General features: G+C 46.9%; 51 protein-coding genes and 4 tRNA genes (1 of these 55 running past the window's edge). 30 read left to right on the forward strand and 25 right to left on the reverse strand.

Annotated elements, in window-relative coordinates:
* Positions 1 to 199 precede the first annotated feature (199 nt).
* The 7 genes from ACFOEE_RS18385 to murB form a co-directional block, all read right to left on the reverse strand.
* A tRNA-Thr gene (locus ACFOEE_RS18385) sits at positions 200 to 275 on the reverse strand.
* A gap of 15 nt (positions 276 to 290) precedes the next feature.
* A tRNA-Gly gene (locus ACFOEE_RS18390) sits at positions 291 to 365 on the reverse strand.
* A gap of 42 nt (positions 366 to 407) precedes the next feature.
* A tRNA-Tyr gene (locus ACFOEE_RS18395) sits at positions 408 to 492 on the reverse strand.
* A gap of 26 nt (positions 493 to 518) precedes the next feature.
* A tRNA-Thr gene (locus ACFOEE_RS18400) sits at positions 519 to 594 on the reverse strand.
* Between the two features lie 121 nt (positions 595 to 715).
* Entirely contained in the window at positions 716 to 1,417 is a 702-nt protein-coding gene (locus ACFOEE_RS18405) for a type III pantothenate kinase (RefSeq protein WP_377127841.1), read from the reverse strand.
* Between the two features lie 20 nt (positions 1,418 to 1,437).
* Positions 1,438 to 2,442 (reverse strand): bifunctional biotin--[acetyl-CoA-carboxylase] ligase/biotin operon repressor BirA, encoded by a 1,005-nt coding sequence (birA, locus tag ACFOEE_RS18410; protein ID WP_377127844.1) that lies wholly within the window; start codon positions 2,440 to 2,442, stop codon positions 1,438 to 1,440.
* The gene (gene murB, locus ACFOEE_RS18415) at positions 2,432 to 3,445 is read right to left on the reverse strand and encodes a UDP-N-acetylmuramate dehydrogenase (RefSeq protein WP_377127847.1); all 1,014 of its coding nucleotides are present in this window, start codon (positions 3,443 to 3,445) and stop codon (positions 2,432 to 2,434) included. Before murB ends, birA begins: the two co-directional genes overlap by 11 nt.
* 126 nt (positions 3,446 to 3,571) lie before the next feature.
* Here murB and ACFOEE_RS18420 point away from each other — a divergent pair, with 126 nt between their 5' ends.
* The gene (locus ACFOEE_RS18420) at positions 3,572 to 5,428 is read left to right on the forward strand and encodes a M1 family metallopeptidase (RefSeq protein ID WP_377127850.1); all 1,857 of its coding nucleotides are present in this window, start codon (positions 3,572 to 3,574) and stop codon (positions 5,426 to 5,428) included.
* Between the two features lie 86 nt (positions 5,429 to 5,514).
* Positions 5,515 to 6,795: a methyl-accepting chemotaxis protein gene (locus tag ACFOEE_RS18425; protein ID WP_377127853.1), complete on the forward strand. Its 1,281-nt coding sequence runs from the start codon at positions 5,515 to 5,517 to the stop codon at positions 6,793 to 6,795.
* Here the strand turns inward: ACFOEE_RS18425 and ACFOEE_RS18430 are convergent.
* Positions 6,772 to 9,606 carry an ATP-binding response regulator gene (locus tag ACFOEE_RS18430; protein WP_377127856.1) on the reverse strand — a complete coding sequence of 945 codons (2,835 nt, stop codon included), beginning with the start codon at positions 9,604 to 9,606 and terminating at the stop codon, positions 6,772 to 6,774. The genes ACFOEE_RS18425 and ACFOEE_RS18430 overlap by 24 nt on opposite strands.
* Positions 9,607 to 9,640: 34 nt before the next feature.
* On the opposite strand from ACFOEE_RS18430, the gene ACFOEE_RS18435 reads away from it, so the two are divergent.
* Both ACFOEE_RS18435 and ACFOEE_RS18440 read left to right on the forward strand, forming a co-directional pair.
* A complete protein-coding gene (locus ACFOEE_RS18435; RefSeq protein ID WP_377127859.1) occupies positions 9,641 to 10,273 on the forward strand; it encodes a DNA-J related domain-containing protein in 633 nt (210 codons plus the stop codon).
* 95 nt (positions 10,274 to 10,368) lie between these two features.
* Positions 10,369 to 11,736 (forward strand): M20/M25/M40 family metallo-hydrolase, encoded by a 1,368-nt coding sequence (locus ACFOEE_RS18440; RefSeq protein ID WP_377128042.1) that lies wholly within the window; start codon positions 10,369 to 10,371, stop codon positions 11,734 to 11,736.
* A gap of 86 nt (positions 11,737 to 11,822) precedes the next feature.
* Here the strand turns inward: ACFOEE_RS18440 and ACFOEE_RS18445 are convergent, their stop codons facing one another.
* Entirely contained in the window at positions 11,823 to 14,420 is a 2,598-nt protein-coding gene (locus ACFOEE_RS18445; RefSeq protein WP_377127867.1) for a sensor domain-containing protein, read from the reverse strand.
* A gap of 239 nt (positions 14,421 to 14,659) precedes the next feature.
* Between ACFOEE_RS18445 and ubiD the strand changes: the two genes are divergently transcribed.
* Together ubiD and fre are read left to right on the forward strand one after the other, a co-directional pair.
* Entirely contained in the window at positions 14,660 to 16,135 is a 1,476-nt protein-coding gene (gene ubiD / locus ACFOEE_RS18450; protein ID WP_377127870.1) for a 4-hydroxy-3-polyprenylbenzoate decarboxylase, read from the forward strand.
* A gap of 61 nt (positions 16,136 to 16,196) precedes the next feature.
* The gene (fre, locus tag ACFOEE_RS18455; RefSeq protein ID WP_377127873.1) at positions 16,197 to 16,907 is read left to right on the forward strand and encodes an NAD(P)H-flavin reductase; all 711 of its coding nucleotides are present in this window, start codon (positions 16,197 to 16,199) and stop codon (positions 16,905 to 16,907) included.
* 45 nt (positions 16,908 to 16,952) lie between these two features.
* Here fre and add read toward each other — a convergent pair whose 3' ends face one another.
* The 7 genes from add to cyaY all read right to left on the reverse strand — a co-directional run bounded on the left by add (position 16,953) and on the right by cyaY (position 24,117).
* Positions 16,953 to 17,948 carry an adenosine deaminase gene (gene add, locus ACFOEE_RS18460; protein WP_377127876.1) on the reverse strand — a complete coding sequence of 332 codons (996 nt, stop codon included), beginning with the start codon at positions 17,946 to 17,948 and terminating at the stop codon, positions 16,953 to 16,955.
* A 168-nt stretch (positions 17,949 to 18,116) separates the two neighbouring features.
* The gene (locus ACFOEE_RS18465) at positions 18,117 to 19,211 is read right to left on the reverse strand and encodes a heme biosynthesis HemY N-terminal domain-containing protein (RefSeq protein ID WP_377127879.1); all 1,095 of its coding nucleotides are present in this window, start codon (positions 19,209 to 19,211) and stop codon (positions 18,117 to 18,119) included.
* Positions 19,212 to 19,213: 2 nt separating this feature from the next.
* Positions 19,214 to 21,184 (reverse strand): uroporphyrinogen-III C-methyltransferase, encoded by a 1,971-nt coding sequence (locus ACFOEE_RS18470; RefSeq protein WP_377127882.1) that lies wholly within the window; start codon positions 21,182 to 21,184, stop codon positions 19,214 to 19,216.
* Position 21,185: 1 nt separating this feature from the next.
* Positions 21,186 to 22,127, reverse strand: a complete 942-nt coding sequence (gene hemC / locus ACFOEE_RS18475; protein WP_377127885.1) for a hydroxymethylbilane synthase — start codon at positions 22,125 to 22,127, stop codon at positions 21,186 to 21,188.
* A 24-nt stretch (positions 22,128 to 22,151) separates the two neighbouring features.
* Positions 22,152 to 23,129, reverse strand: coding sequence for a DUF2914 domain-containing protein (locus tag ACFOEE_RS18480; RefSeq protein WP_377127888.1), 978 nt, complete (start codon positions 23,127 to 23,129; stop codon positions 22,152 to 22,154).
* A gap of 11 nt (positions 23,130 to 23,140) precedes the next feature.
* The gene (locus tag ACFOEE_RS18485; protein WP_377128045.1) at positions 23,141 to 23,797 is read right to left on the reverse strand and encodes an alpha/beta hydrolase; all 657 of its coding nucleotides are present in this window, start codon (positions 23,795 to 23,797) and stop codon (positions 23,141 to 23,143) included.
* Entirely contained in the window at positions 23,797 to 24,117 is a 321-nt protein-coding gene (cyaY, locus tag ACFOEE_RS18490) for an iron donor protein CyaY (protein ID WP_377127891.1), read from the reverse strand. The genes ACFOEE_RS18485 and cyaY overlap by 1 nt, the downstream gene beginning before the upstream one ends.
* Before the next feature lie 121 nt (positions 24,118 to 24,238).
* On the opposite strand from cyaY, the gene lptM reads away from it, so the two are divergent.
* From lptM to ACFOEE_RS18520, 6 genes are all read left to right on the forward strand, one after another.
* The gene (gene lptM / locus ACFOEE_RS18495) at positions 24,239 to 24,430 is read left to right on the forward strand and encodes an LPS translocon maturation chaperone LptM (RefSeq protein WP_377127894.1); all 192 of its coding nucleotides are present in this window, start codon (positions 24,239 to 24,241) and stop codon (positions 24,428 to 24,430) included.
* Between the two features lie 12 nt (positions 24,431 to 24,442).
* Positions 24,443 to 25,693 carry a diaminopimelate decarboxylase gene (lysA, locus tag ACFOEE_RS18500; RefSeq protein WP_377127897.1) on the forward strand — a complete coding sequence of 417 codons (1,251 nt, stop codon included), beginning with the start codon at positions 24,443 to 24,445 and terminating at the stop codon, positions 25,691 to 25,693.
* Between the two features lie 90 nt (positions 25,694 to 25,783).
* Positions 25,784 to 26,614, forward strand: coding sequence for a diaminopimelate epimerase (gene dapF, locus ACFOEE_RS18505; RefSeq protein ID WP_377127900.1), 831 nt, complete (start codon positions 25,784 to 25,786; stop codon positions 26,612 to 26,614).
* Positions 26,611 to 27,252 (forward strand): DUF484 family protein, encoded by a 642-nt coding sequence (locus tag ACFOEE_RS18510; protein WP_377127903.1) that lies wholly within the window; start codon positions 26,611 to 26,613, stop codon positions 27,250 to 27,252. The genes dapF and ACFOEE_RS18510 overlap by 4 nt, the downstream gene beginning before the upstream one ends.
* The gene (xerC, locus tag ACFOEE_RS18515; RefSeq protein WP_377127906.1) at positions 27,249 to 28,166 is read left to right on the forward strand and encodes a tyrosine recombinase XerC; all 918 of its coding nucleotides are present in this window, start codon (positions 27,249 to 27,251) and stop codon (positions 28,164 to 28,166) included. Before ACFOEE_RS18510 ends, xerC begins: the two co-directional genes overlap by 4 nt.
* A gap of 41 nt (positions 28,167 to 28,207) precedes the next feature.
* Positions 28,208 to 28,924 (forward strand): HAD-IA family hydrolase, encoded by a 717-nt coding sequence (locus ACFOEE_RS18520; RefSeq protein ID WP_377128048.1) that lies wholly within the window; start codon positions 28,208 to 28,210, stop codon positions 28,922 to 28,924.
* A gap of 10 nt (positions 28,925 to 28,934) precedes the next feature.
* Here the strand turns inward: ACFOEE_RS18520 and ACFOEE_RS18525 are convergent, their stop codons facing one another.
* The gene (locus ACFOEE_RS18525) at positions 28,935 to 30,224 is read right to left on the reverse strand and encodes a hypothetical protein (RefSeq protein WP_377127909.1); all 1,290 of its coding nucleotides are present in this window, start codon (positions 30,222 to 30,224) and stop codon (positions 28,935 to 28,937) included.
* Positions 30,225 to 30,433: 209 nt separating this feature from the next.
* Here ACFOEE_RS18525 and ACFOEE_RS18530 point away from each other — a divergent pair, with 209 nt between their 5' ends.
* Positions 30,434 to 31,312 (forward strand): dTDP-4-dehydrorhamnose reductase family protein, encoded by an 879-nt coding sequence (locus ACFOEE_RS18530; protein WP_377127911.1) that lies wholly within the window; start codon positions 30,434 to 30,436, stop codon positions 31,310 to 31,312.
* A 60-nt stretch (positions 31,313 to 31,372) separates the two neighbouring features.
* Here the strand turns inward: ACFOEE_RS18530 and ACFOEE_RS18535 are convergent, their stop codons facing one another.
* Positions 31,373 to 32,212 carry a glycosyltransferase gene (locus tag ACFOEE_RS18535; RefSeq protein WP_377127914.1) on the reverse strand — a complete coding sequence of 280 codons (840 nt, stop codon included), beginning with the start codon at positions 32,210 to 32,212 and terminating at the stop codon, positions 31,373 to 31,375.
* A gap of 139 nt (positions 32,213 to 32,351) precedes the next feature.
* Here ACFOEE_RS18535 and ACFOEE_RS18540 point away from each other — a divergent pair, with 139 nt between their 5' ends.
* Entirely contained in the window at positions 32,352 to 33,044 is a 693-nt protein-coding gene (locus ACFOEE_RS18540; RefSeq protein WP_377127917.1) for a pseudouridine synthase, read from the forward strand.
* A 23-nt stretch (positions 33,045 to 33,067) separates the two neighbouring features.
* Here ACFOEE_RS18540 and ACFOEE_RS18545 read toward each other — a convergent pair whose 3' ends face one another.
* Positions 33,068 to 33,715: a hypothetical protein gene (locus tag ACFOEE_RS18545; RefSeq protein WP_377127920.1), complete on the reverse strand. Its 648-nt coding sequence runs from the start codon at positions 33,713 to 33,715 to the stop codon at positions 33,068 to 33,070.
* 207 nt (positions 33,716 to 33,922) lie between these two features.
* On the opposite strand from ACFOEE_RS18545, the gene ACFOEE_RS18550 reads away from it, so the two are divergent.
* The 4 genes from ACFOEE_RS18550 to ACFOEE_RS18565 all read left to right on the forward strand — a co-directional run bounded on the left by ACFOEE_RS18550 (position 33,923) and on the right by ACFOEE_RS18565 (position 37,314).
* Positions 33,923 to 34,300 (forward strand): BlaI/MecI/CopY family transcriptional regulator, encoded by a 378-nt coding sequence (locus ACFOEE_RS18550; RefSeq protein ID WP_377127923.1) that lies wholly within the window; start codon positions 33,923 to 33,925, stop codon positions 34,298 to 34,300.
* A gap of 1 nt (position 34,301) precedes the next feature.
* Positions 34,302 to 35,495, forward strand: coding sequence for a TonB family protein (locus ACFOEE_RS18555; RefSeq protein WP_377127926.1), 1,194 nt, complete (start codon positions 34,302 to 34,304; stop codon positions 35,493 to 35,495).
* A 235-nt stretch (positions 35,496 to 35,730) separates the two neighbouring features.
* Complete coding sequence (locus ACFOEE_RS18560) at positions 35,731 to 36,603, forward strand: EamA family transporter (RefSeq protein WP_377127929.1); 873 nt, start codon at positions 35,731 to 35,733, stop codon at positions 36,601 to 36,603.
* Positions 36,604 to 36,771: 168 nt separating this feature from the next.
* Complete coding sequence (locus ACFOEE_RS18565) at positions 36,772 to 37,314, forward strand: GNAT family N-acetyltransferase (RefSeq protein ID WP_377127932.1); 543 nt, start codon at positions 36,772 to 36,774, stop codon at positions 37,312 to 37,314.
* A gap of 85 nt (positions 37,315 to 37,399) precedes the next feature.
* On the opposite strand, the gene ACFOEE_RS18570 is transcribed toward ACFOEE_RS18565, so the two are convergent.
* Together ACFOEE_RS18570 and ACFOEE_RS18575 are read right to left on the reverse strand one after the other, a co-directional pair.
* On the reverse strand, positions 37,400 to 37,783 hold the full coding sequence (locus tag ACFOEE_RS18570) for an MAPEG family protein (protein WP_377127935.1): 384 nt from the start codon (positions 37,781 to 37,783) through the stop codon (positions 37,400 to 37,402).
* A gap of 245 nt (positions 37,784 to 38,028) precedes the next feature.
* Positions 38,029 to 38,856 (reverse strand): MBL fold metallo-hydrolase, encoded by an 828-nt coding sequence (locus ACFOEE_RS18575; RefSeq protein WP_377128051.1) that lies wholly within the window; start codon positions 38,854 to 38,856, stop codon positions 38,029 to 38,031.
* A gap of 165 nt (positions 38,857 to 39,021) precedes the next feature.
* Here ACFOEE_RS18575 and ACFOEE_RS18580 point away from each other — a divergent pair, with 165 nt between their 5' ends.
* Complete coding sequence (locus ACFOEE_RS18580) at positions 39,022 to 40,107, forward strand: GGDEF domain-containing protein (RefSeq protein ID WP_377127938.1); 1,086 nt, start codon at positions 39,022 to 39,024, stop codon at positions 40,105 to 40,107.
* A 5-nt stretch (positions 40,108 to 40,112) separates the two neighbouring features.
* Here the strand turns inward: ACFOEE_RS18580 and ACFOEE_RS18585 are convergent, their stop codons facing one another.
* Positions 40,113 to 42,401: a penicillin acylase family protein gene (locus ACFOEE_RS18585; RefSeq protein ID WP_377127941.1), complete on the reverse strand. Its 2,289-nt coding sequence runs from the start codon at positions 42,399 to 42,401 to the stop codon at positions 40,113 to 40,115.
* Between the two features lie 340 nt (positions 42,402 to 42,741).
* Between ACFOEE_RS18585 and ACFOEE_RS18590 the strand changes: the two genes are divergently transcribed.
* The 3 genes from ACFOEE_RS18590 (at position 42,742) to nadE (ending at position 47,639) form a co-directional block, all read left to right on the forward strand.
* Entirely contained in the window at positions 42,742 to 46,023 is a 3,282-nt protein-coding gene (locus tag ACFOEE_RS18590; protein ID WP_377128054.1) for an ATP-binding protein, read from the forward strand.
* A gap of 37 nt (positions 46,024 to 46,060) precedes the next feature.
* Positions 46,061 to 46,687, forward strand: coding sequence for a YceH family protein (locus tag ACFOEE_RS18595; protein WP_377127944.1), 627 nt, complete (start codon positions 46,061 to 46,063; stop codon positions 46,685 to 46,687).
* 121 nt (positions 46,688 to 46,808) lie between these two features.
* Complete coding sequence (nadE, locus tag ACFOEE_RS18600) at positions 46,809 to 47,639, forward strand: ammonia-dependent NAD(+) synthetase (RefSeq protein ID WP_377127947.1); 831 nt, start codon at positions 46,809 to 46,811, stop codon at positions 47,637 to 47,639.
* 34 nt (positions 47,640 to 47,673) lie between these two features.
* Here the strand turns inward: nadE and ACFOEE_RS18605 are convergent, their stop codons facing one another.
* A complete protein-coding gene (locus ACFOEE_RS18605; protein ID WP_377127950.1) occupies positions 47,674 to 48,564 on the reverse strand; it encodes a sulfite exporter TauE/SafE family protein in 891 nt (296 codons plus the stop codon).
* A gap of 135 nt (positions 48,565 to 48,699) precedes the next feature.
* On the opposite strand from ACFOEE_RS18605, the gene folM reads away from it, so the two are divergent.
* The 3 genes from folM to folX are packed head-to-tail and all read left to right on the forward strand — an operon-like array spanning position 48,700 to position 50,341.
* Positions 48,700 to 49,407, forward strand: coding sequence for a dihydromonapterin reductase (gene folM / locus ACFOEE_RS18610; RefSeq protein ID WP_377127952.1), 708 nt, complete (start codon positions 48,700 to 48,702; stop codon positions 49,405 to 49,407).
* A gap of 11 nt (positions 49,408 to 49,418) precedes the next feature.
* Positions 49,419 to 49,973, forward strand: coding sequence for a GTP cyclohydrolase I FolE (gene folE / locus ACFOEE_RS18615; protein WP_377127955.1), 555 nt, complete (start codon positions 49,419 to 49,421; stop codon positions 49,971 to 49,973).
* A gap of 8 nt (positions 49,974 to 49,981) precedes the next feature.
* Positions 49,982 to 50,341 (forward strand): dihydroneopterin triphosphate 2'-epimerase, encoded by a 360-nt coding sequence (gene folX / locus ACFOEE_RS18620; RefSeq protein ID WP_377127958.1) that lies wholly within the window; start codon positions 49,982 to 49,984, stop codon positions 50,339 to 50,341.
* A 9-nt stretch (positions 50,342 to 50,350) separates the two neighbouring features.
* Here folX and ACFOEE_RS18625 read toward each other — a convergent pair whose 3' ends face one another.
* The gene (locus ACFOEE_RS18625; protein ID WP_377127961.1) at positions 50,351 to 50,785 is read right to left on the reverse strand and encodes a YqaA family protein; all 435 of its coding nucleotides are present in this window, start codon (positions 50,783 to 50,785) and stop codon (positions 50,351 to 50,353) included.
* Positions 50,786 to 50,844: 59 nt separating this feature from the next.
* On the opposite strand from ACFOEE_RS18625, the gene ACFOEE_RS18630 reads away from it, so the two are divergent.
* From ACFOEE_RS18630 to ACFOEE_RS18645, 4 genes are all read left to right on the forward strand, one after another.
* Positions 50,845 to 51,345, forward strand: coding sequence for a TlpA family protein disulfide reductase (locus ACFOEE_RS18630; protein ID WP_377127964.1), 501 nt, complete (start codon positions 50,845 to 50,847; stop codon positions 51,343 to 51,345).
* 2 nt (positions 51,346 to 51,347) lie between these two features.
* On the forward strand, positions 51,348 to 51,821 hold the full coding sequence (locus ACFOEE_RS18635) for a DUF2721 domain-containing protein (protein ID WP_377127967.1): 474 nt from the start codon (positions 51,348 to 51,350) through the stop codon (positions 51,819 to 51,821).
* A 78-nt stretch (positions 51,822 to 51,899) separates the two neighbouring features.
* Positions 51,900 to 52,349 (forward strand): c-type cytochrome, encoded by a 450-nt coding sequence (locus ACFOEE_RS18640; RefSeq protein ID WP_377127970.1) that lies wholly within the window; start codon positions 51,900 to 51,902, stop codon positions 52,347 to 52,349.
* Between the two features lie 215 nt (positions 52,350 to 52,564).
* On the forward strand, positions 52,565 to 55,207 hold the full coding sequence (locus ACFOEE_RS18645; protein ID WP_377127973.1) for an ExeM/NucH family extracellular endonuclease: 2,643 nt from the start codon (positions 52,565 to 52,567) through the stop codon (positions 55,205 to 55,207).
* A gap of 33 nt (positions 55,208 to 55,240) precedes the next feature.
* Here the strand turns inward: ACFOEE_RS18645 and ACFOEE_RS18650 are convergent, their stop codons facing one another.
* Positions 55,241 to 56,683 carry an aminotransferase-like domain-containing protein gene (locus ACFOEE_RS18650; RefSeq protein ID WP_377127976.1) on the reverse strand — a complete coding sequence of 481 codons (1,443 nt, stop codon included), beginning with the start codon at positions 56,681 to 56,683 and terminating at the stop codon, positions 55,241 to 55,243.
* Positions 56,684 to 56,823: 140 nt separating this feature from the next.
* On the opposite strand from ACFOEE_RS18650, the gene ACFOEE_RS18655 reads away from it, so the two are divergent.
* On the forward strand, positions 56,824 to 57,671 hold the 5' portion of the coding sequence (locus ACFOEE_RS18655) for a DMT family transporter (RefSeq protein WP_377127979.1). Its footprint extends 79 nt past the window's final position; 848 of the gene's 927 nt are visible here — the first part of the coding sequence; its start codon is at positions 56,824 to 56,826; its stop codon lies off the right edge, out of view.

The following is a 57,671-nucleotide window of genomic DNA, read 5'->3' on the forward strand; positions in this document are numbered from 1 at the left end:
CCGATTGTACCTACGTTTACGTGCGGTTTCGAACGTTCAAACTTTTCTTTTGCCATGACGGAACCTATCAGTTTTGTAGATCTAGATTACAATATAAAAATAATCCACCAAAGGCGGACTACCGTTATTCTTCAAACATTAATAGTATTAACTTTTTTCAGGACAATTTAAAGGAAGTTATTCGAGAGATTCGAAGATCTGGTGCTGATACCCAGAGTTGAACTGGGGACCTCACCCTTACCAAGGGTGCGCTCTACCGACTGAGCTATATCAGCACACCAGAAAGCTTCTGGAGCGGGCAGCGGGAATCGAACCCGCATCATCAGCTTGGAAGGCTGAGGTAATAGCCATTATACGATGCCCGCTTTAGGAACCTGTTTTAACTACCTACAACCGTCGCAATAAGGTGGTGGAGGGGGACGGATTCGAACCATCGAAGGCAGTGCCGTCAGATTTACAGTCTGATCCCTTTGGCCGCTCGGGAACCCCTCCACACAAAAGTCTTTTAGGAAGCAAAATGGTGCCGACTATCCGAGTCGAACGGATGACCTACTGATTACAAGTCAGTTGCTCTACCAACTGAGCTAAGTCGGCACTGCTTCACTACGGGGCGAGATTCTAGAGCAAGGTTTTTAGTGATGCAACAAGAATCTGCAAAAAAAACGCAAATTCCAGCTTAAGCGTTCATATTTGCAGCAATTCGTTGTTAAAACACTCAATTACCCTGCGCTAATCGCCAATAAGCTAAACCTTGCAACACAAGATCGGCAATAAATTCACTTTCGGCAACATGTTGCTGTAACAAGGCACCATAACCACCTGTACATAACACCCTAACTTCCGACTGTGGCAGAGCAAGTAAATGTATAGCTTGATACAAACAACCTAAGGTCGCTGCCAAACAGCCATTTTTTACTGCATTGGGGGTATTCTTCCCAAGCGCCAGTAAAAATGGACTGTCTTCATCTACAAAGACTTTCTGCGTATTGGCCGTTAAGCTCTTCATCATCATATCCAACCCAGGAATTATCCAGCCACCCAAGTGCTTGCCTTGCGCAGACAAGACGTCAACTGTCGTCGCAGTACCTGAGTCAATAATGATACAAGCTTGTTGTGGGTAGAGGTAATAAGCTGCGATGACCGCTAACCAACGGTCTATGCCGAGATTTTGATATTGTGGATAAGCACATTGTAATTGCCCGAGCGTTGCAGAGACTTCGGCCTCATACACAGGTACCTGCCGCGCAGTCGCCTCAGCTAAGTAAGGAGTTAAATGCTCCGACTTGCCCACCTTACCAACGACAACTTCTGTAATCGTATCCCAATCTAACTTATCGGCACTAATGGCTTGAATACCCTCTCCGTTACAGAGCGCCAGTTTTACCGCCGTATTACCCACATCAATCAAGAGTTTCATCTTTTACTTCTCGCCTCAGCCTAATCCTGCGTTGAAGTTGCCCGTAAAGACAACTCACCACCATAAAAGGCTTTTACTTCGCCATCTTGGCGCAGCAACAACGCCCCTTGATTATCAATACCTTCACAACTACCACTCCAGCTACGTTGTCCTGTGCTCAATGTAACTAACGTACCTGCAAATGCATTGAGACGATTCCACTGCGCACTCATTTGCGTAAGGCCCGACTGGCGATACTGCGCAAGCCGTTCACTTAGGCAGCCGCTTAGCACCGCAACTAACTGATTCTTATCAACCTTACCAACGGCCCCTTGCAAATCACACCAAGGTTGGTCAATTTGCAATGCACTTGGCTCAGGCATCGCAACATTTAAGCCTATGCCTATCACCAAATGACAAGGACCCTCAACCAAACCGTCTAACTCGACCAAAATACCCGCTAGCTTGCGACCATTGAGGTAAATGTCATTGGGCCACTTGAGCTGAACCTGCAAACCGTAAAGTTGCTTCAGTGCGTCGTACACCGCCAAACCTACTGCTATTGAGACGCCCATTGCGGCTTGCATGCCATCGTCTAAGCGCCAGTAATAGCTATAATAAAGATTTGCGCCAAACGGCGATTGCCACTGGCGTCCTCTGCGCCCTCGGCCCGCTTGCTGCATTTCTGCCACCAATACATGACCCGATTGCGGCGGTGTACCTTGTTGAATACGGCGCATTAACTCGGAATTGGTAGAATCCAGAATTTGCACCACTTCGAGCGCAGCTAAAGCGAAACCTGCCTGCTGTGCATAATGATGAATATGCTCTTCGTGTAATAAAGGTAAGGCATGGTTAAGGCGGTAACCTTTGCCGTTGACGGTAAAGATATCAATCCCCATATCTTGTAAGGATGCAATATGTTTGGCGATTGCCGCACGGCTGATACCTAAAGCTTGCCCTAACTCTTGGCCAGAAACAAATTCACCTTGCTTAAGTGCTTTCAAAACAGCCAATTTATTGCCTTGTGGCGCCTTACTCTGCATCTACTACGTGTCCTATAGTTACTTCTCCGGTTGCACCCAACAGCCGAACTTCATGCTCCAAGGCCACAGCAAAACGCTCAAACACTGTGCGTTGCACGTGTAGGATCACTGTATGCAATGCCTCACCTTGCCCTTCCCCACCATTGACCAACACCAAAGCTTGCTGCTCGTAAACACGGATAGTTTGCTGACAATAACCTTTTAGCCCAGCTTGCTCAATCAACCAGCCAGCGGCCAGTTTAGTATACGTCGCATCAACTGGGTAAAGCGGCATAGTTGGATGCTTAGCTTTTAAATCCGCAGCAAATTCTGCACTCACAATGGGGTTTTTAAAAAAACTACCCGCGTTTGGTAGCACTTGTGGGTCAGGTAATTTGCTTTGTCTAATCGCGATAACTGCATCACAGATTTGCTGCGCGGTCGCATTTTGCGGCAACTGTGCTAATGGCCCGTAACTCAAAGTTGGTAGCCAATGTTTGTCCAGTCGCAAACCAACGGAAGTGATCACCAAGCGGTCTTTTAATTGGTGTTTAAAAATGGAATCGCGATATGCAAATTGGCATTGTGCCCGACTCAATCGTCGCCATTCACGCCTTCCGATGTCAAACCCTTCAACGTACTCAACAAATTTTTCTAACTCAACACCATAGGCACCGATATTTTGTACTGGCGCAGCACCAACCGTGCCTGGGATTAGTGCCAAGTTTTCCAGTCCAGCCATCCCTTGCGCTAACGTCCAAAGCACCAGTTCATGCCAATTTTCCCCCGCAGCCACTTCAAGCAGGTAAGCATCGCCACGTTCCGTTACGCTGATCCCTTTATTGCGCATAAGTATCACAGTGCCCTGAAAATCTTCTAAGAAGATACTGTTACTGCCTTCGCCCAAAATATAAAAAGGCGTTTGAAACACTATCTGCTCTAGTAGTTGGATATCATCCACTGTGATCAAACGCTGACATGTGGCGGGTAACGCGAAGGTATGAAGATGTTGAAGTGGTTGCACTACAGATTCTACTGACAAATAATCTTGAGCTTAGTGTACCGCATCAACGCCTTCAACGCATCAGGATGTCATCTTAGCTGCCATCGTGTTATAAACGAGAAATTCAACCAAGATAGGTAATCCGCGATGAAACTCTCTACGCTCTCTCTCAGCTTGGCTTTAGCTGGTTTATCAGCTGTGCCTTTAGCTCAAGCACAAAATGTGGTTGCAGATAAGCATACTTATGCCAACCTTAACGAAGTGGTATCCACTCACTTATACTTAGATTTAACCGTTGATTTTGAAGACAAAGAACTACAAGGGTTCGTTGAGCACACGCTATCGTGGCAAAATAAAAATGCGCGTACTTTAGTCTTGGATACTCGCGATTTAGCCATCGATAAAGTCATGTACGAAGGCCAAGATGGTAAATGGCATCAAGCCAAATTTACTTTAGCAGCGCGCCATGCTGTCAAAGGTTCCAAACTAACCATTCAAATGCGTGAGCAAGCGCCGAAAGTCCGTATTTACTACAACAGCTTGCCGCAGGCTTCTGGCTTACAATGGTTAACGCCGGAGCAGACAGCAACTAAAACTCATCCATTTATGTACAGCCAATCACAGGCTATTCATGCGCGTAGTTGGATCCCAGTGCAAGACTCCCCAGCAATGCGTGTATCTTATCAAGCTCGTATCCAAACGCCAAAAGATGTCCGTGCGGTGATGAGTGCGGACAACACTGCCGCATTTGTTAAAGACGGTGATTATTTCTTCACTATGCCACAAGCCATTCCACCTTACTTAATTGCCATCGGCGCCGGTAACTTGGAATACAAAGAAATGTCGCACCAAACCGCGATTTTTGCTGAGCCAACCATTCTTGATGCTTCAGCTGCCGAATTTAACGACACCCAAGCCATGATAGATAAAACCAGCACTATGTATGGCGAATATGCGTGGGGCCGCTACGATTTATTGATGCTACCACCAAGCTTCCCATTCGGCGGGATGGAAAACCCTCGTTTATCTTTCATCACCCCAACCGTAGTTGCTGGCGATAAAAGCTTAGTTAACCTCATTGCCCACGAGCTGGCGCATTCATGGTCAGGCAACCTAGTGACCAACGCAACTTGGGAAGACTTGTGGTTGAACGAAGGTTTCACCTCTTATGTTGAAAACCGAATCATGGAAGCCGTTTACGGCCGCGAACGCGCCGTTATGGAACAAGCACTAGATGCTGCGGGCTTAAAAGAATTACTGACACAAATTGCAGCACCAGATACACGACTTAACCTAGAACTGCATGGCCGCGACCCAGATGATGCATTCAGCTCCGTGCCTTATACCAAAGGGCAGTTGTTCCTAATGTATCTCGAGGAAAAATTCGGCCGTGAAAAGTTCGACCCATTCGTGAAAGGCTACTTCAAGGCATTCTCATTTAAGTCAGTGACCACAGCTGAATTTGAGCAATATTTAAAAACGCATTTGTTGGAAAAATATCCAAACGTTGTCAGTGATGAGAAAATTCAGGAATGGATCCACCAAGCTGGCCTACCCACTGACGCACCAAATCCGACTTCTGACGTATTTGACAAAGTCGATGCGGAAACAAAAGCATGGTTGGCTGGTAATAAAACTTTGGCTGAACTGCCATCAAACACTTGGATAGTGCATCAGTGGCTACACTTCATCAATAATCTACCGCGTGATTTAAGCATAGAGAAAATGGCTGAGCTAGATGCTGCCTATAATCTCACCAATTCCAGCAATGCAGAAATTGCCTTTGCTTGGTTTATGCTTGCCGTAGGTAACGGTTACCAAGCCATTTATCCTGCACTTGATAACCACTTGAGCCAAATTGGTCGCCGCAAATTGATAGTGCCTTTGTACAAAGCCTTAGTTAGCCAAGGTAAACGGGATTGGGCATGGAATGTGTATCAAAAAGCTCGCCCCGGCTATCATCCACTCGCACAAGGGACTTTGGACGACTTGTTCAATAAGTAAAAAAGGGCAATTGCCCTTTTTTTGTTTGTAGCAATTCATGGCAACCTCGGCTATAACTAAAGCAATTGTTTTTTCAGGAGTTCGGCATGTTGTCTTCAAAACCGACGTGGATCTGCGTCGGCCTACAATGGCTTTGCTTAGCAATCGCTTATGTCTTATTTGCTGACAGTGCGCCGACTCTGTGGTACCTAAGTTTAGCTGTAACACCTATCATCGGTTTAGTCGCCTTTTATTATTCCAGCCAAACGTTACAAGGCAATCACCGATACCTCGACACTTTTGTCGCGGCATTATTTAGTAAAGACGGCATTGATTTATCGTTTCGCTTTGATGAACAGCAACGTAATTTACCGCGCGCTTGCTTAGCAATTAATGACAGCCTAGCTGCGATAGAACACATTATTGGTGAAGTATACGTCACTTCTTGTCGCCTTACGCCAATGGCCGATGAATTGCGCGATACTTACGCCTCAATGACGCAAAAAGCCACGATTCAACATACCCATGGCCAAGATTTGGCTGACTGTATCGGCCAAATGCTCAGCGCCTCAAGAGAGCTAGAGAATAATCTGGAACGTATTCATCACTCAGTTTCATCCGCAACTGCAGCAGTGTTGAAAACGCGTCAGGATACCGATAAAAGTCAGGAAAGCTTGGTTGAACTGGCAAACAATATTGAACAAACCAGTGAGCAAATCATCGCGCTGAAAAAAGACAGTGATGCCATCACGTCTGTAATTGATGTGATCAATGCCATTGCTGAGCAAACTAACCTACTTGCCCTCAATGCTGCAATTGAAGCAGCCCGTGCAGGCGAACAAGGGCGTGGTTTTGCTGTGGTTGCAGATGAAGTACGTAATCTTGCCGCCCGCACCAGTAAATCGACCCAAGAAGTACGTGCTATGGTCAATAAAATCCAAGCGGGCACAGATGCCGCCAACCTACGCATGCAAGCGGCATTAGAAGGAACCAAACGTACCGTTGCACTTTCCGAAGCCTCTACTAAGGAAGTGGATCAAATTGAAGACGCCATGTTAGACATCAACCATATGTCGCAACTTATTCATCAGCAAGTAATGGAACAAAAAACCATTTCTGACCAAGCACAAAGCAGTATTGAAGCTATGGTAGAACTGAATACCGACGCGTTATCCACGTCTCGCATTCAAGTGGTGTCAAACCAAGATTTACTCAATTTGGCGCACAGTATTCAAGAAAAGCTTGCGCTCTTTAAACTCAACTTCCCTAGCGCCGACACATCACCAAGGCCAATGAAAGATCGCCTCTTAGAGAAACTAGACAGCGATCCAAGTAAAAAAACTCAAGAAAAAAAAGTAGAGACCCTAGGAGACATCGAGCTGTTTTGAGTTAGCAATCAAAGCCAACTCATCACACAAAATCAGATAATAGTCCTGATAGCGGTGCTGCGCTGCGGTTTCAATGGCATGCTCAAACTCAGCTGCCGCAGCAGCAACAGTCTCGATTTGGAACACTTTCGCAGCCCCTTGCAGTTTATGACAAAGTGCCTTAACGGCTAGCCAATCCTGATTTTCAAAATGCGAGATCAAATTCATCCGCTCTTCATCAAAACTGAGGATAAAGCTGTCACGTAAATCACTCATATCGACCGAAAATACCTGTCTTTTTTCATCCGTATGCTGAAAATAGGGGGCAATCTGCTGATACATAGCAGCAGCGTCAAATGGCTTACCTAAATGGCCTGTAAAACCAATATCGAGATAATGCGCAACTTCATGGGTCATTACATTGGCCGTTAATGCAAAGACTGGCCCGCTATAACCACTTTGACGTAACAACGACAGCGCACTGATACCATCCATTTCTGGCATTTGAATATCTAATAATAGTACGTCTGGATAGCTATATAGTGCCGCTTCAACGGCAAGTTTACCATTTCCAACCGCGATGACTTCAAGCCCAAAACCTTGCAAAATGCGCACAGCTAAAGCACGATTCTCATCATGATCTTCGGCAAGCACCACAGTCCCTTTCAGCGCAGTTTGTACCGGAGTAGCAGGCAATAACACATCCTCATTTTTCACCCCTTCCATAGGTTTATAAGGTAGGGTGAGCTGAAAGCAGCTGCCTGCACCGAACTGGCTCTTAACACTGATATTACCCGCCATCATATTAGCAAGCTGCTGAGACAAGCAAAGCCCGAGCCCGCTGCCACCAAAACGCCGTGTGATGCTATTATCACCTTGCTTAAAACTTTCAAAGATCACCGCTAATTGCGTTTCGCTCATACCGATACCAGTGTCTTCTATTTGAAACACTAAATTCTGGTGCTGTACTTTAACATGCAACTTAACCCAACCATGTTCGGTAAATTTAATCGCGTTACCTAGCAGATTGACCAAGATTTGCTTTAATCTTATGTAATCTGTTTCTATCCAAAACGAGCCCGGTAATTCTTCACACACTGTAAACTCTAGCCGCTTCGCCTGCGCGGTAACAGCAAACAGTGCTTTAAGCTCACTAAGCAAAGTCGCCAAATTGAAGGTGGTTTCCTGAATTTGAAGCTGATCAGCTTCAATGCGACTAAGATCTAATACGTCATTAATTAGTTCATGTAAATGCTGACCTTGCTTCAAGATAACAGCGATACTGTCGGCCATTGCTAGATCTGAAACAGACTTTTGCTGTAGCAATTGCGCATGACCAAGAATCGCGGTTAATGGCGTGCGGATCTCATGACTCATATTGGCGAGAAATTGACTCTTCACACTATTGGCGTGCCGAAGCTCACTGGCAATACTTTGCAGTTCAAGCGTTTGCTCATTCACTTCAATGGCAAGGCGCTCGTTTGCAAGGCGCGCCACTCTGCGTACATACCAGGCAACACCGGCCGTTAATGCTAGAATTGCGATAAGCCCAATGATCACCTGACTTTGCCGCTCTTTTGTCGCCTCCAGCGCATCAAATGCTTGTTGTTGTCTGAGCTCTTTGAGTTCTAAACTAAGTTGTTGCGCCGCATAATTGTTCTCAAATTCCGTCAGTTGCTCTTTAAACTCCTGACTGCGCAATATTCTGAGTGTCGTCAGAAATTTCTCTAGCAATACCAAGCCTTGTTCGTAATTGCCTGCAGCGGCATAATCTAATGCGCTCAGCATAGTTGCATGAATTTCTTTAATTGGGTCATTAAGCTTTTTTGCGAGGCTTGAAATCAGCTTAATATCCTCTTTCAATTCGTTGAACATTCCTTGTGAGTAATACCATTTACCTCTCACCGTAGCGAGAAGTAACGCTGAAAGGTCATTTTTCGCCTGCCCTTGATAGTATTCAGCCTCTCGAATCGCTTGCTCAGCCTTATCAAAGTGACCTTCCATCATCCTTACTACAGCCAAATGGCTATAGTTGACTACCAATTGTCTTGGATCAGGTACGGTTCTGTAATACGCAATAGCTTTATCGATATGCGCAACCGCCTTATCAAATGCTCGGGTTTCCAAATAAACAACCGCGAGGTTAGAATCTACCAGACCAACACCATAGGGCAGATTTAGCTTAGTAAATAATTCTTCTGCTTCGAGTAGCATCTGTTCCGCCGTATCAAAACGATCTTGACTCACATAGACCGCACTAAGATTTACTAGGATATCGGCTCTATCATGGTCATTACCCAGTCGCTCGTAAATTTCCTGCGCTTTTAGGTAATGTTTTGCGGTTAGACTTGGGCGACCCGTATCTGCGTACACTACCCCTAAATTATTCTCTATTGACGCAATTTCCAGCGGTTGCTGTCTAAGTTTCGCTGTTTCTAACGCAGTCTTATAAAAAGATATCGCCTGCTTGTAATGACCTTGATAGTACGTGCTAACACCCAGCATTTTTTCCGCAAAAAAGCGATGTTCTTCAAGCGGATCGGGGCTTAAAGCCAGGAGTTGGTGAAAATACGGTTCGGATAAAGCGTAGTCGCCGCCACGCACCAGAGTAGATCCTACATGCTTCAATAGCTGCTTTCTTTGTTCGACTTGCAACCTTTCGTCCAACAACAGATATTCCCCCTGTTGTATGATCTGAGTTTTATCCTCAAGTGCTAAAATGGATTGCAGCACGGCTTCTAATGAAGTATTGGAGTTGGATGCTGACACGTTTGCAGTGCAGATGACGCCCAGCACAAAAATAAGTCGACACAAAAAACCTGTGTGTTCCATGAATCCTTTCCAAGTTGAGTTATAAGAGTTGCTTGTGATAACTTCACATTACACCAAGCAAGGCTTAGGAACAATGCACAACCCACTGACAGAACCGCTTTTTGAGCTATTGGCCAATGGTATTTGCTATAAAATTCATACCTTAGCAGCTCAACTTCAGCAACAAGGCAATTGGCTAACGCAGCATACCGATCCCACTCAAGATTTATTCAGGAAAAATTTTTTGCTGATGAATGCGCTCTACCAATTGCAAAACCAACTAGTAGAGCAACAGCAATTTTTGTCTATTAGCAGCACTCATATTCAACTCATCCCCATGACGTCAAACATCGTACAAGTGGAGGATGCACTACGCGACTATTATCTAGATTGGCGGCATTTCGATACAGATAATGACGTTATCACTGCGCTACTTAACAACTTTTGGCAAAGCTATCACAGCTATGGCTCGCAACTTGATGAAGTCGCATTTCAGTGCCTATGCGATGCATGGCAACTTACAGCGCCCATTACCGAAATGCAAATCCAAAAACGTTGGCGCCAACTTGCCTTGGCACACCATCCAGACCGAGAACAAGGCAATGCCGAGCAATTTCAGCGCTATCGCGAGCAGTATCTTAAATTACGCCAATATTTTTCGCAGCTTGGCGCAAAAAACCTCCGTTAGTCTTGTTGGCATTTTTTTTACGTTTTGTTAGTGCAAGAATAACCTTTTCGTATTCCGGACTTGTGATGATGAAACGTGTATTTACCACTCTGACTATGGCGCTTAGCCTAGTGACCAGCAGCGCCGTACTTGCGGCAGAATTTACCCCTGCACAACTGCAGACCGTTGCACAACTGCGTGATAAAGCGTTAAACAGCGATCTGAGCTGGCAACTCCTCACCGCTTTGACTACTGAAGTGGGTCCGCGTTTACCCGGCACAGAAAACGATAAAAAAGCCGTCGCCTGGGCACAAACACAATTCCAACAACTCGGTTTTGACAAAGTGTGGAGTGAGCCGGCCACTTTCCCAAATTGGCGCCGCTATCACGAATCCGCTAGTATTCTCACCCCTAGCGAACAGCCGCTCCACTTAACAGCACTTGGTAACAGTATCAGTACCCCTGCAGGCGGGATCAGCGCCGAAATCGTGATGTTTGAGACCTTAGATGAACTCATGGCTGCGGCTGACGGTAGTTTAACTGGCAAAATTGCTTTTATTAATTACCGCATGAACCGTGATATCGATGGTAACGGCTATGGCCCTGCAGTAAAAGCACGTAATAAAGGTGCAGTGGAAGCCGCCAAAAAAGGAGCGGTTGCCTATTTGATGCGTTCAGTCAGCACCAGCGAACACAGATTCGCCCATACCGGTGGTAGTCACTATCAACAAGGTGTGACAAAAATTCCAACCGCAGCAGTGGCCAACCCAGATGCGGATCAGTTAGCGCGTTTGGTCGCACTGGGTCATAAAGTCACAGTTAAAGTGGATATTCGTACTGAAGATTTAGGTGAAGGCACCAGTTACAACGTGATTGGCGAAATTACCGGTAGTGAGTTGCCGGAGCAATACGTACTGATTGGCGGCCATTTGGATTCTTGGGATCTAGGTACAGGTGCACTAGATGACGGAGCAGGTGTTGCGCTCACTATGGCCGCAGCCAAGCTTATTAAGGACACTCAGCGACCAAAACGCAGCGTGCGAGTGGTACTGTTTGCCGCTGAAGAACTGGGACTGTGGGGTGCCAAAGCCTATTTCAAACAGCATGAAAAACATTTACACAACATAGTTGCGGCGGCAGAATCAGACTTCGGTGCTGACGTGGTGTACGCGTTTGAATCCAATGTTCATGCTGACTCTCTACCTATTGTGCGCGCTATCGCTGCACAATTGGCGCCGCTTAATGTCCAGTATATTGCTAAAAACGAAGCTCATGGCGGACCAGACTTAATCCCGCTGGCAAAAGCCATCTCAGCGCCGATATTTGGCTTACATCAGGACGGTACTGATTACTTTGACTACCACCATACTGCGGACGATACCTTGGACAAAGTAGAGCCAAGCAAGCTTAAACAAAATACCGCCACTTATGCTGTCTTTGCGTTTATGGCTGCCGATGCACCCGCAATGATAAAAGGTAAATAGCCGACCACTCATACCCATGGCTTGGCATCACAGATGCCAAGCCCATTTAAGCATTTTTGCAACTCAATGTGCGTCAAAATAAATACTTATAACGACGCACAATCCAAACTGGACGATTTCAGATAATAGCTAAATTCACTACTTGATAGTGGTTTACTGTGTAAATAGCCCTGGGTATAAGTGCATTGGAGCGACGCCAACAGCGCTAATTGTTCAGCAGTTTCAACTCCTTCAGCGACAACTTTAAGATTTAAATTACTGGCCATGGAAATAATCGCACTCACCAATGCACAATCTTCCTGATCGTCCGGTAAATCACGAATAAACTCGCGGTCAATTTTTAGCTTAGTCAGTGGGAAGCGCTTTAAATAACTTAACGATGAATAGCCAGTGCCAAAGTCATCAATGGCAAGCTCCACCCCCATTGCTCTCAAAGTCTGCAATTGCTGCAAAATATAAACGGAATTATCAGCAAGCACTGTCTCGGTGATCTCTATGGTGAGATTGGCCGCTGGCAACCCTGTATCTCGTAAGACTTTGGCGACCAAAGACGATACATCCTGACGTTTAAACTGCGTACTAGAGACATTGACGGTGACGAAAAAATCCGTCCCATATTGCGTGACCCAATTTTTCGCGTCAGCACACGCCTGATATAACACCCATTCGCCCATCGCCACAATCAGCCCCAGTTCTTCACTGACAGGAATAAAGTCATTCGGTGATACGGCTCCAAGTAGCGGAGAATGCCAGCGCATCAGCGCCTCGCAACCAAACGTTCGTCCATCCACAGCAACGATTGGCTGGTAAACTACGCTCAATTCTCTGTTCACCAGCGCTTTATGCAATGCGCCTTCAAGTTTGCTACGCGCTTTGGCATGTTCATGCATGGCTGAGGTGTAAAATTGAAAACAATCACGGCCGTGTTCTTTGGCTTTATACATGGCACTATCAGCATTACGTAGCAGCACTTTGCGGTCACTGCCATCGTCTGGATAAAGTGTGATCCCCATACTGCCAGAGACAAAAGCTTCATGCCCTTCAAGATTAAACGGGCTATTCAAAGCCTTTAAGACTTTAGTGGCGACTTTTTCGATGTCTGAGATGGAATTGATATCCGGCAAAAGTAACGCAAACTCGTCGCCGCCAAGCCGCGCGACAGTATCTGAGCTACGCGTGCAGGCTTGGATACGATTCGCCGCTTCAATCAACAACAAATCGCCAATATGATGACCGAGCGTGTCGTTCACTGCCTTAAAGCGGTCTAAATCGATAAAACAAATGGCCAATCGCGTACCATCGCGCTGCGCACGTTGAATTTCTTGGTCAAATTTATTGTGATAATGGTGACGGTTGGCAAGACCGGTCAGATTGTCAAAGTTGGCTTGCTGCCACATCAGCTGCTCATTTTTCTTGCGCGAAGTGATGTCGTTGAACAGTGCGACATACATCTCTATCTCGCCATCCACCGCAAACACAGCTGACACAGATAACCAGCTTGGGTAGATATCACCATTTTTGCGTCGATTCCAGATCTCACCTTCCCAATGCCCTTGTTTATGTAACATGTCGTAAAGTTGCGTAAAATAGGCCGTATCGTGACGTCCTGAACTAAACAAGTCTGGTGTTTGCCCCAATACTTCGTCAGGGACAAATCCGGTGATCTCAGTAAAGGCGCGATTGACCAATTGAATACGATTATGCTTATCGGAAACCAGCACCCCTTCATTGGTCGTCGCAAATACCGTACTAGCCAGTCTAAGTTCACGCTCTGCGGCCACGCGCTGAGTGATATCACGAATAATGTACAGCACCCCTTGCTGCTGACCTAACTTAGTCACAACAGGTTCGCAGCGCACTTCCACTGGGAAAGTGCGTGAACCTATGGTCAATTCAGTTTCTTCAATCGAATCAAGCTGGATACGCCATCTTGTAGGAAACTGCATCAATTCCACAAGCTGCTTACCAACCACCTCACCGGCAAATTCAGCATAGACTTTTTGGTTAGCTGACAACACACGCTGTTTGTCATCGGTAAACAGTAAGTAATCATCAAATGCGTTAAAAATGGCTTTTAACGTAGAGCTGTCTTGCTCTGCGGTGCGCTTTGCATCGCGTAAGCGAAAGGCAAACACCCCTAACGTTAACGACGAGCTTAATAACACCAACACCACGATATACATCAAAATCCATTTAACGGTGTTGGCTTCGACAATTTCTTGGGTTTGAATTGCCACTTGCTGCTCTAAGTTGGCCTGATAATGCCAAAGCTCCTGCTGCAAGTCCCGCTCGGCGCTAATATCCTGAATGATGGACAACAAGTAAACTCGGTTATCAATTTCCAACGGGCTGGAAAACACATTAACGGTTTTTATGCTGCCGTCCGCCAATTGATGCTGAAAAATAAAGTAATTCCGCCCTTCGTTGGCAGCTGCCAAACGTTCATTGGCGACTTGTTCTGGCGTCAGTTGATTGATCTGCTGAATGGTTTTATTACTAAACTGCTGTTCGTTGTAGCCATAAAACTGCTGCGCCGCACGATTGGCGGCAATAATTTTACCGCTCGCGGGTTCAATCACCAGCATCACAGCACTGTGTTCCTGAAAGGTTTGCATAGGAATGGTAAACGCGTTGGCAACCACGGCAAACAGCATAAGCCAAAGGCTTAGTAAAATTTTTTTCAAGCCTAACCCCCGAACTGATGGATTACCGCAGACTTGCGCTTGCAGTGCCAGATCCTAACAGTTCGTTATATCTGAATATTGCGCAACATCAAACAAAAGTTTTTCGCGCACCAAACGCATACTTTACTCAGTGTAGCAAGTTCAGAGAAACTGGCAATCCGGTAAGAGCACTGGCGAAAAGCTACCTTCCGAGCGTAGAGTTGCTACAATAGAGCAACTCTACGCTCGGAAGCCTTATTATGAAATATAAAGACTTACGTGATTTTATCGCCCTTTTGGAAAAACAGGGTGAATTGGTACGGATCAAACATCCCGTGTCTACTAAGTTAGAAATGACAGAAATCGCTGACCGCACGCTGCGTGCAGGTGGTCCGGCACTCTTATTCGAAAACCCAATTGGCTATGACATTCCGGTCCTTGCTAACCTATTTGGCACCCCCAAACGCGTGGCGATGGGCATGGGTCAAGACGATGTTGGTGCTTTGCGAGAAGTGGGCAAATTGCTGGCTCTACTCAAAGAACCCGAACCACCTAAGGGTCTTAGAGAAGCGTTTGAGCAAATTCCAGTGTTCAAACAAGTGCTCAATATGCCGGTTAAAGAACTGCGCAAAGCCCCTTGTCAGGAAATCGTCAAAACGGGTGATGAAGTTGATTTAACCCAACTCCCGATTCAACATTGTTGGCCTGGTGATGCGGCACCGCTCATCACTTGGGGTTTAACTGTGACCAAAGGGCCACATAAAAAGCGCCAAAACCTCGGTATTTATCGCCAGCAGCTGCTCGGTAAAAATAAGATCATTATGCGCTGGCTGTCGCATCGTGGTGGTGCGTTAGATTTTCGTGAGTGGTGTCAGCTGCATCCAGGTGAGCCTTATCCTGTTTCGGTTGCGCTCGGTGCCGATCCAGCGACCATACTTGGTGCTGTCACTCCGGTACCTGACACGCTCAGCGAATATGCGTTTGCAGGTTTATTACGTGGCAGTAAAACGGAAGTGGTGAAATCCATTTCCAATGACTTACAAGTGCCAGCCAGTGCCGAAATCATTCTCGAAGGCTATATCATGCCGGGCGAAACCGCGCCTGAAGGCCCGTATGGCGACCATACCGGTTATTATAACGAGGTCGATGAATTTCCAGTGATGACAGTCACTCACCTCACCCATCGTGAAAACCCGATTTATCACAGCACCTATACCGGTCGACCACCAGATGAGCCAGCTATCCTCGGTGTGGCACTAAACGAAGTATTTGTGCCAATTTTACAAAAGCAGTTTCCGGAAATTGTCGATTTTTATCTGCCACCGGAAGGCTGCTCTTATCGTATGGCTGTCGTCACCATAAAAAAACAATACCCTGGTCATGCTAAACGCGTGATGCTTGGGGTGTGGTCGTTCTTACGGCAATTTATGTACACCAAGTTTGTCATTGTGTGTGACGATGATGTCAATGCCCGCGACTGGAATGATGTGATTTGGGCCATTACCACGCGTATGGACCCGACTCGCGATACGACATTAATTGACCATACACCTATCGACTATTTGGATTTTGCTTCACCAGTCTCGGGTTTAGGTTCGAAGATGGGGCTTGATGCCACCAATAAATGGCCGGGCGAAACCACCCGCGAATGGGGCACACCGATTGTCATGGATGAGGCGGTAAAACAAAAGGTCGACGAAATGTGGGACAGCTTAGGGATTTTTCCAAAACGCTAACAGATGTGATAGAGTGCTTGCCAAGATTGGCGGCACTGATGTGCTTAAAACAAGGTTCGAGATGCAAACATTACATGCTTCGGTAACGGCCATAACCCCGCTTACTGAATTCGTTTTTAAAGTACTGTTAAAGCCCAGTGCGCCAGCGTTATTTGAAGCCGGTCAGTATTTACAACTAGTACTGGCTGAAAAAGATAAACGCGCTTTTTCTATTGCCAGTAAACCATCACAAACTGGTGAGTTAGAGCTCCACATTGGTGCTGGCGCTGCAGATTCTTACGCGATGCAGGCACTGGAGTTTTTACGCCAGGCACGTCAGCAACAACAATCCGTTACGCTAGAAGTTGGCCTAGGTAATGCGCAGTGGCAAACCACTGACCGCCCTGTAGTATTGTTAGCCGGTGGCACTGGATTTTCATACGTTAAATCAATTGCTGATCATCTAGCCGAAATCGGCTACGACCAACCCGTATTCTTCTACTGGGGTGTCAAAGTTGAAAGCGCACTGTACGCCAAAGCTGAAATGGAAGCTTGGGCGGCTGCACGCAAGAATTTCCAATTTATTCCTGTGGTTGAAACCCCACAAGGAGAATGGCACGGCCACACTGGCTTTGTTCACCACGCAGTAATGAAAGATATCGTGTCACTTGAACCCTATTCAGTCTACATGGCGGGTCGTTTTGACATGATAGGGCTTGTTCGAGATGACTTTATGGCGCAGGGTGCTGAGCGTCAGTTTATGCATGCTGACGCATTCGCGTTTATCAAATAAATGCCTTGTAGATGAAAAAGGCAGTGATTCACTGCCTTTTTGCTGTTACTGCTTTTTCGCCAGCAGTGCTTTTTTATCACTCTCGCTCAAAAACGCAATCTCCAATGCGTTACGCTGCGCTTGTTCGCAATCCGCGGTACTGAGCCCAGCTGCCACTGCAGCATGCGTAAACTCATGTTGTAGTTCTATGCCTTGTACTGCCGGGTCATCGGTATTGATACAGGCCAGAATCCCATGCTCAAGGAAACGCTTCAGTGGATGAACGGCTAACGAGGCCACTGTGCTAGTTTGAATGTTACTGGTTAGGCATGACTCGATACCAATCCGCTTATCACGCAAATAATCCATTAGTTTAGGGTCGTGAATCGCATTGACGCCATGGCCGATACGCGTTGCACCTAACTCATTGATAGCCTGCCAGATACTCTCGGCACCTTTTGCCTCACCAGCATGTACTGTCACACCTAAATATGCATCTTGTACACGCTTAAAATGAGTGCGGAACAACTCACCAGGAAAGCCATGCTCGTCCCCTGCTAAATCAACTGCAACCATATCATTCTTATGGGCCAAGATAGCATCTAATTCAGCCACGCATTTTTCCACGCCAAAAGTGCGCGACATGATACCAATTAAATTGACCGCAATGCCGAGCTCTTTACTTGCTGCGCGCACCCCATCGACGACCGCTTCTACCACACCTTGCGGGTGTAAATTGTGGTTCATCGCCATGTAATAAGGGCTAAAACGCAGCTCTGTGTAGTCAATACCTTGTGCTTTGGCATCTGCCACATTTTCAACAGCAATACGGCGACAAGCGTCGTAATCACCCAGCACCTTGACTCCCCAATCGAGCTTGCTTAAAAATGCCATCAGATCAGGCGCGTTATCTTGCACTTGCACAAACGGCAGCAAAGTTTCCACGGAATCAGCCGGTAAAGCGAGATTAAATTTACGCCCCAACTCCAGTATGGTCGTTGCACGGACATTGCCATCAAGATGACGGTGAAGATCGAGTAACGGTAACTTTGAACTGAACATAGAGCCTCGCTTTTTTTAGCTAAAATTTCGCGGATCATACGCCGCTTGCGAAAGAATTCAAGGACATCTGTCCATTGTTAGCCGAGATTCGGTAATCTGCAAGGTGGGAAGAAAAACAGCTTGGCACCATGCAGTGCCAAGCCTGACATCAAACCATAAGCCTGATATTTATAACTCGATGCAACAAGCCTGCTCAAAGCGACCTGCGGCCATATAGGCCTTTTTCTGTAGCGGACGCCACAGCTTAGGCACAGTAGTTAGGCTACTAAAAATCTTACTGGCGAGTTCGGCATCTTGGTTCGCCCATGCCAACCCCGCTAAGCTGAGTAGCAACTCAGGTTGTTTGCTATCACGTTTTAACTCAGCTTGTACTTGCTGCTGTAGACTGAGTGAACCTTGACTTTGAATGTGGCTAAGCACTTGCGACAATTCACTATAACGCGTCTTTTTTAGCCATTTTTGTAGTGTTGCTTCATGCTTACTTATCTGGCCTGCTGCCACTTCGGCTTGTAAATAACTCACCTCAGCTAAACTTTGCAAGGCTTTTGGCAATGCTTGCCACAATGCACTCAGTTGTTCATTTGGACACGCTTTAAACCAGCTCGCCAGCTTGGTCTGCCAATCCTCATCACTGTAAGCTTGGCGTTTTATTAATTTCTGTAGCTGTGCACCGAGTAAAGACCAGCACTCTGCCTTTATGAGCGCCTCGGCATAGCGCAATACACTATAATCACTGGCGCCCTTACTATTGGCGACCGTTGCTAATTGCTCTAACGCCTCATCACGTTGGTCGATTGCGACCCATAACGCGGCGGTATGACCATCCAAAGGTAAAGCTTGCAACTGAGTTTGCGCCCGTAATTTATCACCACGTTGGCTAGCCGCTTTCACCAGTGCCGCCTGACGTAAAGTTTGGTAATGGCTTGGTAACTCAGCTCGTTGCCACAACCGCTCTACCCCAGCCCAATCACCATGCAACATCGCCCAAAGGCCATCGTGTAAAACTTGTTGTTGACGCCCCGAGCGGCGTCCACGCCAATGTCTTGAAGGCGCGCGCAATACCCGCCAACCATACAGGGCGACTTTAGCCACTAACCACAGCGCCGCCACAGTCACCAATAGCAAAACCGCAAACGCCACAATACTGCCTTCAATGGTCGTTTGACCAAAAGCAATAAGCACATAGCCTTTGTCACCGATAAACCAATGTGAAAAAGCCAGTACCACAGCGACCAATAAAAAATATAAGAGGACACGGATCATAATCACAAACCTCGCACTACAGCCGGTGAAGCCAGTTCAAGGTTGGTATCGAAGTGCAACGTTATCCCAGCCAAACGTTGCAGTTCAGCCAATACGCTTTGCACTGCGGTGTCTTTGCTATCGTAATGGGTTTGCAAGTGCGCGTGTGCAGCATTTAGCGCAGCAAAAAACACGCTGGCTTGCTTTTCCAGCAACGCCGCTTGCGCTGTGCTCAGGTGAATACTTAACTCATGACGCAACAAACGCTGCTCGGTGTCGTTGAGCAGCGGTGCAATTGTCGCGCTTTCGCGGGTTCTGATCTTAATAAAATCATCTACTAAACGCTGCCAACTACGCGCTAAATTGGCGCGCCAGTCAGAAAGCTGAGGGCTCAACTCTGTTCCTTCAACGGCGGCAGGTTGTGGCAATGCAAGCTGCAATAGTGGCAGCTTCGCCGCTTGCTGTTGCAACGCTTGCAGAGCGATATAGTGTGCCTCTACAGGCGCGTTTGGTTTTGCACGTAACTGATTAATATCTTGCGAAATCGCCACTTGTAGTGGTTGTGATTGAGGCAAGGTTTCAGCAATTGCTTGCATACGTTGCAATACCGTCAGTGCGCCTTGCCAATCTTGTTCTAATGTTACTTTAAACGGCAACAAACGTGCTAAATAGGTGAGCTCACTTTGTAACAGCAATTGATTTGGTGCCGCTGCGTTTTCCTGCCATGCGGCAATTTGCGCACTGAGTTGTTGTCGCTCTGCAGCAAGAGTATCTGCGACACTTCGCTGGGCATTTTGCCACTCGCTTTTGAAACCAGCCAACTGTTGCTGTTGTGCTGCAAGTTGCTGCTGCAACGCCGCATTATCATTGGCTTGCTGTTGTAACTGAGCTTGCAAATAACTCACTGACTGCTGACCTTGCCAAACCAGCGCACCACTGGCGGCTAAACCCGTGATGCCGACAAGCAATGCCAACACGGCTAATTTGCTGATTTTTTGTGTGGCGGGCACTACAGCCGCTGAAACTGGGGCAGAAGATTGTTCACTCATAGTGTGTTCCAAACTGGGCCGCGCAGGTGCGGCGCTAAAATCCTGATGTTGGCTCGCAACCTCTGGCTGCGAAAGCGCGGTGTCCTGTAATGATGTCTCTTGAGCGTTTAGCGACTCGTCAATAGCTAAGTGCGGCTCGCTGCTCTGAGAAAGCTCAGTTTCAGCATCCAGCTCACTGGTTTGCTCATCCGCAACACTTGTCTGCATCGCATTACGTGCCGCTAATACCGCAATGAACATAGCTTCATCGCCAGCACCTTGGCTGACTTGGCAAAGCTCGGGCGCTACGGCATGGTGCTGTTGCAAGTGCGTGGCGATACGCGCACTGGCCACCACAAATTGACGGGTGCGTAACCAGCTCAACTTGGGGCTGTCGTGGCTATTAAAAATCGCATCGACGGCAGCAATACTCGTCACCACTATACCGTCTATTTCGCTATGCTGCCAGTGGTCTAACCAGTCGTTGGCATTTTCTGCCAATGCCACGCGCTCATACACTACACATTGATTGAGCAGCGCGCCGCGAATTTTCAATTGTTTGGCTAAATCAGGTCGGCCACCTTGACCTTTGATAATCACCACAGGTTTTTGCTCAACTTGCTGTAATGCGCTCAGAGCCAGCATACCCTCGGTATCATGTTGCTCTGGAACGAGCGCTGTAACCGCAAAGTGCTGATAAAGCGCTTCTGCGGTGGTGCTCCCCACCGCAATACATGTTGCCGTTGTCGGCAATTGCGCCAGGCATGATTTAAGCCCGAGCACCGCATCTTGGGAAATAAATATGATTATTTCCGCTTCGTTAAGCGTGGCAAGCTCGATGGTACTTGGCGTCACGTAGTGAATACCAAGCACTGGGGTGTGACTGACTTTAAAACTGGCCGCTTGTAAATTGCTAACCAATTCGTCCCCTTTTCCTTGTGGTCGAGTCACCAAAATATGTTTCATACTAGGCCTTTGCGCCGTATACCGCAGCCAAAATGGTATCTGCGCCCATGCTCAGTAAGGTTTCGGCAAGATTAACGCCGAGCTGTTCTGCTTGTGCGACTGCGCCTTTAACTTCTGCCGTCAAGATTTGGCTGCCATCGACCGCGCCTACTAATCCGCGCAGCCATACTTCATCACCTTGTACTTCAGCATAGGCACCAATTGGCACCTGACAACCGCCTTCTAAGCGACGGTTCATGGCGCGCTCGGCATTGACGCGAATGCGTGTGACTTGGTGCTCAAGCGGCGCGAGCAAAGCCTTGGTACGCGCATCGTTAATGCGACATTCAATCCCAACCGCACCTTGACCATTGGCAGGTAAAGATTGCTCTGGCGTGATGTAAGAGCGGATCCGCTCTGGCATAGCTAAACGGATCAGGCCTGCAGCAGCTAAGATAATGGCATCAAACTCACCCGCATCTAATTTAGCTAAGCGTGTATTAACATTACCACGGAGATCTTTAATCACTAAATCTGGACGTAGTGCGCGAATTTGGCATTGGCGACGTAAACTTGAGGTGCCAACTACCGCACCCAAAGGTAACTCATCTAGGCTGGCAAATTGATTAGATACAAACGCATCACGCGGATCTTCACGTTCACAAATGGTGTGTAGCTCTAGCCCTTCAGGAAATTCGACTGGCACATCTTTCATAGAGTGCACCGCAATATCGGCACGGCCATCTAACATGGCCTGCTCAAGTTCTTTAACAAATAAGCCTTTGCCACCAATTTTTGCCAATGGCGTATCAAGAATAATATCGCCTTGAGTGGTCATCGGCACCAACTCAACCACAAGCCCAGGGTGGTGCTTTTCTAATTCGGCTTTCACAAATTCGGCTTGCCACAGCGCCAGCGCGCTTTTACGGGTTGCGATACGTAGTGGTGTGGTATGTTGTGTCATGTGTAACCTTTTGTTTTATACCGCTTAAGGTTTAGCGGAATGAGTACGAAATTGTTTTTGTGCCAGTAATTGGCCTTCTGCCGTCACGGCCTCTACGCGCCAGTCACCAAGCTGAGTTGCCTCAATATGCTTGAGCGAGTAAGTACGATAGCGACTCCCAGCTACGGTGAGCGGAATATCCGCCAATAGTTGTTCTTCGAAATACCATAAGTGATGCACTGTGGTATCTTGCAAGTCATGCAGCTCAGTAAAAAAATACAGCTTGTCGTCGAACTGACTGATAGCAATATCGCTACGCAGTACATTGATGGGCTCACGGTCTTCAATCCCCGTGGTTAATACCGCGCGAGTCACTTTGCTAGTATCTATCTTGGCGCCCAGCGCCACACTGGCAACCGCAGCTTGTGCCGTGAATTGCTTCTCAACCGTGGGTTGTGGCGATACGGTTTGCGCTTTAGAGATTGTCACTGGCTCAGCATCTGATTCTGAATCACCGGCTTGGGTTGGAATGGCAAGGTCTTGCGGCGCATCGGCGCTACTAAACTGCTGTGCTATCTGCGCAATCGTATCGCTAGGTAATGCGTCCGTGTCGTCAAACTGCGCATTGGTTTGCGCCAATAACTGTGCTTCAGCCTGTTGCATAGGGATTGATGCAACGAGATCTGGCGCATCAGCGCTACTAAATTGCTGCGCTATCACAGCGACCGTATCGCTAGCTAGCACGTCTGTGGCTTCAAACTGCGCGTCTTGTTGTGCGGATTGAGTTATTTCGTCCTGAAGGCTGGGTGCTGTGAGTGCAAATGTGGTGCTGACAAACTCGGTATTATCGCTTTCGTCCGCGTTTACACCTATAACTAAAACGTAGCCCAATGCCCCAAGGATTAAAGCACAAGACAACAGCGCCGCCCAAATTCGTCGCCAATGCCATTCATAGCTAATTGCTTTGGCAGGCTGCTGATTGGCTGCAACTTTGGTTTTAATCACCAATTTCTGTGTCATCATGCTTTTCCTCATTACACCGCAAGTGTCTGCAACAGCCAATTGCGAATGTCTTGTAACTCTTCCATACACACTTGATGGGCCATTTTGTAGCTATGCCACTGTGGTTGGTAGCCCGCCGCCTCTAAAGTTTGCTTGGCCATTTCACCCGCAGCATAAGGAACCACTTCATCTACCGTACCGTGCGCCATGAAAATATCAAGCTCTGGCTGACATAACTCATCAACCAATTTCTGCGGCGCGCACATGTAAGTCGATAGCACCATGACCCCACCAAGGCGCACCTCCAAACGAGGCGCAAGGTGCAAGGCAATTACCCCACCTTGAGAAAAGCCAGCCAAAATAATGCGGGCCGGATCTATACCTGCGGCAATCTCACGCGCAATCAATGCCGCAACTAAATCAGCGGATTGTCGCACACCAGCTTCATCGGCTCTTTTATCTAGATCAAAAGACTTGATGTCATACCAAGCACGCATGCGCATGCCACCGTTAACCGTAATAGCCTGCTCAGGCGCATGCGGGAAAATAAACCGCACACCGCTGTCTGCCGGCATTTGCAGAGCTTCTGCAACGGGATAAAAACCATGGCCAGAATCGCCAAGCCCATGTAGCCAAATCACACTGGCGGTATGTTGCTCACCAACCTGATAATCAACAAAGTCCAGCATTAGTTTGCCTGCCATGCAACGGCCTGCCCCGCCTGACGCGATGCAGCTTCACTAATAAACTGCCAAAACTCAGCGCCGCTGCGGTTATCAATCCACTTATCACCGTGCAACTCAAAATGATGACCGTTGAACTTGGTCGCGACCCAAACTTGGTGTAATGGAGGTTGTTTATTGATCACAATTTTACTGCGATCTGGGAAGATGATTTCTAACAAACCGCCATTGGTTTCGTAATCCAAGTCGACTTCACAGGCTTCCACTTGTTCTTCAAGGCAAAGCATCAGTGCATCGACCAATTCATGGTATTCATGATCTGTCATGGCTAGTATCCTTTTCGAGTCTCAGACAAGTCTAACAGGAATAATTTTCACCCGCGAATTGCTGCTTTTTTTAGTAATTCTGTTACCCTGCGATTATAAAGCCACCGACAGTATTAAGCTAATGAAAGCGAACACTCTTTCTTCACTCCGTAACTTGGCTGTGGTCAGCACTATGTTACTGCTAGGCGCTTGTGGTCAAAGCGGTCCACTCTATTTACCTGAGCCTACCCAACCCAATCAAAGCCAAGACAACAATAAGCCAAAAGTAGGCAATGAGCAGCCTGCCGTTAAGCCAGTTGGCGAGCCAGCATAACCGAGGTCAAGCATGGATTATTTTAATTATCAAGGTGACAGTTTATTTGCCGAAGATGTCGCCGTCAGCGAATTAGCGAAAACTTATGGCACTCCTTGTTATGTTTATTCACGCAAAACATTAGAGCGCCATTATCACGCCTTTGCTGATGCAGCAGCAGGTCATCCGCACCTTATTTGTTATGCCGTTAAAGCCAACTCCAACTTGGCCGTGTTAAATGTTCTTGCGCGCCTTGGCGCCGGTTTTGATATCGTGTCGCAAGGTGAATTAGCGCGCGTGCTTAAGGCCGGTGGTGATGCCAGCAAGGTGGTTTTTTCCGGCGTGGCAAAAACTGAGCAAGAAATTGCCTTTGCGTTAGAGGTTGGGATCAAATGCTTTAACGTCGAATCGACTTCTGAGCTAAAACGCTTAAGTGCCGTCGCTAGTCGCTTGGGTAAAACCGCGCCGATTTCTGTGCGCGTTAACCCAGATATTGACGCTAAAACTCACCCTTATATCTCGACTGGGTTAAAAGAAAACAAGTTTGGTATCGATATTAAGCAAGCATTTGAAGTTTATCAGCTAGCGTATGCATTACCCGGCCTTGAAGTAGTCGGGATTGATTTTCATATCGGTTCACAACTAACTGAAATAGAACCATTTCTTGCTGCGTTAGATAAAGTCCTTGCGCTTATCAAGCAACTAGCTAGTGCCGGAATTGTGCTGCACCACTTAGATATAGGCGGCGGCTTAGGCGTTCCTTACAACACCGAAAAGCCGCCACATCCAAGTGCTTATGCTGCGCAAATTCGCGCTGCGTTAGCAGACTTCCCCAACCTTGAGCTGATTTTTGAGCCGGGCCGTGCGATTGCGGCTAATGCGGGGATTTTACTGACCAAAGTTGAGTTTATAAAACAGAGCGCAGATAAACGCTTTGCCATTGTCGATGCGGGCATGAATGACATGTTGCGGCCCTCATTGTATGGGGCATGGCAGGCCATTATCGAAGCCGAGAAAATGCCAGAGCGCGAAACGCACGAATACGATGTGGTCGGGCCGGTATGTGAAACCGGTGATTTTATCGGTAAAAACCGTGAATTAGCGATAGCCGAAGGGGATTTATTAGTTCAGCGTAGCGCAGGCGCTTATGGCTTTAGCATGAGCTCCAATTACAACTCGCGCCCTCGCGCCGCCGAAGTAATGGTTGATGGCACACAACATTATTTAGTGCGTCAACGCGAAGTGTTAGAACAATTATGGCAAGGCGAGCAACTGCTGCCATAACTAACTCTCGCAGTGCAAAATGAAAAAAGGCTGCAGTATCCCAGTCAGTGTGGCATGCTGTAGCCAATCACATGGTTTGTAACGGACACTATGTTAATCAATTTTACAAAAATGCATGGGCTCGGCAATGACTTTATGGTTGTTGATAATGTCACCCAAAATGTGTTTTTATCGCGCGATCAGATCAAACGCTTAGCCGACAGAAACTTTGGCGTCGGGTTCGACCAATTATTACTGGTCGAACCGCCTTATTCTCCCGACATAGATTTTCACTATCGGATTTTTAATGCCGACGGCAGCGAAGTCGAACAATGCGGCAATGGCGCGCGTTGCTTTGCTCGCTTTGTGCGCATGAAAGGCTTAACCAACAAGCACAAAGTCTTGGTATCAACTAAAGCGGGCAACATTACTTTGTTTACCGAAAAGGACGGCCAAGTCACGGTCAATATGGGTCACCCGCAGTTTGAACCTGCGCAAATCCCAATGAAAGCCAGCAAACGCGAGCAAACCTATATTTTCCGAGTGCTAGAGCAAACGGTGTTTTTAAGCACAGTGTCGATGGGTAATCCACATGCCGTCATGATAGTGGAAGACATTGACCGTGCTGATGTTGCAACACTCGGTCCGTTATTAGAGCTACACGAGCGCTTCCCTGCACGCGCCAACATCGGCTTTATGCAGATAGTTAATAACGAACACGTCAAACTGCGCGTTTGGGAACGTGGTGCGGGTGAAACCTTAGCCTGCGGCACCGGCGCCTGCGCGGCGGCAGTGGTGGGTATGCTGCAGGGCAAACTGGCCAGTACCGTACAAGTCGATTTACCTGGTGGTAGCTTGCAGATCCGTTGGAGTGGCGAAGGCAATCCGGTACGCATGACCGGCCCTGCAGAGCACGTGTTTGATGGACAAATTGCAATATGAGCCAATATAAATCACCTGATCAGTTTACCGACTTGCAAGAACATCAGATAGCGGCCTATTTAAGTCGCCACCCCGATTTTTTTGCTCGTCATCCATACTTGTTGTTGGAATTACAACTGCATAGTGATGACAAAGGGCTGCCGAATCTTGCTTTGCAACAGCAACGTTTATTGCGTGAGCAAAATGCCGCGTTTAAAGCCCAGATCAGTGATTTAATCCGCCATGCTCGCGACAATGAGCGGGTTTTCAAATTGTTTAGCGCTTGTCAGCGACAGCTGGCAAATGCCAATAGCGTGACGGAATTACAAACCTTAGTCAGTCATGAACTTGGCCAAGTACCTAATATCAGCCATTGTCAGCTCTTCGAGTTTGAACTGCGCTTTACCGCCTTAGTGGCAAACCGCCTTGGTCGCCGCGGTCATTATTTAGGTCGACTAAGCCACGACGAACAAGCGTTGTTGTGGCCAGAGCAATCGGTGCAATCGGTGGCGCTGTATTTGCTTGGCGACAGCCAAGCCCCTTTGGCTCTGCTCGCGTTGGCCAGTGACGACCCTGAGCACTTCGCTCCAGACAATGACAATTTGCTGATCAGCGAGTTTATTCTCAGCTTATCCAGTCGTTTAAAAGCGCTATCATGACCGCGCAAGCCGAGCTTTCGCCAGCCTGGCTTACCGCCATTGATGCCTTTATGGCGTATATTAGCCAAGAAAAGCAGTACTCCGCGCATACCCAAAGCCAATATCGCTTACAGCTGCAACAAGCCGCAGCCTATTTTGCCGCACACTGTAGCAGCTGGGCCAGCGTGACCCCAGAGTTGGTGCGCCGTTACAGTATGAACCTACGCGCCAAACAGCTTAATCCGCGCTCTATCAATATCAAATTAAGTTGCGTTCGTAGCCTCTACAAGTTTTTACAACGTCGTCAGAGCGAGCCTTGCAACAATCCCGCGCAAGGTATCAAAGGGCCTAAGTTCCAAAAACCGCTACCCAAGAACTTGGATGTTGACCAAATGGCGCAATTACTGGAAATCGCCCCAGAGGACGAATTGGCGGTGCGCGATAAAGCCATGATGGAGTTGATGTACTCTAGCGGCCTGCGAGTAAGCGAGTTGGTCAACGCTAACTTGGGCGACGTTCGAGACGGTGAGATCCGTGTTATGGGTAAAGGCAGTAAAGAGCGCGTCGTCCCTGTGGGTCGTAAGGCACTTGCCGCCATTGATGCTTGGTTACGATTACGCCCCAGCTACGCACCACCAGACGAACTGGCTTTGTTTGTGAGCAAACGTAAAACCCGCATTTCAGTGCGCCATGTGCGCGCTAGAATGAAAGAATGGGGTCTCAAACAAGGGGTCAGCACACCTGTTCACCCACATAAGTTACGCCACTCATTTGCCAGCCATATTTTAGAATCCAGTGGTGATTTGCGCGCGGTGCAGGAAATGCTCGGTCATAGTAGTTTATCTGCAACTCAGGCTTATACTCATGTGGATTTCCAGCATCTGGCCAAAGTGTATGACCATGCGCATCCTCGAGCGCGCAAGCAAAAGCCTTGAGCCTTGCCGTACACTGAACACTTATCTGCAACTTTGGAGGGATAATGCGATTTAACCGTACTATCGGAGCCATTTCGGTGTTGTCGTTTGATTTAGACGACACATTGTACGACAACCGCCCAATTATCAAAGCGGCGGTGCAAGCCATGCTCGACTATTTAACGAGTTTAGCAAATTGGCCGCATCATGATCCGCATTTTTGGCGCGATTGTCGCCGTGCGGTGCAAGAACAACAGCCTGAATTAGAACATGATGTTAGCCGCTGGCGTCAAGTCGCCTTACGTTTTGCCCTCAACGAACTCGGCTATGAGCCAAGTGCCGTCGAGCAGCATGCCACTGCAGCCTATCAAGCATTTGCTGAGGCGCGCAGTAATATTGTCGTGAGTGACGAAGTGCTCAACTTGCTTGCAGAATTACGTCAGCATTTTCGCTTAATTGCCATCACCAATGGTAACGTAGAAGTCGCGCGTTTTAACTTGCGCGACCAATTTGAGTTTGTGTTGCAAGCAGGCCGTGATGGCCAAGCCAAGCCCGCCGCCGATTTATTTATACAAGCCAGCCAACGTTTGCAAGTTGCACCACAGGCGATACTACACATTGGTGACAGCCTAGAGAGCGATGTGCAAGGCGCCAATCTGGCTGGCTGTCATAGTGCTTGGCTACGTTTATCTGCCACACACAACGGTACTTACGCAGGCTTACCAGATGCCGAAATCAGTGATGTACTACAACTGCGCACCTTACTCACAACGCGCTAGCAACTAATGCTCACAGGCATTGCAATTTACCCGTGACCACTTGGGCATCATACAGCTCAAAATGACCGTAGCACTGCGGCGATTGGAGCTCGGCAAAATCACCTGTGATTTCAATTTGGCCGAGCTTGCTAAGTGCTTGCTCGGTATCTAAATAATTCACTCCGGAAAAATGCCACGCCTGCGACCGCTCGAGCCACTGTTGTAATGCACTAAGTTCAATGCGTTTGGGGCTTATCTTATCAAGTAACTCTAATGCAGTGACCGTACCGCTATGATCCAATTCAAGCATTTGATGGCAACCAGTAAAGTAATATGGTTTGTTGTCTTGTTGATAAAACTCAATGAGATCTTGGCCTGCGATAGCGTCCGCCGCGTCCAAACTCGTAAAACAAGGCAATGCCGCTTGTTTACTTGCGAGTGTGATGACCTGACCTTGACGTAAACCAAGTAGTTTAAGTGCACTTTGCTCGTGCCCAGTTATGTAGGTCGCGATATCAACTTCAGCAAAGTCGGTTTTGAGTTGCAGCTCTTGCGTTTGGCTAATTTCAGCGTCTAGGCGTAACCGAGTGTTTGAGACTTGCACTGCAAGTTCAGCTTGATCGTTCAAAAACTCAAGCCTATTGTTTAGTGCTGTTGGCAGTAAGGCAATATGATATTGAAAACCAATGAGCTGATTTTGTCGATAAAATAACGCAAGGTTTCGTCCAACCAGTGCGATAGCGTCGTTAGGGTTGATTTGCCACCATAAAGAAAAACGTCCAAGTAGTGCTTGCGCAGCTGTGATATCACTACCAAGTTTCAGACCTAACACAGTATCACGAGTGATCAAAAGGTCTTTCGCGGCGATGGGTTTCACAACTGGGACAGCTTTAGGAGTGACGGTTATTGCCCTTTCAATATTTAGCGGCTTCATGGCGCCAAGACGGACAAATTGCTTTAAATCATCACCATTTTGCACTATCTCTGCGCTACATGTTGTGACCACCTTTGCCTGTGCCATCACTTTAAATATTGTTGAATCTTTGGCTAGATACTCAACCGATGGTACAACCTTAACCATAGCTAACGCCTGATATTCGGGATAATCTCGGCTAAGCTTCACAAATAACTTTTGTTTGAGTTTCGCTATCTCAGCCTCTGTATCCTCCGAAATACCGCTGCGCGATTGCACCACATCTAGTTTTAACAGCGGTTTATCAATAAACTCGCAGCCTTGCTCATGCTGATACAAAATAGTCGCGTTAGTGTACTGACTCCACATCAGCCCTAATAGCGCAATCAATAACACCTTTATAAACATCGCAATTTCCTTATTGTAGTCAGCCTAAGCTTGGGATGAGAAAGCAATAGATTGAATTGTAAAGTATTAAGCTTTATTAACTGTCAACGACACCCACAAAAACAAGTAAGATACGGTACTCTCGACCACCACTGTCAGTTAATATAAGTGACCTTAAAACAACCAGAATAAGGTAAAATAAATCAAATGCAACCTTTTAGGAACTCAAGATGAGCATACTTATTACCGGTGCAACAGGACTTTTAGGCCGTGCAATTTACGCGCAATGCCAAGCGCAGTTCCCTACCTTAGATATCATTGGTACAGGCTTTAGCCGCGCGCAAGCACCGCTTGTACAACTTGACTTGAATGACGCTGCTGCTGTGCGCGCATTTTTTGCTAAATACCAGCCTAGCGTTGTTATTCACGCGGCCGCCGAGCGTAAGCCTGATGTTTGCGAAAACGATCCTGAGCAAACCTTAGCATTAAATGTGGAAACCAGTCGCTTGCTGGCAGAGCTATGCCACGAACAACAAAGCCGCTTGTTTTTTATCAGTACTGATTATGTTTTTGATGGCAAAAATGCTCCGTATGCAGAAAACGCGACGCCCAACCCGTTAAATTTTTATGGCAAAAGTAAAATGATGGCGGAACAGGCCATTGTTGCAATTAACCCCAGCCATACCATTATTCGCGTACCGGTATTGTACGGCGAGGTTGAGTATTTAGCTGAATCAGCGGTAACTGTGATAGCACAGCAGATCCAACAAAATCCGCAAAGCAGTCATGACCACTGGGCAGTGCGCTACCCAACCCATGTTGCCGATGTGGCGCAAACCATTGCTGACCTTATCGCTTTACCTGCTGCACAAAGCGCTGGGATATTTCACGTTTCTGACTCGCAAGCCATGACTAAATACGATATGGCCTGTGTAATAGCCGCCGCGTTGGGGCAAAATGCAAGTAGTCTAGTTGCCGTGCCCGAGCCCACCCAAAGTGCGGCTAGGCCCTATAACTGTGCGCTTAAAGACACGCGTTTAAAGCAATTAGGGATAGTACATAGCCGCAAGTTTGACGTGGCAATCCAGCAGATTATCACCCGAAGCTAATTGTCGCTGTAAAAAGTGCCACAAGCTTCTCGCCCGCAGCCGCTAGCTATAAGTGCCACTCTAACGTGGCACATACAAATGACACAGGGCTCTTAGCAGTGGTTTTGGTAAAGGGTATTTACGATAGATTTTATCAAGGTATTGTTGCCATACCCGCGCTTTAAGTTCTGCGATCTTCCCAGCTTCCACGATACTGCTATATAACAAGGCAAAATCGCGCAAAAATTGCACATCGCGACGGCGGTTATTTTTCGCATAACCTTTACCTGCGTAATGAATAAAATCGCTCTTGAGATAGTCTGTTTTGCCAAACATATCCATGCGATTAAATCGTTTATCTAAGCTTTGATGTTTAAGCTGATGCTTATGAAGCAAGTAATTGAAGTAAGTTTGTTCATAAAACTTAATATTGTTACATAACAGATTTAAGTCTTCTAAGTTTGCCTTTAAAAACGGACTGCTACTACTCGAAGCGAGAATAACTCCGGCATTATAATATGTTGGTTTTTCTTGAACTTCACCCCAACTTACCTTTCCAAAACAATCTTCAATTAATTTAACTTCGCTATCTCTGGCAATAACTTGTCCCTCGTTAAACCAAAAAACCGTATCTAATTCAGGATATTCTGAAAAAATATTGTCAGCGTCCGGATGGATTAATATATCGCTATCTACGTATAAAACTCTATCATAGGTCTTTAGCAACTCACCAATTCTAAGCTTTTCCGCCCAGGCAGGATTGGCATTGTAACGCGGCTTATGAATATGGATTGGGTAGTGTAATTGCTCAGATACAATCAGCTCAGCTCCAACTTTGCTTGCATAGTGCTGAAAACTCAATAATGCGGCTTGATACATGGGATTGTCGCCAATCGCCAGTGTAAAAATAGCTTTCTTCATAGTATGTCCCTATAAAAATACGTGCGCAGTATAGAGAAGTTTTGTGTCTTTTCCTACAGCGGACCCCCTCCATACTTCGCTCGCAGCTTCTCCAGTGTTACAATTCCCTTCCTCAACTCTGTAGAACCTTTGTTTGCCGATGCTCACAGTACCAATGCGCCTTGCAAAATATTTAACCCATGCTGGAGTCTGCTCTCGCAGGCAAGCTTCACGTTTGATAGATGCAGGTGACATCACAGTCAATGGACGGTTGGCAAATCATATTGACCACGTTACTGAGTTAGATGAAATTGTTGTTTTAGGACAAAAAGTCGCTGGGCTGGCAGAAAAGCAACTGTTTGCTTACCACAAACCCGTTGGCATTGATTGCAAACTAAATCATGCAGATGCCAATAGCATTATCCACTTTCTCCCAACCCATACTCGGCTTTATCCGATTGGCCGCCTAGACAAAGACAGTCGCGGGTTATTGCTTATTACCAACGATGGCGAACTCTGCCAACGGCTTATCCATCCTGATAAACATGTTGAGAAAGAATATTGGGTAACGGTAGATAAACCTTTAGATGCGCAGTTTTGCCACACTATGGCGAATGGCGTGCCTGTTGATGGTCAGCTCACCTTGCCTTGTGAAGTCAGTTTAATCACTCCAAATCAATTCCGTATTGTTTTAAAGCAAGGGCTAAATCGGCAAATACGGAAAATGGCGAAATATTGTGGCTATAAAGTAATTGATTTAATTAGAACAAGAATAGGAAATATTTCTGTGGATGATTTAAAAATAGCAGAAAGCACTTTTATTGAGCTTTCTGCGACACAGCAAATTTATTAAAAGTTTAATTAAAATTGCATGATTTAATAACTTCTAACTTCCAGTTTGACTTCCCAACCATCGAAATCGTACGAATCGGAATCAACAGCGAGATCTGTCCAGCCGCCTCCCTGCGAAGCCCACGGTGTAAAAGTAGACTCACCAATGTCACTACCTTTTTTATCGGCAACTCGCAAACCAATTCTAAAATCTTGTAGAGCCGCAGGCACTTGCCAGTTTCGAGTTTCTATTTTTAATCTCACTGCGTCAGGATCATATCTGTCAGCATCAAACGCAAACCCTGACCAACCACCACCTTCACTAGCCCACGGTGTATATTGCCAGTAACCGAAGTCTCCATTACCGCGCTTGTCTGCTGCTTGAATTGCTAAGCGAAAGTCTTTATTGTTGGGTACACCTTTCAGTACTGATAAATGCAATTTAATTGCATCTGGATCATACGCATCTCGGTCTGTGACCCAATCCGTCTGAGTTACTGAACCAGAAGTCAAGTAGCCCGTATATTCAACTCGTCCAGGATCACGCCCAGCGTCATCTAACACCTGCACTCCAATTCTAAAATCGTAGTTGTTGGCTACTAAATTAGACTCTGCCTTAGTCGCCGAAACATTGCTAATAACTAATGTACTAGACGCTAAAATTAAGCCTTTTAATAGGGGTGTTACTTTCATATAAATGTCCTTTTTCGTTTTGAGTAGTAAACGACAAAAATCTAGCATAGCCGCGGACATCGAGTCAACAGAAATGATAATCACTATCATTAATTGCCAAATCAACAACTTTCCCTTATTTTTAATAGTGCCCTAATGAAAATAAACTTGCACTTTTAGATTACAAGAGTAATCTTAATATCAAAGATTACACCTGTAGGCGATATCATGATTGAACTTTCAAAAGCAGAATTTGCGGTAATGGAAGCTTTGTGGCAGGGCCATCCTGCTAAGGCCAATGATATTATTGGTCGGCTTAGTGATCACAGTGACTGGCACGAAAAGACCATTAAAACCTTACTTGGTCGTTTAGTAAAAAAGCAAGCCATCGACTTCACCAAGGAAGGTCGCGAATATATCTACCGTCCTTTAATTTCACGCGAAGAGTACACCCTTAAAGCCAGTCGCAGTTTTCTTTCGCATTTTTTCAATGGTCGTTTGACGCCTTTGATCAGTGGGTTTGCGAAAAGCCAACAATTGTCTCAGCAGGACATCGATGAGCTAAAACAAGTGATCCAAGACTGGGAAAACCAGAAGGAGCGTTAACATGCTGAGTTGGCTGCTTTCTCAACAAGTGTGGCTAAGTAGTTTACTACTGGCGCTGATCGTCGCTGAAAAATATTTAGTGCCTCAATTGGGTGCGCGTTTTGTACTGCGTTTATGGTGGGCGCTCCCTGTCGCTATACTATTCAGCCACATCCCGACGGTGTGGCTGGCGCAGCTCAATGCCCCTGTTTTTACTATGAGTGAACGGTTTGTGGTGCATCCCAATAGCATTCCAGCAACGGCTTGGAATATTGCCATAGATTGGCTTTATGGCAGCATTATGGTTGCACTGATGGCCTGCTGTGCGCTACAGCATCGGCTCTTTGTGCGCCAACTCAATATCTACCAACAAGAAGGTCAATATTACTCAAGCTTGCTCCATGCACCTATGGTGATTGGTATATGGCAGCCAAGATTAGTGTTACCAAGTCAGTTTGCAAACCAATTTAGCTCCTCACAGCAAGCGCTTATTCTACTGCATGAACAAACTCACCTGCGCCGTGGTGATAATCAATTTAGCGCCTTGATGCTGTTGATGTGTTTAATCAACTGGTTCAACCCGTTATTTTGGCTGGCCTTTGCCAGTTTACGCCGCCAACAAGAACTTGCCTGCGACGAAGTCGTGCTAGATAAGCAACCAAACCAAGTACGTCTGGATTATAGCAAGGCGTTACTCACCAGCTTGCAAGCAACCCAGCACGTGCCGATGGTATTTAGTCAATATGGAGATAAAAATATGATGCTACAAAGACTACAACATATCCGCCAACCCAACGCCATACGTCGCAGCGTACAAGCCGTGGTCTTATTGTGCTTAGGCACTTCATTAGGTGCAATGGCACTTAGCAATAAAACCCCTACGCTTGAGCAACCCAAAAAAGCACACAGCTCGCCGATTTATCGCGTTGAGCCCAAATACCCAATTGAAGCGGCTCAGCAAGCCATCGAAGGCGCGGTGGTGCTCAAATTTCGTCTAGATGCGCAAGGAAACACTCGAGATGTCGAGGTGCTAAAAGCCGAGCCACAAGCGATTTTTAATAAGACCAGTATTGCCGCCGTTGCGCAGTGGCGTTATACCCCACCAGCCGACACTTCCGTTTGGCATACCGTACAACTAGACTACCGCATGGATGCAGGCGCTCAAACTAAGCCATTGCTCGGCGATGAAGTTGAAATGATCAGAATAGAACATTAAGTCGTGGCTTAAACGGACAATTTTAAACACAAAAGCCGCCAGTTGTTAAAGCTGGCGGCTTAGCGTGTTTGTAGCATCCATATCAGTATAAGCAGGAAACTGCGCCAAGACACTGCGACAGATTGTCGCAGTGTCTTGCTATCGACTTGAGTTATTTTCATTATTCGCACAAAGCCATGGCACTTTTTGCCAAACCTAGATAGCTTAGGCGCATCTACTCCCACCTTGTAACATCATGATCTGGATAGCTTTTACCTTACTAGCTGCGTTTGCACAGGCTTGGCGCAACGCCTTACAAAGCCAGCTCAGCCAACACGCCAGTGTTGCCAGCGTCACCCTCGCACGCTTTATTGTGGCTGGCCCTTTGGCAGCGGCTTATTTATGGGCACTCTACCAGCTTTTTCCCGCGCCAATTTTGCAGCCTAATTGGGTATTTGTCAGTTATGTACTCGGCGCCAGTTTAATGCAGATCCTCGCAACGGCACTAATGGTGGTGTTATTTAAACAAAATAATTATGCCGTTGGCGCAGGACTTGCAAAAAGTGAGGCGTTAGTTGCTGCCATTTTAGGTGTGTTATTTTTTGGCTCCACGCTATCGGGTCTCGGTTGGCTTGGGGTGCTGATTGGTTCAATAGCCGTGATGCTGTTAAGCGGTGTATCGCTACGGCGCTTTAACGCTAAAACCGCGTTGTTAGGCATTGCCTGCGGTACGGCGTTTGCGCTTACTTCATTGTGGGTTCGCGAGGCCAGTCTTGCCGCACAACTGCCTTTCCCCCATAGTGCAGCTTGGGTGCTGTTGATGGTGTTATTAAGCCAAACGCTAATATTAGCGATTTACTTATGCTGGAAGGAACCTATCTCTTGGCAAAAGTTATGGCAACACCGCAAACTGACTTCTAGCATCAGTATCTGTAGCTGTGTTGGTTCAATCGGTTGGTTTAGCGCCATGAGCTTACAACACGTTGCCTACGTAAAAACCCTCGGCCAAATCGAAGTGTTTTTTACCATTGCGATTGCTACATTGTGGCTCAAACAACCCACAAAACGCCGTGATACCGTGGGATTAGTCTTGATTGCGCTAGCAGCAGTGTTAGTGATGTTGACCTAAAATCATTCCCAAACTCTCTCTTTTTCAGGGAAGAAAAAGCAGCGAAAAACAACAAAAAAGTAACAATTATTCGGCATTTTATCGCATAGTAACTAGACTCTAAAACGAGTTTAACTTTAGCCATCGTCTAAAATAGCAGGCTAACGTGACGTTATAAGGATAATAATCATGCCGTCAAACCTTGCAACTCTGCCCGCGTTACACACGCAGTACTATGCGCCTTCACATGCATCGCCTGCAACACTTAATGAAATTGGCTTGCTGCGTGCATCCATTTGGCAAGACCACCAGCTGAGCGAACGCCAACACGCCTGTCAACAAGTTTGGCTAGAGGAGGCAGATCGCCATGCGCATCTCTGGGGTGTGACCTCAGGCTCAGGGTTAATCGCCACTGCTCGCTTGTGCATTAGTGATAACTTAGATCATTTACCTGAGCAGAGCTTATATCAAGGGCTGTCTTTATCACCGCCTTTCGCCACTATGGGTAGACTGGTCGTTACACCAGCTTGGCGTGGTAAAGGCATTGCAACAGCACTTATCCGTGAACGTTTGTCCTTATGTGACCGCTTAGGGGTAAAAAGCTTATTACTGGATTGTCCTGAACATCGGGTGCCTGTGATGCAGCGTTTTGGTTTTAACGCGTTGAAACTACCGCAAGCTGGGGTACTCTTTCCTGATACGCGTTTTGTTGTGATGGGGCGTTTTAATTAGCCTGAACTTCAAGTTAGTTAGAATGGGCAGATTTTTCACCTCGCGCTCTGGTGGCAGTAAGCGCCACCAGAGCTTCCGCATTTACCTAAAAACACAGCACCAATGCCGCCAGTAAACTAAGGTATCCCACCGCCCAAACAATAGAGCGCAATAAATGGATATCTAACCAATAGCAAATACAGTACACCACCCGTGCTACTACATGCGTCACAAACAAATATTGTACTGCCGCACCGGTCGTATTAGTTGCAAGAACGGCGGCAAAGACCACCGCAAATATAATCAGACCCTCGAAACAATTCTGGTGGGCAGCAACAGCTCGAGCCCCCAAACCAGTGAGCGTCGCCTGCTGTTGACGCGGCTGGTGATTATCATACCCACCAGCTTGCTGCTGGGCATATGCTACCGGAATTTTGGCTAGATAAGGCAAGAGCACTGCGAGTAAAGCGCAGCTCAATAGTATCGTCATATCGTATTCCTTACTTCGTTAATTGGGGAATGTGCGTCACCCACTACGGGCGTTAGCAACACTTATTAAATTACGCACCGTCTATACAGTACGCAAGTGCTTTCACTTGGCGCAATTGCTACAAAGCAAGTTCGCAGCCAACTGCGAAATTGAGCCAAGCTTCAGGTTACTGCAAATGAACTGCAACAAGGTGAATAAAAATGTCTGCAAATACCTCTCAAGCTAGTTAAACAGCTCCCATGGATTTACTTAATCTTGTCTGACTGCTTAAGACTACGATAAAACAATCGCGTCACCCGTTCTTTACTTAGCCACTGCAAATATTCCAAACCGAGCGGCGCGAGCGGATCGGCTTTTACCACTTCATCTTCACTCGCCAATTGCGCCATACTGTTTAACAGCGAAGTCCGCGCATCTTCTATTAACTTAATATAACTGAGCAGTGTTGCGCGATTAGTCACCTCCCCATGCCCTGGAATCACTTTAGTGTTATCGTCAATCATCGCGGCAATTTGCCGCAGTGCCTGCAACAAACCATCAACACTACCACCGCTATCTACGTCCACAAACGGTAAACTTCCAGTATTGAAAAACAAATCGCCCATATGCACAGCATTTGCAACCGTAAAAAACACCACAGCATCGCCGTCTGTATGTGCGTGTGCAAAATGCCGCAATTGAGCATGCTCTTGATTAAAGTGCAAACTTAAATCTTCACTAAATGTCAGCCTAGGCAAGTACGCACTGTCCGAACCATGTTTGTCTTGTAATCTATGCCGTACTTGGTGCTGAGCAATAACATGGCTACCTGCATTGGCAAAGTTTTCGTTGCCACCAGTGTGGTCGCCATGATGATGGGTATTAATCACAAATTCCGCTTGAGCTGGATGCAACAACTGCAACTGCTTTTTTATCTCGTCACTCAACCTTGCGAACTGGTCATCCACAATATACAAGCCATCTTGCCCATGATGTACCGCGATATTACCTCCTTCGCCATACAGCACGGTCAAATGCTCAGAGAGCTTTTGCTGTTTAAACTCCACCGCCGTAGCGGTAAGGCTACTGAACATTGCCGCCACCGCCGTCAACCTGATTATGCACTTCAAGTAATTGTTGTTATTCATATTTGTCTCTTATTTATAGTTTGCTTAGGCTTTACATCACTTTGATAAAAGTAGAGCAAAAAATCAACATCATCATCTATACTTGCCATTATTGCCGTATTTGCAGAAGTGGTGTCAGTGACTGTCTACGACCATCCTCACAGCGAACCCGATAAAGTTGAAGTACTGAAATATAAATTATTTCGTCAAGTCGCTTGGTATTGCTTGCTTCTCCACCTCTTGCTCATTGGGGTTTTTGCTCATTTAGGTGTGACTTTATTAGCGTGGGTCAATGTCGGTAGTGTCGCCACTTGGGGCATTGGTATTTGGCTGCTTGATAAGGGTAATAGCTCACTAGCGCTACGGATTTTCTGTGCTGAGGTAGCGATCCACGCCAGCTTGGTCTGCGCTCATCTCGGCATGTCGTTAGGTTTTCAGTATTATTTATGGACTGTGTCCTGTTTAGTATTGTTGGATTATCAGCTCAAGCTATCCCATGCCGTGGTAGCTGCACTGATTATGATAGCGACCTTTGCGCTGCTTAATTTAGGCTATGCCGATATCACTTACCACTACGCTTACCCCGAGCTAGTCCCATATGTGCATGTACTCAATGTGCTTATCTGCGGCATTCCTATGATCTATACCATAGGCCAAATTCGTGAAATCACCTTTAAGCAACGCCATGAATTAGCAGAGCTCGCGGCTATTGATCCTCTCACCCAACTCTACAACCGCCGTTATGCAACGGGTCTTATTCATCAAGCACATGAGTCCAGTTTACAGACCCAAACCCCGTTGTGCGTGGTCATGGCTGACATAGACCACTTTAAACGCATCAATGACAGCTTTGGTCACGATAAAGGCGATGATATTTTACGTAATGTGACAGAGCAACTGCGCCTACATATGCATCCTGCGGATATTCCCGTGCGCTGGGGCGGAGAAGAGTTTTTACTGGTGCTTTCACCTTGTTCATTAGGGCAAGCCATGGCGCGCATGGAAAGTTTACGTATTGCGATTGCAGAACATGCGTTTGCACACAACATGTTGAGAGTGACAATGAGTTTTGGCGTGGTTGAATGGGGTAAAGATATGGACTTTAAATCCGTGCTGCAACACGCCGATGCAGCGCTTTACGACAGCAAACACGCGGGCCGCAACAAAGTGACTGCGGCCCCTGTAATGTCAATCACTTCGCAGCGGACAAAGCCCTAGTCGGGTTATTGCGGTACTATCGTTAGCCTATGCTCAATTGCGCCTGGCAACAATGGTGTTGCCTCGCCCTTGGCATATGCCACAAAACCTGCGCGATAATAGCTTGATAACGGATGACCGCTTTGACCACCCGCCATGGTTAAAATAGCCTTATCTAAATGACCGGGCTGGGCGATAAAACGCTGCGATGCACCAAAATGTGGTCCCTGTACCGCTGGCATAAAAGTATCGCCAAAGGCAGGTATCTCTGGCATATCGAGAAAGCTACTTAGCAACGGGATTTGCTTACTAAACGGATGTTGGATCTGAAGCGCATTCACTTTCCCCCACTGCCAAGCGGCCATCCCCGCGCCATGTTGCTCTGACAGCGTGGATTTGCTGCGTTGATACGCATCTAATAGCAGCGCCGACCAATCAGGGTAATTTTGTAACCAAGACTGTGGCTTAGCAGTTAACAGCTGCCACATCGCAGGCTCTAAATAACGCTTTAGTGCTTTGAGCGAACTTTTGTGTTGACGCAACTGGCTTTCTACTGGAGCAAACGTGACATCAATCACTTGGTCGCGAAAACGTTTGACCAAAGTATAGCCAACCGACTCAGCACAGGCGCAATTACCCCATGCCGCCAAATATTGGAGATCTTCCGCAAACTGCGGATTCGATTGATTGGCCGCATTTAGCACACCGACTAATAGTTTATGCCAAGGTTGTAAAAAGCGTGCCTCGTTGTCATGTTGCAAAGCATTAAAATCAGTTTCATTAAACTGCTGTTTTTCCGCCAAACGGTCACGGATCTGCGCAGATCTAGCGCCCAGCGCATAACCTCCATCACCAAAACGCCGTTGCTCATCGACACTCATAACGCGCGAGTTACCCGTCCATAATTTACCCACAGGTGGGTTTATCACGCTAGGGCGTAGCAATTCGTTGCTTTGCCAAGCCTTATCATAATCAGCACTTGCGACAGCAACATCGCTTGGTTGCGTCCGTGCAGGAAGAGCTCCCATGGGTCGCCATCCTGCATTCCCCGTGCTATCCACCACCATTAGATTCTGTACTGGAATACCAACTTGGGGAGCTAGTGCAATGGCTTGTTCGACACTTTGCAAGCCTTCTAAATCTAATAATTTTAAATTCAAGGCATAAGGTTGATGCGCCACCCAACTCAGCGCATAGCGCTGACCATTAAAGCGCTTAACTGGCCCATATTGGCTCATGGTTAATTCGTAGCGGTGGCTTTGCCCTTTTGGTAGTGCAATGGTTTCTACCACAGTTTGGGTCACCTCTGTGTCATTCAATGCAATCCAGTCAGCTGTATCAAGATAACCATTGGTAAAACCCCATGCGATTTCATTGTTACTGCCCACCACTATGGCTGGCGCACCAGGCAAAGACACCCCCGTCACTTGCCGGTTTTGCCCTTGCGATGGGTAGTTCAGCTGCGCTCGATACCAAATCGCTGGCACATTGAGACTTAAATGCATATCGTCCGATAACATACCTGCCCCTGTCGCAGTGTGCGTGCCAGTCACAGCCCAGTTATTGCTACCATATAAAGGTGGCTCGGTGATGGTGTAAATTTGTGCCAACTGGCTTGGTTGCAACTCGGGGATAACTGCAGGTGCGGCACTTTGAATACTGCCATCCAATGCCGCCTGATAGTTACTTGGTTGCATCACAAACTCACGCATCTGCTGACCAAATAAGCTATCTAAATAGATAAGCGCTTCATCACGCTCGTAAGTCGCCGTTTGCAAGTCTAGATACATGCTAAAAATACACAGTAAACTGTCTTCTGGGCGCCATGGCACAATATCAGCCCCAGTTAGCAAATATTCAAAACTGTTGAAACCGACCTGCGCGCGTCCTTCATTCACTCCCTGCGAGTAAGCTTGTAAAATTTGCTGTTGATCCGCAGGTAAGTTGTTAAAAATAGCGGTACTTCGCGCCCTTAACTGATGAAAACGCATGCTTTCGTCCAACTTGAGTGCAGCGCTACCAAAGAGTTCGCTCAGTTCTCCAGCCGCATTGCGGCGCAGCAAATCCATTTGGAAGAATCTATCTTGGCCATGCGCATAGCCTAAGCCAAACGCCGCATCCGCTCGACTACTGGCCGTGATCACCGCCGTACCTAGCTGGTCACGCTCAACTATGACGGATTGTTTAATACCATTGCTGCGCCCTTGTCCATCCAAAGTCGGTAAACTTAATGACAAAGCGCCGTAAATTAACGCTGTCAACGCCAGCAGTAGCACCATCACCACAATAAAAATGCGTTTTATCCACATCAACATGTTGGACTCCAGTTAGGTTTATAATCCATTTTGTCAGTCACTTACGCCTGCATATAACGATAGCCTAACTTGGCTTTGCGACGCTCAAATGACAACTTGTTACTTTTAATTCACCTTAATGACTACGGTTTAAGAGCTCAAGGTACAAGGCCAAAAAACCTCAAAATAAAGATAGATTTAACCCACAAGAGCACTAAAAACGTTTGCTGCGTTGTGAATTTACAATTTCTCACCTTTCTCTTGTAGTGGCAGTGCTCTATAGTTAATTCATTACAGGACTAACGACATCATCATGCATCTCACATCGCCGATATCGCCAAGGAGAGCGCGCTCGTTGAAAGTGGGCTTTTGGTTTATTCTTGCCACTATTGCATTGGCTGGCTGGTTTGTTGACCGAGTTAACGTCAATCGCCTCAAAGAAGTCGCCAAAACACAAGCTTACGAAGACCTCAGTTACTATCGCGCCACACTGGAAAATGAAATTACCAGTAACCTGCAAATGGTGCGAGGCTTGGCCATTGCATTGGCCGAAAAAACCAGTTTGCAGCAATATCAGTTTGAACAAATCGTTGCGCCACTTTACGAACATAGCCGAATCCTACGTAATATTGGTGCCGCTCCTGATATGGTGATAAGCCGCATGTATCCTCTAGCGGGAAACGAGCAAGCAATTGGACTTAATTTACTTACCCATCCAACGCAGGCCAAAGCCGCGATTGCTGCCCGCGATAGCGGTAATGTGGTGATCTCCGGCCCACTTAAGTTAGTGCAAGGGGGCGATGCATTAATTGCCCGCATCCCCGTGTTTCACCAAGAAACGAAGCAGTTTTGGGGGCTATTGTCGGTGGTGATTGATATGAACAAGTTATATCAGGCCGTCGATTTACCCACCCTTGAAGAGCAGTTTCAAGTTCGCATGCAGAGTTTAACTGGCGAAGACAGTCAAAATACCGTCTTTTATGGAGAGCAAAAAGCATTACCGCAAGATGCGCTGGTGATGAATATCACCCTGCCAAATAACCAAGTTTGGGCTTTTTCCGCCTATCCAAAACAGGGCTGGCAAGCAGACAGCGCCGCCATTTGGCCCTTTCGTCTTACTTTAATTACCTTCCTTGGGTTGTTTATTGCAGCGTTTTTGTTTTTAGAGCGGATCATCAAACAAATTCAAGACAATGAACAACACTTGAGTACCATGAGTCATTTGGCCGAAGTCGGCGCTTGGTCAGTAAACCTGCGCACTCGAGAAGTCTATTGGTCTGATGTGACCAAAACCATTTTCGACACCCCAGACCAATTTGTGCCCGGCTGGATGAGCACCATAGAGTTTTTTGTTCAAGGCAAGCATCGCAAACGTGCCCAAGAATTAATGGATAAAGCCATTAAACAAGGCCAAAGCTTTGAAGAAGAGCTGCTGATAGCCACACAAAGTGGCCAGTTAAAATGGATTTCCGTTAAAGGTTACCCGCGCTTTGAACAGGGCCGCTGTATAGAAGTGCAAGGCTCAGTGCAGAATATCGATGAACGCAAAAAAATGGAGTTAGAACACGATAAAATTGCTAAGCACAATGAGTACCTTGCGCGTCTAACCACGCATGATGCCTTTTTAGATACGCAGCTAGAGCTTGCTCATCCTCTATTCACTGACGCGATTTGTGAAGGCGTAAACTGCGAGCGCGCCAGCATTTGGCTGTTTAGTGACGACAGGCAACAGTTAGCACCGAGCAGTTTTAGCCACACGCTCAATAAGACCATGGTGCAGTTCCCTCCTTGGCGCAGCAGTTTAGTGCCTGAGCTGTTTGCCGCCATCGAAACTCAAAAACCGTTACAGATCACCTCTGCACGCCAACATGAACTTACCAAAGCGTTGCAAGATCACTACCTAGTCCCTTTTGAAATCAATGCCCTGCTAATTTGCCCCATTCATCATCGGGGTAAAGTCATGGGCGCATTATGTGCTGAGTTTAGTGAAAGTCGCCCAGCTTGGACACTCAACGATAAGCGTTTTTTACAAGCACTAGCCGTTTTGCTTGGCAGCTTACACACCAACAAAGAGCAGCAAAAAGCTCGGCAACTGGCCTTAATGGAAAAGGAGCTGGCAGAACAATCAGCTAAGGTCAAATCTGACTTTTTGGCCAGTATGAGTCATGAAATCCGCACCCCCATGAACGGCATTTTAGGTATGCTGACCGTGCTGCAACATACTGAACTTAACAACAAACAACGTCATCATATTCAGCTTGCACAAAGCTCAGCTGACGCGCTATTAACTATCATCAACGATATTCTCGACTTCTCCAAAATCGAAGCAGGCAAGCTTACTATCGAAAGTGTGGAAGTTGATTTAGTCAGTTTATTGAGCGATACCTTAAGCGCATTTGCACTGAAGGCCGAAGCGATGCAAACCAAGTTGGAAATAGACTGTCGTAATATGCAGGTGCAGTTTGCCAAAACCGACCCACATCGCCTCAGGCAAGTGCTGAATAATTTACTGAGTAACGCCATTAAGTTTACCGAACAAGGCCGCATTAACCTGACCTGCTACACAGAACAAACTAAAGAAGGTATGCGGTTATGGTGTAGCGTTGAAGATACTGGTATTGGCATCGCCAAAGAGAAATTGGCCACCATTTTTGACTCATTTACTCAAGCTGACAGCTCTACCACGCGTAAATATGGTGGTACGGGCCTAGGTTTAACCATCGCCAGTCAGCTCTGCGAATTAATGGGCGGCACTTTAAGCGCCTATAGCAAACCCAATATCGGCAGTACCTTTACATTTTTTGTTGAGTTACAAAGCCCTAAAGCGATTGCCGCGATGGCAACTTCATGCAGTGAGCTTTTGCTTTTTATTCCCGCGGATTTAGCTGGCTCAGCGTTACGCCATCTGCTGGCACCTTGGCATATGCCCACACAGGTCTTTACCAGCGCGACGTCTGGGCTGCAATATCTGAGAGACAATCCCGACCGCACCATGCGCTTAATTGTCGACCCTTTGATATTTAGCAACGACTCTGACGCCAGTAACGAGTTACAACAGCTGATCAGCAAAAGGCAGCTGTTGTGGGCGCAGATTGCAACGATGAGCCAACCCAGTGTTAGCTTATGGTCATCGCCAAAACCAGACATGGAATGTTGCTATCCATTAACGCCTGCAACGGCTTTGATGCTCTGCCAAGTTGAAGTGAAATCGCACACTAAACCCAGTATTAGGAAGTTGCGCGGCAAGATATTGTTAGTAGAGGATAACAAGGTAAACCAAATTGTTGCGCAAAACCTTCTCGGTAAGCTCGGCTTGATGGTACACACGGCGCAACATGGTAAAGAAGCACTGACTATGCTCAATGAGGCGCATGGTGAATTTGACCTTATTTTAATGGACTGCCAAATGCCAGAAATGGACGGTTATGAAGCCACGCGTTTAATTCGTGCTGAACACGCGGGCAGCAAAGCAGCCAAACTCGCTATCATCGCCTTAACTGCAAATGCTATGCAGGGTGACCGTGAAGCATGTCTGGCAGCAGGTATGGACGATTATTTAAGTAAACCGTTGCAATTTGAGCAACTCGCCTCCACTTTGGAAAAATGGCTTGCGCGTGCGATAACAACACAAAACTCGGCGTAACGCCTTCATTCAATTTATTTTATCTAGGAAGTAAGCTATGGATTTGTCTGCAATTGAAGCTCGTATTATTGGTTGTTTAATCGAAAAAGCCATTACCACCCCAGATATTTATCCACTCTCTTTAAATGCACTCACCACAGCGTGTAATCAAAAAACCAATCGTGAACCTGTGATGGACTTGAGTGAAAGTGAGGTGCTTGATGCCTTGCAGCGCCTCGTTGCCGAACGTTTTGTCGTTGCTGAGGAAACCAAAGGTAGTCGCGTACTAAAGTATCGACAACGCTTTTGTGACAGCGAATTTGCCAAGCTTAAACTTAATACGCAACAAACCGCCGTCATGTGTTTGCTGTTATTGCGTGGTGCCCAAACCCCAGGGGAGCTGCGCACTCGCTCTAATCGCTTGGCAGACTTTCACGATGTGCAGGCCGTAGAGCATACCCTGAATACCCTCATCGCGGAGGGTCATGTACAAATGTTGGCCAAAGAGCCTGGTAAACGTGAAGCTCGCTATGCCCACACCTTTCATGATGTCGAGCAAAGTGACTCAGGCACCGCACTTGCGTCAGAATTAGCCCTGAGTAAAGATGAGTTGTCCGATTTACTGCGCGAAATTGCCGAAGTAAAAGCAGAATTGCAGCAAATTAAGCAACATTTAGGGCTTTAAATTCATTATTAATAAAAACATAATATAACCACCATTTGACGTTGCGAGCGTTAAGCGCTGCTACGTCACGCCAGAAGGATATTCGCCTTCAGCCATTTTAATTGAGTGATAGGGGTTAAGCATGCGCGCTGCAATCATGGCAGAAATGAGAGTACAAGCAGATATTGACGTGGCGTTTGAAGTCACTAGACGAGTCGATTTTATCAAACAGCGCCTGCTTGCGGCGAACTGTCGCAGCCTAGTGCTTGGTATCAGCGGTGGTGTTGATTCCTCTACTTGTGGCCGCCTCTGCCAACTGGCGGTGGAAGAGCTGAACCGCGAACACAATACGGATCACTATCAATTTATTGCCATGCGTTTACCTTACGGCATTCAAGCTGATGAAAGTGAAGCGCAAATGGCGGTGGATTTTATTCAACCTTCGCAGCGCCTGACGGTGAACATCAAACCTGCCGCGGATGCCATGCACGAACAAGCTTTGGCTGCTATGGCTGGCGCACAACTGCCACTTCCGGCGCCACATAGCGTGGATTTTATTAAAGGTAATGTCAAGGCACGACAACGCATGGTTGCGCAATATGAGATTGCCGGATTAACGCAAGGTTTAGTCGTTGGCACAGATCATAGCGCTGAGAATATCACAGGTTTTTATACTAAATTTGGCGATGGCGCGTGCGACTTAGCACCACTATTTGGCTTATCAAAGCGTCAAGTTCGTGCACTTGCCGCGCATTTGGGCGCGCCGGAAACCTTAGTGTATAAAGTTCCTACCGCCGACTTAGAATGCGACCGCCCAGGTTTAGCAGACGAAGATGCGTTAGGTTTAAGCTATAACGATATTGATGATTTTCTTGAAGGCAAAACCATCACTGCCGAGGTTGAAGCTAAGCTGATCGCGATTTATCAGCGTACTCAGCACAAACGCCGCCCAATTCCGACCATTTACGATTAAGTGTCTTCTGGGTGGCAGCACTGGCTGCCATCCACTATGCCTGCGCGACTAATTCCAGCAAGGTAAACAGCACTTCCAAAGCTATCAAAGCCAATAAAAAACTCACCAGATAAGCTACCTTGATACGTGCGCAAACATAGGCCCCCAGCGGCGCACCTATCACCACTATCGGGATTGCCGCCAGTAAATACCCTTGAATTTCAGCATCTATCACCTGCAACTGCCAAGCATTGATGCTACTGCCAAGCACTGAGGTAAATGCCATAATTACCACAGATGTCGCGGTAGCACGTTTTACATCGGCGTGATACACCAGTACCAACAAAGCAAAAATCGCAATATCAGCACCAGATCCCACCAAGCCACTAGCAACTCCACCAAATAGCGCCACCAACATAAAACGCAATGGCTGTGGCGAAATATTGATGTGGCTCGGCAAATGATGGGCTTTACGCCACCAGCGGTAAATAAGCGTGACCGCAAAGCAAAGTAGCAATAGGCTAAAAATACTTTTTGTCAGTAAACGCGGCGCATAAGGTGCAATGTAATGTAGGCTCAACCAAACCCCGATAAAGGCCATAGGTAACGCCATTACCACCACGTTGGTATAAATAGGAATGCGTCGGCAGAGAATCGTAATGGTTGCCGCCGTCATACCAAAACTTTGAATTGCCAAGGAAAATACTTTTGCCGTAGCTGGTTCTATGGCGAGCAATTTGGTCATCACTGGAAATGCCACAGCACCACCACCGAGCGCCGTTCCACCCGCTACAAATGATCCAAGCGCCATGGTGAGGGCAATTTGCCATTGAGCTATTACGCTTTGCAACGCTTGCGGAGCGCCTTGCAACCACATCAAACTGCAATACACCGCCAGCACAAACCAAACCGGCACCTGACTTAATGAAAAAGCACGTTGCAGCAATTTTAACCTCGAAAGCAAACAAGCAAAGTTCTAGGATGAGTGATCGACTCACGCTTTTAGTGCGTAAAAGTTCAAACATCTTAGCTGTTTGCGTTATAGTTAGCCAAGCAGAACTTGAGGAAAGTACCCTTATAAATGAACTCCCCAATCCTTATCACTGGCGGCGCGCAGCGCATTGGCCTAGCTATTGTTGAGCATTTATTAACAGCTGGTTTTACGGTTATTCTCAGCTACCGCACCCATCATCCGGCCATTACTGAATTGGCTACGAAAGGGGCGATTTCCCTACATGCCGATTTTACGGATAATGAGAGCGTGACAAACTTTATCGCCGAGGTGCGCCGTCACTGTAGTAGTCTAAGAGCCATTATTCACAACGCCTCAAGTTGGGATTGTGAAGCGAACAGAGAAGACTTGGCAACGCTGTTTGACGATATGATGCGCATTCATGCCAAAGTCCCTTATTTAATAAATCATGGCCTACTTGACTATCTTGCGCGTTGCGATGAGGGTGCGGACATTATCCACATCACTGATTATGTAGTAGAAACTGGCAGCCCTAAGCATTTGGCTTATGCAGCTAGTAAAGCCGCATTAGATAACTTAACCCGCTCATTTGCCGTCAAATGTGCACCACATATTAAAGTTAACGCGATTGCACCATCACTTATCATTTTTAATCAACATGACAGCGATGAGTACAAAGCCAAGACTTTGCAAAAATCCCTAATGGGTATCGAACCCGGTTGCGAGGAAGTGATCCGCAGCATAGAGTTGCTATTAAACAGTCGTTATATCACAGGCCGTAGTATTCCCGTTGATGGCGGCAGACACCTGAAATAAAAGAGAACACCATGCATAAAGAATTGAAAGACAGCTACCATGCTATTCTCACCGCGGTGGGCGAAGACCCAAGCCGTGAGGGTTTGCTTGATACCCCAAAACGCGCAGCTAAAGCGATGGAATACTTAACTCAGGGCTATCGACAAACCCTGACTGAGATTACCAATAACGCGGTATTTAGCTCAGATGCGGACGACATGGTGGTGATCCAAGATATTGAATTATATTCCATGTGTGAACACCACTTACTACCGTTTGTCGGCCGTTGTCATATTGCCTACATTCCTAACGGCAAAGTGTTAGGCTTATCTAAGTTTGCCCGCATCGTCGATATGTTCGCACGCCGTTTTCAAATCCAAGAACAGCTAACTCATCAAATTGCCAAAGCGGTAGAAGAAGTCACGCAAGCCAAAGGCGTTGGTGTTATCGTGGAAGCAAAACACATGTGCATGATGATGCGTGGTGTAGAAAAGCAAAATTCTCAAATGCGCACCTCAGTGATGCTCGGTAACTTCCGCTCAGACCCAAAAACCCGCAATGAGTTTTTACAGCTGATCAAACGCTAAGGAAGGCTATGAACGCCATAATTCATATCACTAACTTGCGGCTACGCACTTATATTGGCTTCAACCCAGATGAGCGCGAAAAAAAACAGGACGTCGTGATCAATATTGAGATCCATTACCCTGCCGACAGCGCCTGTGTGGATGCCGACGAAGTGTCGCATGCCCTTAACTATAAAACCATTACCAAAGCTGTCATCGCTAAGGTAGAAGATGGCCACTTTTTGCTGCTAGAAAAGCTGGTTGCAGATATTCTGCATGAATGTAACCAGCATCCCAGTGTGAGTTATGCCAAAGTCAGAGTCGACAAACCGCATGCTCTGCGTTTTGCCGACTCAGTGTCACTCACGCTCGACTGGCGTAAAACCTAATGCGATGCGCTACGTAGTGGCAAAGAGCTGCAATGCCAGCCAAATCACCAATGCGTAGCGCGCACCCTTGCCAATGCAAATCAGCCAAAAAAACTGCCAAAATGGTAGGCGTATTACCCCAGCCAGTAAAGTGAGAGGGTCGCCAACTACAGGCAGCCAAGCAAATAACAAACTAAAGCGGCCATAGCGAGCAAAAAATTGTTGCGCTCGCGCCAGCTGCGGTGCTGACACAGGAAACCAGCGCCGTCCTTTAAAGCGCTCCAGTTGCAAACCTAAGCCATAGTTAATGGCACTGCCCAGCACATTGCCAGCGGTTGCCACTAGCCACAACATCCACAACACAGCGGTTTGCTCATGCAGTAACGCGGTCAGTAAGACCTCTGACGAACCCGGCAATAACGTGGCTGAGAGTAGTGCACTTATAAATAACGCTAAATAACTCATCTTGAACAGTTGCTTTCGCTGTCTAAATACGCGTAAATGAAGCCAAAAAGGAGAAAGGTATGGTATCACAAGTTGTTAAGATGGCTTTCATTGGCTTGGCGCTCGCCACGACCAGCGCTTGCAGTAGCACCCCAACGCCAGATTCAATTGGTTATGAAACGTATGTGCAACAAGGAGATATGTTCAAAGATACAGAATTAACCGATAGCCAAGGTCAGGCTGTGCAATTCGCCGCAAACAAAAAGAAATTGGTGATCCTGTTTGCGACTTGGTGTTCAGACTCTCAGCGCACACTAAAAGAACTAAAAGAGTCCCCGTTGCTTAACCATCCTGAACTACAAATTGTGGCTATCGGCAGAGAAGAAAATAACGATTCACTCAACCAATTTGCTAGCGAGTTTGGTACACCCTTTACGCTCGTTGCTGATCCAGACCGACAAATCTATTCTCGCTATGCCAACAAAGGTATTCCACGATTATTATTGCTTGATGAGCAAAATCGCGTGCTCAATACCTGGATAGCCGAAGCACCAAATACAATTAATGAGGTAAAGTGGTAATTATGGACGCCAGTGCTTTACAAGTACTCACAATGGCAAAAGTTATCCAAACCGCGGTGGCGCCAGTATTTTTAATTACTGGTATCGCTGCGACGTTAGGCGTGCTGTCTAATCGTCTGGCGCGGATCACTGACCGTGCCCGCTTGCTTGACCGTCGCCTCAAACACCCGCAAGATGAATCTACCACCTTTGATTTACAAACTGAAATGCGCGCCCTCTTAAAGCGTTCGCGCTGTATTCATATTGCTTTCAGTGCCAGTGTGTTAAGTGCATTACTGGTAAGTGCTGTGGTGATGATGTTGTTTATTTCGCATCTCCATACCATGGACTTAGGCATTACCATCGCCAGCGCCTTTATTGGTGCAATGGCTTTGTTAATAGCCGCCTTTTTGGCGTTATTGGCAGAAGTTTTTCTCGCCACGCGCAGTATGCGCCGCGGCATGATCTTCGCCGACTTCAGCCAAGACGATAATTAATTAACCCTATATAACTGCAACATAGTGCAGCTATCGTGGGTCTATTCAACGGATTAAATTTGAGAAAAGGGTCTCATTATGAAAAAAACACTACTAGGATTTGCGTTAGCAGCGGTATTTTCAAGCTCGGTATCAGCCAACTCACTGTTTGAAAAACCAGAAGATGCGATTGAATATCGCCAAGCGGCATTTCAACTGATCCGCTACCAAATTGGCGATATGGGTGACATGCTCAAAGGCAAAGTACCATTTGATGCAGAGCGTTTTAAGCAACGCGCCCACAATGCCGCACAACTAGCAGCGATGCCTTGGGAAGCGTTCATTGATGGCTCAGATAAAGGTGACACCGAGGCGTTGCCTGCGGTTTGGAGTGACCGTGCGACCTTTGACCAAAAAGCACAAGCTTTTGCTGCTTATGCTGTAGAACTGGCTGCGGCAGCGGATACTGGCGACCAAGACAAAATCAAAGCGGCATTTGGCAACTGGGCTAAAGGCTGTAAAGATTGCCATAAGAGCTTTAAAGAATAATTTACATGGTCAAAAGAGGTATAATCTACCTCTTTTGACTTTGCTAGTGCAAAAGCCCATAGTTCGGTTACAAATCACATCATTTTTTATGCGCCTTAGTCGCAATTTGACCGTTAAATTTTTCACACACTCTAGCCAAGTAATGTAACTTTTTTGTAATATCCCGAGCTTACACTATTGCCCCTTTTGGGTAAAAAACACGGGAAAATAAAAAAATGTTAACAACTAAACTAAAACCTTTGGTTTTAGGGATGACGCTCGCGGCATTGCCAGCCAGTGCTTCTGTGATCATCTCTGAATACGTTGAAGGTAGCTCAAATAACAAAGCCATTGAACTCTATAACGCAGGTACTGAAGCGGTTGATTTAAGCGCTTACGCACTGCAAACCTATTTCAATGGTAAAACTGATGCACCACTCACGATTGCTTTAGCTGGCACATTAGCTGCTAAACAAACCTATGTGGTTGCGCATGCCAGCTCAGCTCAAGCAGTGTTAGATAAAGCACAACAAACCACTGCCGCCAGTTGGTTTAATGGCGATGATGCGATTGTGTTGGTACAAGGTGATACCATTATCGACAGCTTTGGTAAGCGCGGTGAAGATCCAGGCTCTTACTGGTCTGGCAATGGCGTGCAAACTATGGATCGCACTCTTCGCCGTATCAGCTCAATCAATGCAGGACGCACAGAAGCGGATGGTTTTTTTGATCCGAGTGCACAGTGGTTAAGTTTTGACAAAGATGATTTTAGCGATCTTGGTCAACACGCAGGCTCTACCACAGATCCAACCGACCCAACTGATCCGACAGAACCACCAGTCGAACCGCTGGTTTGCGGTGATACCGCCACAGCCATTCACACCATCCAAGGTGCTGGCGCGACAAGCCCATTGGTTGATCAAATCGTCACGGTAGAAGCCGTCGTAACCGCAGATCTACAAGCTGACAATGAGCTGAAAGGCTTCTTTATTCAACACCCAGCGGCAGAGCAAGACAACGACACACTAACCTCTGAAGGTATTTTTGTTTACTACACAGGGACTGACGTGAAAGTCGGCGACCGCGTCCGTTTACGCGCTAAAGTGCAAGAATATTTCAATGCCACGCAACTGGGCTTCGTTGATGCACTAGAAGTGTGTGGTCAAGGCAGCGTTGCAGCCACCACACTCACTTTACCAAACGATAATTTAGAAGCCGTAGAAGGCATGTTGGTGAACATTAACCAATCGCTAAAAGTGGTTGATAGCTATGGTTTGGCTCGTTACGGTGAAGTTCTGCTCGCCACTGAGCGTCTCTATCAAAGCACACAAGTCGCGTTACCGGGTGCTGATGCCAATGCCGTTGAAGCTGCTAATTTAAGCAAACAAATCCTCCTCGACGATGGTTCAACCAAACAAAACCTTGAACCAATTCGCTACCCTGCGCCTGGTTTAGATGCATATAACACACTACGTTTAGGTGATACCGCAGACAACCTGCAAGGTGTGATCACTTATAGCTTTGACAAATATCGCTTACACCCAACGGTGGAGCCAATTTTCAGCGCCACCAATCCACGTACTGATGCCCCAGCCTTAGACGCTACGGGTGACTTACGTATCGCGTCATTTAACGTGTTAAATTACTTTAATGGCGATGGTCAAGGCGGTGGTTTCCCAACTAGCCGTGGCGCATCAAGCGCAATTGAATTCCAACGCCAAAAAGCGAAGATTGTATCGGCGATTTTAGCTTTAGACGCAGATGTGATTGGTTTACTCGAAATTGAAAATGATGGTTTCGGTGAATTCAGCGCCATTGCCGATTTAGTCGCGGCACTAAATGCACAAAGCGCTGAAACTTATCAATATGTGAACTTCAATGCGGAGAAAATTGGTGGCGACGCCATTACATCAGCGTTGATTTATCGCAGCAGCAAAGTCACAGAAGTAGGCACTGCCGCCTTTACCGAAATGGTTCCGTTTGATTACGGCAACCGCCCACCAATTGCGCAATCTTTTAAAGTAAATGCCACTGAAGAAGTCTTTACTATGGGCGTGGCACACTTACGCTCAAAAGGCAGCTGCAGCAAAGCCGAAGGTGCTGACCAAGATCAAGGTGACGGCCAAGGTTGTTGGAATGTGGTGCGTACCACTGCAGCCAATACTTATGCTGACTGGCTCGCAACGCACCCAACTGGGGTGGCTGATGACGACATCATAGTCGTGGGTGACCTTAACTCTTATGCGATGGAAGATCCATTACGGGCGTTTGCCGCGAAAGGTTTAGCTTCTGTTATCGCTACGCAAGATGGCCATACCCAAGGTTATTCTTACAACTACGCCGGTCGTATTGGAAGCTTAGATCACGCGCTAGCTTCAACATCTATGATGGAAAAAGTCGTTGCCGCCACAGATTGGCACATCAATGCCGATGAGCCAGTAGCGCTTGATTACAATGTGGAGTACAAGTCTGACGCATTGCAAGCCAGCCTTTATGCGGAGCATGCTTATCGCGCATCAGATCACGACCCTGTCATAGTAGCGCTAAATACTCAACCTCCGGTTGTTGAGCCAGAAGTATGGCAAGGTGAGTTTACCAATGTAGGCGGTTGGTTCTGGCCAAAGAACTTCAAAATTGAGCTACCTGAAGGCTTTCAAAATCTCAAAATTGAAGTGACTGGCGGCTGGGGCGATGCCAATTTGATGGTAAAACAAGGTAGTGCACCGAGCTTGTTCCGTTACGACTGCTTGTCAGCCAAATTTGGTAACCAAGATGTCTGTGAATTTGCCACACCTAAAGCAGGTAAATGGTTTATTCAAGTTTCAGGGTACTTGCCATTTGGTAACGTGACCGTGAAATACAGCGCGATTAAACCTTAATCGCGTGTGCGTGGCCTGCTTGGCCACGCCATTTTACCCTTTGCGCGCCTGATAGAGTAAAGACGCCAAGGTCGCTAACGCCGCTTCTACCTCTGCACTCCAAGGTACACCAAAGCTTAGTCGTACGCAGTTTTGATATCTTTGCCCTGCGCTGAACAAGGCGCCCGGGGTAATACTGATTTTATGCTCTAATGCGAGCTGAAATAATTTACTGCCATCGTAACCACTACCGAGATCCAACCACAACACACAACCGCCTTTGGGGTCACTCACACGCACATCATCGGGAAATAGTCTTTGTATACATTTGCTCATACGCGCTTTATTGGCTAACAAGCGCTGCCGCATCAGTTTTAAATGCCTATCGTATTCACCTGAGGCGAGATAATCTGCCAGCACCCATTGATTCATCAGCGATGACGAACAACTTAACGCGCGTTTAATGCGTTTGGCTTTAGCCGCGTAAGGCCCAGCATACAACCAACCAATACGATAACTGGGTGCTGCCGTTTTGGAAAAAGACGAGCAAGTTAATACTTGCCCAGGAGTGGCATAACTTTGCGCTGGCAAGCCACGCTCACAGCCAAAATGTAAGTCGCCATAGACATCGTCTTCAATCAAAGGCACTTTAAATTCTGCTAATAACGCGAGCAATTGCTGACGGCGACTGTTTGGCATAAAGCTACCGAGCGGGTTATTGATACTAGTGGAAAACAAACAGACCTTAACTGGGTGTTTTCTTAACGCGTGTGCTAAGTCATCCAGCCAAATGCCATCGTCTGGGCAGAGCGGGATCTCAAGCGCTTTTAAACCTAAATTTTCAATCAGCTCAATAATGCCAAAATAACAGGGCGATTCGATTGCCACCACATCGCCAGGCTCAGTGACGCATTGCAATGCAATCGCCAAAGCTTCTTGTGCACCATTGGTGATCACCAACTCGTCTTGCTCTATAAATACGCCCATATTCAGGTAACGATGGACGATTTGCTTTTTCAGTGCTGGCAGTCCATCCATCGCGCCATAATCAATGGCATGTTCTCCTGCTTGTTGCATAGCGCGGCGCATTAACTTGGCAAGCGTTTTATCGGTACTGGCGACCGCCACTGGATTGGCAATCCCAAATGGCACCATACCTGAGGTATGGATTGCCTGATAAACCTGTTCAATCAACACTTGCTTATTCACCTGTAGTGGTCGATTGCTAAGGCGACCACGTTTGGGCTGCGCAGGGGTTGATTTGGACGCTAGAAAATAACCCGACTTCTCTTTTGCCACCAGCTTGCCCTGTGCTTCAAGATACTGATAAGCCTGCTTAACTGTGGGAATGCTGACTTGTAACTGATTCGCCATAGCACGCAATGAGGGCAATTTATCACCGGCTTGCAAAGAACCTTGCTCAATCATGGTATGAATAAGCGCAACCACTTGTTGATAAAGATACGCGGCACTTTCACGGCTGACGGCGACACTCATTGTCCACTCCAATCTGTATAGGTCGAAATAACTTAGATCTGTATATGGTATATACAGATAAGATCTTTAAACTAGCTTATTGTCAACTAGAGTGCAATGCCGACAAGGTAACCATCACGCCATATAAGTAGAGCCTAATCATGAAAAATTTATTGTTATATTTAAGCACAGTGTTGATCTGGGGGTCGACTTGGTTGGCAATCGAGTTCCAACTCGGCAGCGTGAACGAGGTGGTGAGTCTGTTTTATCGCTTTGCGATTGCGGCTGCCTGTATGTGGTTATATGTGCTCATCAAACGCCTGCCAATGCACTACTCACTGCGTGACCATGGCTTTTTCCTGTTGCTGGCAATCGGTAATTTTGGCCTGAATTATCTCTTCCTTTATTGGGCGCAAGGCTATTTAACGTCAGCCATGGCTTCAATTGCGTTCTCCTTGCTGTTGGTATTTAACATCATCAATACCAAGGTATTTTTCAAAAAGCCCATTGCCAAACGGATCTATGTTGGCGCGACGATTGGCGTGGTCGGAATTGTGAGTTTATTTTGGCACGACCTGCAACATTTTGATCTTGCCAACGGCGCGGTAGTTGGACTCTTACTGGCGCTAGCTGGCACGATTTGCGCGTCATTCGGTAATATGGTGAGTGTGCGCAACTCCAATCAGCAAATCGGCGTACTACAAGGCAATGCGTGGGGCATGTTATACAGTGCTACTTTGCTAGGAATGTATGCCTTAATATCTGGGCAATCTTTACTAGTCAGTGCGGATTGGCCATATTGGGGGTCACTTGCTTACCTAGCGGTGTTTGGCACAGTTATCGCGTTTGCCTGTTATTTCTCGCTACTCAAAGCCATCGGCCCAGAAAAGGCCAGTTATATTATTGTGCTATTCCCTCTAGTGGCGGTAGTGCTGAGTAGTTGGTTTGAAGGCTTTGAATGGCAAACTCATACCTTTATTGGTTTCAGCTTAGTACTACTTGGCAACGC

It is taken from the genome of Pseudoalteromonas fenneropenaei (assembly GCF_042643375.1).
Taxonomy (GTDB): Bacteria; Pseudomonadota; Gammaproteobacteria; order Enterobacterales; family Alteromonadaceae; genus Pseudoalteromonas; species Pseudoalteromonas fenneropenaei.

Coding starts and splice junctions, on each gene's coding strand:
- lysA (WP_377127897.1), top strand. CDS start 24,443: ATGGATTATTTTAATTATCAAGGTGACAGTTTATTTGCCGAAGATGTC.
- ACFOEE_RS18625 (WP_377127961.1), bottom strand. CDS start 50,785: ATGAGTTATTTAGCGTTATTTATAAGTGCACTACTCTCAGCCACGTTA.
- nadE (WP_377127947.1), top strand. CDS start 46,809: ATGCGCGCTGCAATCATGGCAGAAATGAGAGTACAAGCAGATATTGAC.
- ACFOEE_RS18530 (WP_377127911.1), top strand. CDS start 30,434: ATGAGCATACTTATTACCGGTGCAACAGGACTTTTAGGCCGTGCAATT.
- ACFOEE_RS18645 (WP_377127973.1), top strand. CDS start 52,565: ATGTTAACAACTAAACTAAAACCTTTGGTTTTAGGGATGACGCTCGCG.
- ACFOEE_RS18525 (WP_377127909.1), bottom strand. CDS start 30,224: ATGTTTATAAAGGTGTTATTGATTGCGCTATTAGGGCTGATGTGGAGT.
- ACFOEE_RS18585 (WP_377127941.1), bottom strand. CDS start 42,401: ATGTTGATGTGGATAAAACGCATTTTTATTGTGGTGATGGTGCTACTG.
- ACFOEE_RS18465 (WP_377127879.1), bottom strand. CDS start 19,211: ATGATCCGTGTCCTCTTATATTTTTTATTGGTCGCTGTGGTACTGGCT.
- ACFOEE_RS18405 (WP_377127841.1), bottom strand. CDS start 1,417: ATGAAACTCTTGATTGATGTGGGTAATACGGCGGTAAAACTGGCGCTC.
- ACFOEE_RS18555 (WP_377127926.1), top strand. CDS start 34,302: ATGCTGAGTTGGCTGCTTTCTCAACAAGTGTGGCTAAGTAGTTTACTA.
- ACFOEE_RS18420 (WP_377127850.1), top strand. CDS start 3,572: ATGAAACTCTCTACGCTCTCTCTCAGCTTGGCTTTAGCTGGTTTATCA.
- ACFOEE_RS18575 (WP_377128051.1), bottom strand. CDS start 38,856: ATGTTCAGTAGCCTTACCGCTACGGCGGTGGAGTTTAAACAGCAAAAG.
- hemC (WP_377127885.1), bottom strand. CDS start 22,127: ATGACACAACATACCACACCACTACGTATCGCAACCCGTAAAAGCGCG.
- ACFOEE_RS18640 (WP_377127970.1), top strand. CDS start 51,900: ATGAAAAAAACACTACTAGGATTTGCGTTAGCAGCGGTATTTTCAAGC.
- folX (WP_377127958.1), top strand. CDS start 49,982: ATGAACGCCATAATTCATATCACTAACTTGCGGCTACGCACTTATATT.
- ACFOEE_RS18565 (WP_377127932.1), top strand. CDS start 36,772: ATGCCGTCAAACCTTGCAACTCTGCCCGCGTTACACACGCAGTACTAT.
- ACFOEE_RS18630 (WP_377127964.1), top strand. CDS start 50,845: ATGGTATCACAAGTTGTTAAGATGGCTTTCATTGGCTTGGCGCTCGCC.
- ACFOEE_RS18560 (WP_377127929.1), top strand. CDS start 35,731: ATGATCTGGATAGCTTTTACCTTACTAGCTGCGTTTGCACAGGCTTGG.
- ACFOEE_RS18650 (WP_377127976.1), bottom strand. CDS start 56,683: ATGAGTGTCGCCGTCAGCCGTGAAAGTGCCGCGTATCTTTATCAACAA.
- ACFOEE_RS18535 (WP_377127914.1), bottom strand. CDS start 32,212: ATGAAGAAAGCTATTTTTACACTGGCGATTGGCGACAATCCCATGTAT.
- birA (WP_377127844.1), bottom strand. CDS start 2,442: ATGCAGAGTAAGGCGCCACAAGGCAATAAATTGGCTGTTTTGAAAGCA.
- xerC (WP_377127906.1), top strand. CDS start 27,249: ATGACCGCGCAAGCCGAGCTTTCGCCAGCCTGGCTTACCGCCATTGAT.
- ACFOEE_RS18635 (WP_377127967.1), top strand. CDS start 51,348: ATGGACGCCAGTGCTTTACAAGTACTCACAATGGCAAAAGTTATCCAA.
- ACFOEE_RS18430 (WP_377127856.1), bottom strand. CDS start 9,606: ATGGAACACACAGGTTTTTTGTGTCGACTTATTTTTGTGCTGGGCGTC.
- ACFOEE_RS18485 (WP_377128045.1), bottom strand. CDS start 23,797: ATGCTGGACTTTGTTGATTATCAGGTTGGTGAGCAACATACCGCCAGT.
- dapF (WP_377127900.1), top strand. CDS start 25,784: ATGTTAATCAATTTTACAAAAATGCATGGGCTCGGCAATGACTTTATG.
- folE (WP_377127955.1), top strand. CDS start 49,419: ATGCATAAAGAATTGAAAGACAGCTACCATGCTATTCTCACCGCGGTG.
- cyaY (WP_377127891.1), bottom strand. CDS start 24,117: ATGACAGATCATGAATACCATGAATTGGTCGATGCACTGATGCTTTGC.
- ACFOEE_RS18470 (WP_377127882.1), bottom strand. CDS start 21,184: ATGAAACATATTTTGGTGACTCGACCACAAGGAAAAGGGGACGAATTG.
- fre (WP_377127873.1), top strand. CDS start 16,197: ATGCAAACATTACATGCTTCGGTAACGGCCATAACCCCGCTTACTGAA.
- ACFOEE_RS18510 (WP_377127903.1), top strand. CDS start 26,611: ATGAGCCAATATAAATCACCTGATCAGTTTACCGACTTGCAAGAACAT.
- ACFOEE_RS18440 (WP_377128042.1), top strand. CDS start 10,369: ATGGCGCTTAGCCTAGTGACCAGCAGCGCCGTACTTGCGGCAGAATTT.
- lptM (WP_377127894.1), top strand. CDS start 24,239: ATGAAAGCGAACACTCTTTCTTCACTCCGTAACTTGGCTGTGGTCAGC.
- add (WP_377127876.1), bottom strand. CDS start 17,948: ATGTTCAGTTCAAAGTTACCGTTACTCGATCTTCACCGTCATCTTGAT.
- ACFOEE_RS18550 (WP_377127923.1), top strand. CDS start 33,923: ATGATTGAACTTTCAAAAGCAGAATTTGCGGTAATGGAAGCTTTGTGG.
- ACFOEE_RS18425 (WP_377127853.1), top strand. CDS start 5,515: ATGTTGTCTTCAAAACCGACGTGGATCTGCGTCGGCCTACAATGGCTT.
- ACFOEE_RS18570 (WP_377127935.1), bottom strand. CDS start 37,783: ATGACGATACTATTGAGCTGCGCTTTACTCGCAGTGCTCTTGCCTTAT.
- ACFOEE_RS18595 (WP_377127944.1), top strand. CDS start 46,061: ATGGATTTGTCTGCAATTGAAGCTCGTATTATTGGTTGTTTAATCGAA.
- ACFOEE_RS18545 (WP_377127920.1), bottom strand. CDS start 33,715: ATGAAAGTAACACCCCTATTAAAAGGCTTAATTTTAGCGTCTAGTACA.
- ACFOEE_RS18540 (WP_377127917.1), top strand. CDS start 32,352: ATGCTCACAGTACCAATGCGCCTTGCAAAATATTTAACCCATGCTGGA.
- ACFOEE_RS18480 (WP_377127888.1), bottom strand. CDS start 23,129: ATGATGACACAGAAATTGGTGATTAAAACCAAAGTTGCAGCCAATCAG.
- ubiD (WP_377127870.1), top strand. CDS start 14,660: ATGAAATATAAAGACTTACGTGATTTTATCGCCCTTTTGGAAAAACAG.
- folM (WP_377127952.1), top strand. CDS start 48,700: ATGAACTCCCCAATCCTTATCACTGGCGGCGCGCAGCGCATTGGCCTA.